The sequence below is a fragment of the Nonomuraea sp. MTCD27 genome (genome assembly GCF_041950495.1).
Taxonomy (GTDB): domain Bacteria; phylum Actinomycetota; class Actinomycetes; order Streptosporangiales; family Streptosporangiaceae; genus Nonomuraea.
In genome coordinates, this window is record NZ_JBGNUW010000008.1 from 395,947 (window position 1) to 449,670 (window position 53,724).

54 protein-coding genes and 1 pseudogene (1 of these 55 only partly in view) are annotated in these 53,724 nt (G+C 71.3%); 29 read left to right on the top strand and 26 right to left on the bottom strand.

Features of this window, described 5'->3' with window-relative positions; translation table 11 throughout:
- The 7 genes from ACBJ59_RS25555 to ACBJ59_RS25585 all read left to right on the top strand — a co-directional run.
- Window positions 1–418 carry the 3' portion of a MarR family winged helix-turn-helix transcriptional regulator gene (locus ACBJ59_RS25555; RefSeq protein ID WP_375112771.1) on the top strand. Its footprint begins 68 nt before the window's first position, so 418 of the gene's 486 nt are visible here — the last part of the coding sequence; the start codon falls outside the window, past its left edge; it ends in the stop codon at window positions 416–418.
- Between the two features lie 135 nt (window positions 419–553).
- Entirely contained in the window at window positions 554–1,471 is a 918-nt protein-coding gene (locus tag ACBJ59_RS25560) for a nitroreductase (RefSeq protein WP_375112772.1), read from the top strand.
- A gap of 43 nt (window positions 1,472–1,514) precedes the next feature.
- Window positions 1,515–2,363: an aldo/keto reductase gene (locus ACBJ59_RS25565; protein WP_375112773.1), complete on the top strand. Its 849-nt coding sequence runs from the start codon at window positions 1,515–1,517 to the stop codon at window positions 2,361–2,363.
- A gap of 173 nt (window positions 2,364–2,536) precedes the next feature.
- The gene (locus ACBJ59_RS25570; protein ID WP_375112774.1) at window positions 2,537–3,526 is read left to right on the top strand and encodes a patatin-like phospholipase family protein; all 990 of its coding nucleotides are present in this window, start codon (window positions 2,537–2,539) and stop codon (window positions 3,524–3,526) included.
- Window positions 3,523–4,728 carry a macrolide family glycosyltransferase gene (locus tag ACBJ59_RS25575; protein ID WP_375112775.1) on the top strand — a complete coding sequence of 402 codons (1,206 nt, stop codon included), beginning with the start codon at window positions 3,523–3,525 and terminating at the stop codon, window positions 4,726–4,728. The genes ACBJ59_RS25570 and ACBJ59_RS25575 overlap by 4 nt, the downstream gene beginning before the upstream one ends.
- Window positions 4,729–4,731: 3 nt before the next feature.
- Window positions 4,732–5,223, top strand: coding sequence for a hypothetical protein (locus ACBJ59_RS25580; protein ID WP_375112776.1), 492 nt, complete (start codon window positions 4,732–4,734; stop codon window positions 5,221–5,223).
- Window positions 5,220–6,155, top strand: coding sequence for a hypothetical protein (locus ACBJ59_RS25585; RefSeq protein ID WP_375112777.1), 936 nt, complete (start codon window positions 5,220–5,222; stop codon window positions 6,153–6,155). Before ACBJ59_RS25580 ends, ACBJ59_RS25585 begins: the two co-directional genes overlap by 4 nt.
- A gap of 75 nt (window positions 6,156–6,230) precedes the next feature.
- On the opposite strand, the gene ACBJ59_RS25590 is transcribed toward ACBJ59_RS25585, so the two are convergent.
- Window positions 6,231–6,617 (bottom strand): winged helix-turn-helix transcriptional regulator, encoded by a 387-nt coding sequence (locus ACBJ59_RS25590; RefSeq protein ID WP_375112778.1) that lies wholly within the window; start codon window positions 6,615–6,617, stop codon window positions 6,231–6,233.
- Window positions 6,618–6,721: 104 nt separating this feature from the next.
- Between ACBJ59_RS25590 and ACBJ59_RS25595 the strand changes: the two genes are divergently transcribed.
- Together ACBJ59_RS25595 and ACBJ59_RS25600 are read left to right on the top strand one after the other, a co-directional pair.
- Window positions 6,722–7,117: a PPOX class F420-dependent oxidoreductase gene (locus tag ACBJ59_RS25595; protein ID WP_375112779.1), complete on the top strand. Its 396-nt coding sequence runs from the start codon at window positions 6,722–6,724 to the stop codon at window positions 7,115–7,117.
- A 330-nt stretch (window positions 7,118–7,447) separates the two neighbouring features.
- Window positions 7,448–7,927, top strand: a complete 480-nt coding sequence (locus ACBJ59_RS25600; RefSeq protein WP_375112780.1) for a hypothetical protein — start codon at window positions 7,448–7,450, stop codon at window positions 7,925–7,927.
- 39 nt (window positions 7,928–7,966) lie between these two features.
- Here the strand turns inward: ACBJ59_RS25600 and ACBJ59_RS25605 are convergent, their stop codons facing one another.
- Window positions 7,967–10,027, bottom strand: coding sequence for a glycogen debranching N-terminal domain-containing protein (locus ACBJ59_RS25605; protein WP_375112781.1), 2,061 nt, complete (start codon window positions 10,025–10,027; stop codon window positions 7,967–7,969).
- Window positions 10,028–10,117: 90 nt separating this feature from the next.
- Here ACBJ59_RS25605 and ACBJ59_RS25610 point away from each other — a divergent pair, with 90 nt between their 5' ends.
- From ACBJ59_RS25610 to ACBJ59_RS25625, 4 genes are read left to right on the top strand one after another with little or no spacing between them, the layout of a single operon-like run.
- Window positions 10,118–11,077 carry a LacI family DNA-binding transcriptional regulator gene (locus ACBJ59_RS25610; RefSeq protein WP_375112782.1) on the top strand — a complete coding sequence of 320 codons (960 nt, stop codon included), beginning with the start codon at window positions 10,118–10,120 and terminating at the stop codon, window positions 11,075–11,077.
- A 2-nt stretch (window positions 11,078–11,079) separates the two neighbouring features.
- A complete protein-coding gene (locus ACBJ59_RS25615) occupies window positions 11,080–12,303 on the top strand; it encodes an extracellular solute-binding protein (protein WP_375112783.1) in 1,224 nt (407 codons plus the stop codon).
- Between the two features lie 4 nt (window positions 12,304–12,307).
- Window positions 12,308–13,291 (top strand): carbohydrate ABC transporter permease, encoded by a 984-nt coding sequence (locus ACBJ59_RS25620; protein ID WP_375112784.1) that lies wholly within the window; start codon window positions 12,308–12,310, stop codon window positions 13,289–13,291.
- Window positions 13,288–14,094, top strand: coding sequence for a carbohydrate ABC transporter permease (locus ACBJ59_RS25625; protein ID WP_375112785.1), 807 nt, complete (start codon window positions 13,288–13,290; stop codon window positions 14,092–14,094). Before ACBJ59_RS25620 ends, ACBJ59_RS25625 begins: the two co-directional genes overlap by 4 nt.
- A gap of 34 nt (window positions 14,095–14,128) precedes the next feature.
- Here ACBJ59_RS25625 and ACBJ59_RS25630 read toward each other — a convergent pair whose 3' ends face one another.
- Window positions 14,129–15,013: a LysR family transcriptional regulator gene (locus ACBJ59_RS25630; RefSeq protein WP_375112786.1), complete on the bottom strand. Its 885-nt coding sequence runs from the start codon at window positions 15,011–15,013 to the stop codon at window positions 14,129–14,131.
- A gap of 145 nt (window positions 15,014–15,158) precedes the next feature.
- On the opposite strand from ACBJ59_RS25630, the gene ACBJ59_RS25635 reads away from it, so the two are divergent.
- The gene (locus tag ACBJ59_RS25635; protein WP_375112787.1) at window positions 15,159–16,373 is read left to right on the top strand and encodes an MFS transporter; all 1,215 of its coding nucleotides are present in this window, start codon (window positions 15,159–15,161) and stop codon (window positions 16,371–16,373) included.
- A 17-nt stretch (window positions 16,374–16,390) separates the two neighbouring features.
- On the opposite strand, the gene ACBJ59_RS25640 is transcribed toward ACBJ59_RS25635, so the two are convergent.
- Window positions 16,391–17,314 carry an NmrA family NAD(P)-binding protein gene (locus tag ACBJ59_RS25640; RefSeq protein WP_375112788.1) on the bottom strand — a complete coding sequence of 308 codons (924 nt, stop codon included), beginning with the start codon at window positions 17,312–17,314 and terminating at the stop codon, window positions 16,391–16,393.
- Window positions 17,315–17,415: 101 nt separating this feature from the next.
- Between ACBJ59_RS25640 and ACBJ59_RS25645 the strand changes: the two genes are divergently transcribed.
- Entirely contained in the window at window positions 17,416–17,982 is a 567-nt protein-coding gene (locus ACBJ59_RS25645; RefSeq protein ID WP_375112789.1) for a TetR/AcrR family transcriptional regulator, read from the top strand.
- Window positions 17,983–18,160: 178 nt separating this feature from the next.
- Here the strand turns inward: ACBJ59_RS25645 and ACBJ59_RS25650 are convergent, their stop codons facing one another.
- The 15 genes from ACBJ59_RS25650 to ACBJ59_RS25720 all read right to left on the bottom strand — a co-directional run bounded on the left by ACBJ59_RS25650 (window position 18,161) and on the right by ACBJ59_RS25720 (window position 33,037).
- The gene (locus ACBJ59_RS25650; RefSeq protein ID WP_375112790.1) at window positions 18,161–19,366 is read right to left on the bottom strand and encodes a cytochrome P450; all 1,206 of its coding nucleotides are present in this window, start codon (window positions 19,364–19,366) and stop codon (window positions 18,161–18,163) included.
- A gap of 342 nt (window positions 19,367–19,708) precedes the next feature.
- Complete coding sequence (locus ACBJ59_RS25655) at window positions 19,709–20,287, bottom strand: hypothetical protein (RefSeq protein ID WP_375112791.1); 579 nt, start codon at window positions 20,285–20,287, stop codon at window positions 19,709–19,711.
- Between the two features lie 194 nt (window positions 20,288–20,481).
- Window positions 20,482–20,841, bottom strand: a complete 360-nt coding sequence (locus tag ACBJ59_RS25660) for an SgcJ/EcaC family oxidoreductase (protein ID WP_375112792.1) — start codon at window positions 20,839–20,841, stop codon at window positions 20,482–20,484.
- Between the two features lie 66 nt (window positions 20,842–20,907).
- Window positions 20,908–21,624: an SDR family NAD(P)-dependent oxidoreductase gene (locus tag ACBJ59_RS25665; RefSeq protein ID WP_375112793.1), complete on the bottom strand. Its 717-nt coding sequence runs from the start codon at window positions 21,622–21,624 to the stop codon at window positions 20,908–20,910.
- 175 nt (window positions 21,625–21,799) lie between these two features.
- Window positions 21,800–22,735 carry a LysR family transcriptional regulator gene (locus tag ACBJ59_RS25670; RefSeq protein WP_375112794.1) on the bottom strand — a complete coding sequence of 312 codons (936 nt, stop codon included), beginning with the start codon at window positions 22,733–22,735 and terminating at the stop codon, window positions 21,800–21,802.
- Window positions 22,736–22,793: 58 nt separating this feature from the next.
- Complete coding sequence (locus tag ACBJ59_RS25675) at window positions 22,794–23,414, bottom strand: TetR/AcrR family transcriptional regulator (RefSeq protein ID WP_375112795.1); 621 nt, start codon at window positions 23,412–23,414, stop codon at window positions 22,794–22,796.
- An 82-nt stretch (window positions 23,415–23,496) separates the two neighbouring features.
- On the bottom strand, window positions 23,497–24,156 hold the full coding sequence (locus ACBJ59_RS25680; RefSeq protein WP_375112796.1) for a response regulator: 660 nt from the start codon (window positions 24,154–24,156) through the stop codon (window positions 23,497–23,499).
- A complete protein-coding gene (locus ACBJ59_RS25685; protein ID WP_375112797.1) occupies window positions 24,153–25,307 on the bottom strand; it encodes a sensor histidine kinase in 1,155 nt (384 codons plus the stop codon). Before ACBJ59_RS25685 ends, ACBJ59_RS25680 begins: the two co-directional genes overlap by 4 nt.
- A 321-nt stretch (window positions 25,308–25,628) precedes the next feature.
- The gene (locus ACBJ59_RS25690) at window positions 25,629–26,570 is read right to left on the bottom strand and encodes a hypothetical protein (protein ID WP_375112798.1); all 942 of its coding nucleotides are present in this window, start codon (window positions 26,568–26,570) and stop codon (window positions 25,629–25,631) included.
- A gap of 137 nt (window positions 26,571–26,707) precedes the next feature.
- Complete coding sequence (locus ACBJ59_RS25695; RefSeq protein ID WP_375112799.1) at window positions 26,708–27,688, bottom strand: TIGR04500 family putative peptide maturation system protein; 981 nt, start codon at window positions 27,686–27,688, stop codon at window positions 26,708–26,710.
- The gene (locus tag ACBJ59_RS25700) at window positions 27,685–28,662 is read right to left on the bottom strand and encodes an MvdC/MvdD family ATP grasp protein (RefSeq protein ID WP_375112800.1); all 978 of its coding nucleotides are present in this window, start codon (window positions 28,660–28,662) and stop codon (window positions 27,685–27,687) included. The genes ACBJ59_RS25695 and ACBJ59_RS25700 overlap by 4 nt, the downstream gene beginning before the upstream one ends.
- 79 nt (window positions 28,663–28,741) lie before the next feature.
- A complete protein-coding gene (locus ACBJ59_RS25705) occupies window positions 28,742–28,903 on the bottom strand; it encodes a hypothetical protein (RefSeq protein ID WP_375112801.1) in 162 nt (53 codons plus the stop codon).
- Window positions 28,904–29,028: 125 nt separating this feature from the next.
- The gene (locus ACBJ59_RS25710) at window positions 29,029–30,516 is read right to left on the bottom strand and encodes a sulfatase (protein ID WP_375112802.1); all 1,488 of its coding nucleotides are present in this window, start codon (window positions 30,514–30,516) and stop codon (window positions 29,029–29,031) included.
- A 317-nt stretch (window positions 30,517–30,833) separates the two neighbouring features.
- Window positions 30,834–32,099: an ABC transporter substrate-binding protein gene (locus ACBJ59_RS25715; RefSeq protein WP_375112803.1), complete on the bottom strand. Its 1,266-nt coding sequence runs from the start codon at window positions 32,097–32,099 to the stop codon at window positions 30,834–30,836.
- Window positions 32,100–32,167: 68 nt separating this feature from the next.
- Window positions 32,168–33,037, bottom strand: a complete 870-nt coding sequence (locus tag ACBJ59_RS25720; RefSeq protein ID WP_375112804.1) for an AraC family transcriptional regulator — start codon at window positions 33,035–33,037, stop codon at window positions 32,168–32,170.
- Window positions 33,038–33,139: 102 nt separating this feature from the next.
- On the opposite strand from ACBJ59_RS25720, the gene ACBJ59_RS25725 reads away from it, so the two are divergent.
- Window positions 33,140–33,907 carry a phytanoyl-CoA dioxygenase family protein gene (locus tag ACBJ59_RS25725; RefSeq protein ID WP_375112805.1) on the top strand — a complete coding sequence of 256 codons (768 nt, stop codon included), beginning with the start codon at window positions 33,140–33,142 and terminating at the stop codon, window positions 33,905–33,907.
- Between the two features lie 35 nt (window positions 33,908–33,942).
- Here ACBJ59_RS25725 and ACBJ59_RS25730 read toward each other — a convergent pair whose 3' ends face one another.
- Together ACBJ59_RS25730 and ACBJ59_RS25735 are read right to left on the bottom strand one after the other, a co-directional pair.
- Window positions 33,943–35,577, bottom strand: a complete 1,635-nt coding sequence (locus ACBJ59_RS25730; RefSeq protein ID WP_375112806.1) for a multicopper oxidase family protein — start codon at window positions 35,575–35,577, stop codon at window positions 33,943–33,945.
- Window positions 35,567–35,977, bottom strand: a complete 411-nt coding sequence (locus tag ACBJ59_RS25735) for a hypothetical protein (RefSeq protein WP_375112807.1) — start codon at window positions 35,975–35,977, stop codon at window positions 35,567–35,569. Before ACBJ59_RS25735 ends, ACBJ59_RS25730 begins: the two co-directional genes overlap by 11 nt.
- Window positions 35,978–36,076: 99 nt before the next feature.
- On the opposite strand from ACBJ59_RS25735, the gene ACBJ59_RS25740 reads away from it, so the two are divergent.
- On the top strand, window positions 36,077–36,976 hold the full coding sequence (locus ACBJ59_RS25740; protein WP_375112808.1) for a LysR substrate-binding domain-containing protein: 900 nt from the start codon (window positions 36,077–36,079) through the stop codon (window positions 36,974–36,976).
- A 99-nt stretch (window positions 36,977–37,075) separates the two neighbouring features.
- On the opposite strand, the gene ACBJ59_RS25745 is transcribed toward ACBJ59_RS25740, so the two are convergent.
- Complete coding sequence (locus ACBJ59_RS25745) at window positions 37,076–38,014, bottom strand: RNA polymerase sigma-70 factor (RefSeq protein ID WP_375112809.1); 939 nt, start codon at window positions 38,012–38,014, stop codon at window positions 37,076–37,078.
- A gap of 204 nt (window positions 38,015–38,218) precedes the next feature.
- On the opposite strand from ACBJ59_RS25745, the gene ACBJ59_RS25750 reads away from it, so the two are divergent.
- The 5 genes from ACBJ59_RS25750 (at window position 38,219) to ACBJ59_RS25770 (ending at window position 40,788) form a co-directional block, all read left to right on the top strand.
- Complete coding sequence (locus ACBJ59_RS25750; protein WP_375112810.1) at window positions 38,219–38,725, top strand: carboxymuconolactone decarboxylase family protein; 507 nt, start codon at window positions 38,219–38,221, stop codon at window positions 38,723–38,725.
- A 31-nt stretch (window positions 38,726–38,756) separates the two neighbouring features.
- On the top strand, window positions 38,757–39,524 hold the full coding sequence (locus ACBJ59_RS25755) for an SDR family oxidoreductase (protein ID WP_375112811.1): 768 nt from the start codon (window positions 38,757–38,759) through the stop codon (window positions 39,522–39,524).
- Between the two features lie 279 nt (window positions 39,525–39,803).
- A complete protein-coding gene (locus ACBJ59_RS25760) occupies window positions 39,804–39,989 on the top strand; it encodes a CBS domain-containing protein (protein WP_375112812.1) in 186 nt (61 codons plus the stop codon).
- On the top strand, window positions 39,986–40,180 hold the full coding sequence (locus tag ACBJ59_RS25765; RefSeq protein ID WP_375112813.1) for a hypothetical protein: 195 nt from the start codon (window positions 39,986–39,988) through the stop codon (window positions 40,178–40,180). The genes ACBJ59_RS25760 and ACBJ59_RS25765 overlap by 4 nt, the downstream gene beginning before the upstream one ends.
- A 2-nt stretch (window positions 40,181–40,182) precedes the next feature.
- The gene (locus ACBJ59_RS25770) at window positions 40,183–40,788 is read left to right on the top strand and encodes a CBS domain-containing protein (RefSeq protein WP_375112814.1); all 606 of its coding nucleotides are present in this window, start codon (window positions 40,183–40,185) and stop codon (window positions 40,786–40,788) included.
- A gap of 92 nt (window positions 40,789–40,880) precedes the next feature.
- Here the strand turns inward: ACBJ59_RS25770 and ACBJ59_RS25775 are convergent, their stop codons facing one another.
- Window positions 40,881–41,996 (bottom strand): sensor histidine kinase, encoded by a 1,116-nt coding sequence (locus ACBJ59_RS25775; protein ID WP_375112815.1) that lies wholly within the window; start codon window positions 41,994–41,996, stop codon window positions 40,881–40,883.
- The gene (locus tag ACBJ59_RS25780) at window positions 41,993–42,655 is read right to left on the bottom strand and encodes a response regulator transcription factor (RefSeq protein ID WP_375112816.1); all 663 of its coding nucleotides are present in this window, start codon (window positions 42,653–42,655) and stop codon (window positions 41,993–41,995) included. The genes ACBJ59_RS25775 and ACBJ59_RS25780 overlap by 4 nt, the downstream gene beginning before the upstream one ends.
- Before the next feature lie 151 nt (window positions 42,656–42,806).
- Here ACBJ59_RS25780 and ACBJ59_RS25785 point away from each other — a divergent pair, with 151 nt between their 5' ends.
- Complete coding sequence (locus ACBJ59_RS25785; RefSeq protein ID WP_375112817.1) at window positions 42,807–44,342, top strand: hypothetical protein; 1,536 nt, start codon at window positions 42,807–42,809, stop codon at window positions 44,340–44,342.
- A 49-nt stretch (window positions 44,343–44,391) separates the two neighbouring features.
- Here the strand turns inward: ACBJ59_RS25785 and ACBJ59_RS25790 are convergent.
- Window positions 44,392–44,655 (bottom strand): annotated as a pseudogene (locus ACBJ59_RS25790) (glyceraldehyde 3-phosphate dehydrogenase NAD-binding domain-containing protein); the annotation flags it as partial.
- A gap of 3 nt (window positions 44,656–44,658) precedes the next feature.
- Between ACBJ59_RS25790 and ACBJ59_RS25795 the strand changes: the two are divergent.
- Window positions 44,659–47,631, top strand: coding sequence for a DUF6493 family protein (locus tag ACBJ59_RS25795; RefSeq protein WP_375112818.1), 2,973 nt, complete (start codon window positions 44,659–44,661; stop codon window positions 47,629–47,631).
- Between the two features lie 272 nt (window positions 47,632–47,903).
- On the opposite strand, the gene ACBJ59_RS25800 is transcribed toward ACBJ59_RS25795, so the two are convergent.
- Window positions 47,904–48,422 (bottom strand): ricin-type beta-trefoil lectin domain protein, encoded by a 519-nt coding sequence (locus tag ACBJ59_RS25800; RefSeq protein ID WP_375112819.1) that lies wholly within the window; start codon window positions 48,420–48,422, stop codon window positions 47,904–47,906.
- A gap of 216 nt (window positions 48,423–48,638) precedes the next feature.
- On the opposite strand from ACBJ59_RS25800, the gene ACBJ59_RS25805 reads away from it, so the two are divergent.
- The 5 genes from ACBJ59_RS25805 to ACBJ59_RS25825 all read left to right on the top strand — a co-directional run bounded on the left by ACBJ59_RS25805 (window position 48,639) and on the right by ACBJ59_RS25825 (window position 53,597).
- Window positions 48,639–49,673 (top strand): helix-turn-helix domain-containing protein, encoded by a 1,035-nt coding sequence (locus tag ACBJ59_RS25805; protein ID WP_375112820.1) that lies wholly within the window; start codon window positions 48,639–48,641, stop codon window positions 49,671–49,673.
- A gap of 392 nt (window positions 49,674–50,065) precedes the next feature.
- On the top strand, window positions 50,066–50,869 hold the full coding sequence (locus ACBJ59_RS25810; protein ID WP_375112821.1) for an SAM-dependent methyltransferase: 804 nt from the start codon (window positions 50,066–50,068) through the stop codon (window positions 50,867–50,869).
- A gap of 950 nt (window positions 50,870–51,819) precedes the next feature.
- Window positions 51,820–52,050 carry a hypothetical protein gene (locus ACBJ59_RS25815; protein ID WP_375112822.1) on the top strand — a complete coding sequence of 77 codons (231 nt, stop codon included), beginning with the start codon at window positions 51,820–51,822 and terminating at the stop codon, window positions 52,048–52,050.
- A 483-nt stretch (window positions 52,051–52,533) separates the two neighbouring features.
- Window positions 52,534–52,893 carry a hypothetical protein gene (locus ACBJ59_RS25820; RefSeq protein ID WP_375112823.1) on the top strand — a complete coding sequence of 120 codons (360 nt, stop codon included), beginning with the start codon at window positions 52,534–52,536 and terminating at the stop codon, window positions 52,891–52,893.
- A gap of 170 nt (window positions 52,894–53,063) precedes the next feature.
- Window positions 53,064–53,597 carry a hypothetical protein gene (locus ACBJ59_RS25825; protein ID WP_375112824.1) on the top strand — a complete coding sequence of 178 codons (534 nt, stop codon included), beginning with the start codon at window positions 53,064–53,066 and terminating at the stop codon, window positions 53,595–53,597.
- Window positions 53,598–53,724: the final 127 nt, after the last annotated feature.

Below are 53,724 nucleotides of genomic sequence, written 5' to 3' on the forward strand. Positions count from 1 at the left end.
TTTCGCCCTCGGCCTGCTGCTGCGCCAGGCACACTGGCGCGCGGCCGCGGTGATGACGGAGGCGCTTCGGCCGCTCGGCATCGAGCTCCGGCATTTCGCCGTGCTGATCGTCCTGATGGACCGCGGGCCCACGGTGCAGCGGGACCTGGCGGCGGCGACGGGGTCGGACAAGGCCGGCGTCATGCGGGTCGTGGACGACCTGGAGCGCAAGGGGCTGGCCGTCCGCAAGACCGTTCCGGGGGACCGGCGGGTGCGGGTGGTCGAAATCACACCTCAGGGCGTCGAGCTTTTCGACGCGGCCCATGTGGCGGCGGAGTCGCCGGCCGAGCGCCTGGTCGCCGGCCTGGAGCCCGGTGAGACCGAGCGGCTGAAGGAGTTGCTGACCCGGATCGCCTACCCCGCGGGCGGCGAGGCGTAGGCCCGGCCGCGCACCCGTGTCGTCACTGTGCGGGATTCCCATGTCCCGAAATCGTATTGAATGAGACCGTATCGTCTGATACGATAATGAATGTAACGAAACTAGACACGCCGAGCAGGCAAGGAGGTAAAGATCATGGATGTCTACGAGGCAGTCACGAGCCGACGGGCGGTGCGCGGATTCACCGGCCAGCCCGTCCCGATGGAGGTGCTGAAGCGCGTGCTGTCAGCCGCGGCCTGGGCGCCGTCCGGGTCGAACCTCCAGCCGTGGCACGTCTACGTGGTGACCGGCGAGCCGCTCGCCGAGATCAAGCGGCGCGCCGGCGAGCGCCTGGCCTCGGGTGACCCCTGGGACGAGCGCGAGTACGAGATGTACCCGGCCGCGCTGAAGTCCCCGTACCGTGAGCGCCGATCCGCCTTCGGGCGGGAGCGCTACGGCGCGCTCGGGATCGCGCGCGACGACTGGGAGGCGCGCCAGAGGGCCGCGGCCGAGAACTGGCAGTGCTTCGGGGCGCCGGTCGCCCTGTTCTGCTACATCGACCGCGACATGGGCCCGCCCCAGTGGGCCGACCTCGGCATCTACCTGCAGACCGTCATGCTGCTGCTGCGCGCCGAAGGGCTGCACAGCTGCCCGCAGATGGCATGGTCGGTGTACCGCAACACCGTCTCGGAGGTCCTGCGCCCTCCGGACGAGCTCATCCTCTTCTGCGGCATGTCGATCGGGTTCGAGGACGTCTCGGTGCACCACCCCCGTACGGGCCGCGCGCCGCTCGATGAGACGGTCACGTTCGTCGGGGGTGCCGGTCCTGCGGCCGGGGCGCCGCCCTTCCGGGTCGGCTGCCGCCGCCCGGTGGCGGCCATGCGGTCGACCGGCCGGGCGCTGCGCAGAGGCAGCTCCCGTACGCCGCTGCGGTGGATCCACCCGAACAAGGAGCGCATCCGCTCCAGCGGGCCGCACTGGACCGTGGTCCCGGCCCGGCGGACGTCCCCGCCTTCGTGCGCCGAACGGCACACGGCGGCGAGTGACCCGCCACAGCGCCGTGACCGCGGCTGACGACGCCCGGCCAAGGGCACCACATCACCTCACGTGGAGAGACATGACCAGCCAGTTCCGCCTCGGCGGTGACCTGATGATCGACCGGCTCGGCTTCGGCGCCATGCGCCTGCTCCAGGGCGGCCCGGGCGGGCCCGGGCGCGACCCCGGGGCCGCCGGCGCCGTCCTGCGCCGCGCCGTCGAGCTCGGTGTCGACCACATCGACACCGCCCACTTCTATCGCAACGAGGACGGGTCGGTGAGCGCCAACACCGTGATCCGCGAAGCCCTGTCCCCGCGCCCGGACAACCTGGTCATCGCCACCAAGGTCGGCCCGGTCTTCGGCCCGGGCGGCCCGCGCCAGGCCACCGCCGCGGAGCTCCGGCCCCAGGTCGAAGCCAACCTGGAAAGCCTCGGCCTGGACCGCCTGGACCTGGTCTATCTGCGCATCGGGAAGTCCGAACCGCCGCACGGCCAGTCGCTGGCCGAGCGCTTCGAGGCGCTCGCCGCGCTGCGCGAGGAGGGCCTGATCCGCCATCTGGGCATCAGCAACGTCGATGCCGCCCATCTCGCCGAGGCCCGTGCGATCGCTCCTGTCGCGGCCGTCCAGAACCACTTCCACCTCGCCAACCGCGCCGAGACGGCCGTCCTGGACGCCTGTACGGAGGCCGGCATCGCCTTCGTGCCCTTCTTCCCGCTCGGCGGCGGCCGGGCCGACATGGACGACCCCGGCTTGGTCAAGGTCGCCGGACGGCACGGCGCCACCGCCCACCAGGTCGCCCTGGCCTGGCTGCTGGCCCTGTCGCCGGTGGTCCTGGCCATCCCGGGCACCGGTTCCGTGGCTCACCTGGAGGAGAACCTGGCCGCCCGGTCGATCGGTCTCACCGAGGAGGACCTCGCCGACCTCGCCTGATCGCACCCGCGGGCCCACTTCCGCGCGGAGCGGTCCCCGAGCCGGCATGGCCGCCCGAGCCGGGCGCCACTGCGGAATCTCCCACGTAGGGCCTCCTGGCAGCTGCCCGGACCAAGTCGGCCGCCCTTGAGCAACGAATCCGCATGAGGCGCCGTAGTGAGAGAGGACGGACCATGAGGGTTACCAGTCATCGGAGATCGGCCTCCTCGGCCCTCAACGGCTTCGAGCGGGCGCACTCCTCGCCGTCGAGCCGCCCGCCGGTGGGCTTGCACGCCCTCCCCCGTCCCGTGGCGGTGGTGGTCGGCGGCGGCGGGGTGCTCGGGGCCGCGCAGGTGGGTATCGGGTACGCGTTGGAGCAGCGGGGATTCGTCCCCGACCTGATCGTCGGGACGTCGGTGGGCGCCCTCAACGGAGCGATCGCGGCCGCCCATCCCGGCAAGGCCGCGCCGTGGCTGGATCTCGTCTGGACCCACGCGCGCCGCCGTCAGGTGTTCCCGTTCGGCTACCTGCCCTCGCGGGCCAGCGTCTTCGGCGATCGGGGCCTGCGCCGGCTGATCGCCGGGGCCGCGCTGCCGTCGCGGATCGAGGACCTGGCGGTCCCCTTCACGGCGGTGGCCATGGATCTGGCCACCGGCGCTCAGGTGCTGCTCGACCGCGGGGACCTCGAGTCCGCGCTGCTGGCCAGCGCGGCCATTCCCGGCATCCTGCCTCCGGTGGAGCGGGAGGGCCGGACGCTCGTCGACGGCGGCGTGATCGCCTTCGTCCCGGTACGGGCGGCGCTGCAGGCAGGAGCGGCCAGCGTAGTCGTGCTGTCGACCGGTCAGACGAGCTCGCCGCCGCGCCCGGCCGGCCCGCCCCGGTGGCCCGGCGGGGTCGCCGCCCGGGCCGGGCTGCTGCTGTTGCGGCATCAGATAGAGCGCGACCTGGACGAGGTGTCCGAACGGATCCCGACCGTCGTGCTGCCCACCGGCGTCGAGAGCTGGCCCGCCCCGTGGGACTTCCGCCATTCCCGGCGGCTGATCCACACCGCCTCGCTCACGGCGGGCCGCTTTCTCGACGGGCTGCGCATCAACGGGCCCGGGCTGTACCGGGCCGAGAGCCCTCCGGCGGCGCCGGCCGTCGTGGGCAGGGCACGAACCGCCGTATGGGAGGTCGGCCGGTGAGCACCATCTCATTCCTCAACATCGCCATGCACGGGCACATCAACCCGACCCTGCCGGTCGTGGCCGAGCTCGTCCGTCGCGGGCACACGGTCACCTATCACACCTCGCCCGCGTTCGCGCGGGAGATCGAGGCCGCCGGTGCGACCGTGTGCCGCTACCCCGGGGGTGACCAGCCGCTGCCCGATCCCCCGCTGCCGGTGACGATGCTGGACGGGCTCGCGCGCACCGCCGTCGGCCTGCTGCCCGCCGTGCTGGCCGATCTGCGGCGGATCCGGCCCGACTTGATCGTGCACGGCGCCGCCTGCCCCTGGGGTGCGGTCGCCGCCCGCGAGCTCGGGGTGCCGGCGGCGGCGGCGTACACCACGTTCGCGTTCAACCACTACGCGCCGAGCCCCACCCGCGCCTCGTGGGAGCTGCTGGCCACGGCGGCGACCCGGCCCCGCACCGTCCAGGGCTACCTGCGGGCGCGGCGGGAGCTGTCGCGCCGCTACGACACCCACGGGTTGCCGCTGATCGACCTGGCGAACGTGCGCCAGCCGCTCAACCTGGTCTTCACCTCGCGCGTGTTCCAGCCCGGCGCCGACGCCTTCGACGGGTCCTACCGGTTCGTCGGCCCGAGCCTGGGCGCCCGTCCGCCCGACCCGTCGTTCCCGGCCGATCGCCTGCGCGATCCGGTGCTGTACGCCTCGCTGGGCACCGTGTTCAACGCCGGCCCGGAGCTGCTGCGCACCTTCGCCACCGCGCTGGCCCCGCTGGCCGGCACCGTGGTCATCTCCACCGGGCACACCGACCCGGCCGCGCTGGAACCGCTGCCGGCCAACGTGCTCGCCCGCCGCTGCGTACCGCAACCGGAGGTGCTGGCCCGCGCGGCGCTGTTCGTCACGCACGGGGGGATGAACAGCGTGAACGAGGCCATGTACGCCGGGGTCCCGATGCTGGTGATCCCGCAGGGCGCCGATCAGCCGCTGGTGGCCCGGCGGGTCGTCGAGCTCGGCACCGGCCTGTCCCTGCGCACCCAGGACGCCACCGCCGAAGCGGTGAACGCCCTCGCCCGGCGCCTGCTCGACGAGCCGCGCTTCCGCACCGCGGCCGCCACCATGCGGCTCGCCCAGCGGGAGGCAGGCGGCTACCTGCGCGCCACCGACGAACTCGAGAGCTACCTGTACCAGGCCGGCCGGCCGGCAGTGCCCCAGGAGTGCTGAGCGATGTCACCCCTCGTTGCCGTCGTGCTGCTGCTGGCCGGGCTGTCGGAGTCCGCCGGCCGGATCCTGCCCCTGATCGCTCGCCGGCCCAGCGTGTCGCGATCCCATGCGATCCGGCTGCTGCTGATCGGGGCCGTGGTCGAGGCCTCGGTGTTCGCGCTGTGGCCACAGACCGCCTGGACCCTCGCCGAGCTGGCCCTGTCCGCTCCGGTGTCCGGCGTGGCCGCGCTCACCTGGACCCCCGGCCTGGCCGCCCCGCTCGTGTGCGCCGCCGTCCTCGCCTTCCCGCTGCTCGGTCCCCTGCTGCACCTGCTGCTCCTGGTCGGGGTCGGGGCCGGCCTCGTCACCCCGCTCGCCACGACGACGGGGCTGGACTGGTGGCCCGCGGCAGGCTGCGTGACCATCGCCGGAGTCGGGCTCGGCCTCGCCGTCGAGGCCGTGCGGCGCCTGGTCATGAAGATCAGCACCACCCGGTGGCGGGAGCTGCTCGCGTGATCGATTTCCCGCTCCTGGCCCTGGTGCTCGGCCCGGTCCTGCTCGCCGAGGCCCTGCTGGCCCGCTACGAGGTGCTCGTCTACACCGCCGGCTGGCGCAGGCCCACCACCGAGCTGCCCCACGGCATGCCCTACGCCCGAGGCGCGGACCCCGACCGGCCGCCGGAGGCGTACCTCGTCTACCTGGACGGCATCGGCAAGCGCCGCTTCCGCGACACCCGCGACGGCGGCCAGCTGGTCAGCGCCCTGATCGCCGCGGCGCCGGAGCTACGCGTGCTCGGCCAGGTGCAGCCCTACTCGCCGCTGGCCGACCCGCTCGTCAACCGGCCCGTGTGGGAATGGCTGCGCCACCACATCGCCATCGTGCTGTTCCTGCACAACGTCATGCAGATCTTCGTCGCCGCCGACCACCGCTACCGCCCCCTGTACAACCGGGCCGTCGGCGCCCAGATCGCCGAGCAGCTGCGCCGGGCCGGCTACCAGCCCGGCAGCGGCATCCCGGTCGTGCTGCTCAGCTACAGCGGCGGCGCCCAGGTCGCCACCGGCGCGGTCACCGAACTGCACACCCGGCTGCACGCCCCGCTCCTGCTGGTCACCATCGGCGGCTTCCACAACGGCGCCAACGACCTCACCCACGCCCGCCACCTCCACCAGCTCACCAGCGCCCATGACCAGATCGAACGGCTCTCCACCTGGATCTTCCCGCAACGCTGGCCACTGTTCCGCGGCAGCGGATGGAACCGGGCCATCCGCGCCGGAAAGGTCACCGTGCACCGGCTCGACCCGGCCACCCACGTGGGGCAGCGCAGCTACATCAACCCCGAGGCGCTGCTGCCCGACGGCCGCAGCCACCTCGACCGCACCACCGACACGGTGATCGCCCTCATCCGGGCCCACCGGGTCACGCCGGAGCGCCAGCCTCGACCGTCGTGATCGCCGTCCGGAACGGGGACGCCGGGCCGAGGCGATGACGGCGTGCCCCGTTCCGGACCCCCGCGCGCGTGGGCGTCATCGCGGGGTGGAGGTGTCGTAGGCGGCCCGGGCGCGCGTGACGGCGGCGCGGTGGCGTTCGGCCCACTCGGTGAGCCCCGCCAGATGGTCGTAGAGCTCGCGGGCCATGTCGGTGGCGGTGTATTCGACCTTGGGCGGCACCGTGGGGTGGACGGTCCGGGTCAGCAGGCCGTCCCGCTCGAGGTTGCGCAGTGTCAGGGTGAGCATGCGCCGGCTGATGCCGTTGATCGAGCGCTCCAGCTCGGTGAAGCGTACCGGCCCGCGGGTGGCCTCCATCAGGATGCCGATGCTCCATTTGCCGCTCACCCGGTTGAGCACCTCCAGGACCGTGCACGCCTCCGAGGCGCCGGCCTGCTCGGTCACACAGGTGTTCCGCTGTGACATGAAAGTGCCTTCTTCCGCTGGAGCGCTCGGTCACCGATCATGGCCACGGTAACAAAAGGTGCCCTAAAGGGTTCACCGGTGGACGTTCGACGAAGAGGCCGACCATGACGATCACGTTCGACGACAAGACGCGCACGCTTCTCGACGGCAGGAACTTCGCCACCGTCGCGACCCTGAACCCCGACGGCGGCCCCCAGACGTCGGTCGTATGGGTCCTGCGCGAAGGCGACACGGTGCTGTTCTCCAGCACGGCCGGCCGACGCAAGACCCGCAACCTCACCCGGGACCCGCGGATCAGCCTGACCGTCTTCGACACCGGTGATCCGTACCAGTCCGTGGAGATCCGCGGCACCGCCGAAGTGGTCGAGGACCACGACCGGGCGGTCCAGCTCGCGGTCTCGCACAAGTATCTGGGCCAGGACCCGCCGGCGGACCACGAGGGCACGGTACGGGTGGTCGTCCGCGTCATCCCTGACAAGATCCACGGTTTCCCGGCCTAGGAACCCGCGCCGGCCGAGTGGTGGTGCGGTGGGCGCCCGCGCTTTCCGGGCGCGTTCTGGCCGGGCCGCGGAATGCCGGCCTGAATGCGGTGGTGCCGGAAATGAAAATTTCACCGGTCCCGCCCATGTCATGGACCGGCCTGCCGCCCGGCCCTTCGCTGGTGGCGGCCGGAACGGCATTCAGGGCGCAAAACCGCGGCGCGGTTTAACGTCCAGCCGGAATCGCGGCGTTTATTGGCCGCCTGGACCGGCTGCTCATTTCCGCAAATAATCGCCGAGCGTCACTCGTACACGCCAGGAAAGAAACCCAGGAAAGAAACGAGGTGCGACTTGGCAGCACGTTCCGGAGTACGCCGCGCGACGAGGTCGATCGCCGTCGCCATCGCGGCGCTCGCCACCGCTCTCCTGCCCCTCGGCGCCGCGCATGCGGCGTACGGCCCGGACCAGCCGGTCTACATCCAGGTGAACGCGACGGACCCCTACAACACGGGGCTGGCCCGGCTGGAGGGCACGGTGGCGTTCGACGACGGGGACACGATGTTCCGGTATTCGCTGCGGTTGTGCTGGCTGCACGCCTACCCCGCGCCCAACCTCAGCATCGTCGTCAACGGCACGACCCAGCTTTGGCCGGCCTCCACCGGCTCGACGACCACCCCGGGCTGCCAGCAGACGTCCCTGTACGCCGCGGAGGTGAACCACGGCGGCGCCGTCGGCAACGTCCGCTTCGACGTGACCGGCGGCTGGTTCTATCCCGGCAACCAGTACAACACGCGCACCAAGTCGTACACCGTGGACAATCCCTACACCTGACCGCACAGCACGCCGAAGGGGAGCGCCGCCGCGCTCCCCTCACGGGATCAGGAGCGAGACGCCCGCGGGCAGGCCCCTGACGCGTGCCGTGCCCGACCGCTCGACCGTCACGTCCACGGGAGCCCCGGCCACGCGCAGCCCGCGCACCGTCAGCGCGCCCAGGGGCGCGCCGGGCAGCGGGCGGATGGCCGCGCGGCCTGCGGGGACGTCCGGGTACAGCCCGACGGCGGCGTGGAGGACCGCGATGGCCGCCGCCGCCGACCACGCCTGGGGGCGGCAGGCCGCGGGGTACGGCACGGGGCGCCCCATGAGCGTGCGGTCGTCGCCGGCGTGGAGTTCGGGCAGGCGGTAGCCGAAGGTCTCGGCGGCCGATAGGAGCCCCTCGGCCAGGTCAGCGGCCAGGTCAGCGGCGGGGCTGTCGGCGGGCCCGCCGTGGCCCGAGCGGGCGAGGCCGGAGATGACGATGGCGGTGTCGTGCGTCCAGACGGAGCCGCAGTGGTAGGAGAGCGGGCTGAAGCCGGCGTCGGCGGTGGACATCGTACGGAGGCCGAAACCGCCGGACATGGCCGGATTTTTCAGTGTCTGGACGATCCGGAGTTCCTCGGCCGGCGTGAGCAGGCCGGTGCCGAGGAGGTGCCCGATGTTGCTGGTCAGCGCGTCCACCGGGCGTTTGTCGCGGTCAAGGGCGAGCGCCGGGTAGCCGCCGTCCACCCAGAACCGCTCGCGGAACCGCTCGGCCAGCCCGCCCGCGTAGTCGCGCCACCGCTCGGCGCCCGGCCTGCCGTACGCCTCCAGCAGCGCCGCCCCCGCCATGGCCGCCTCGTACGCGTACCCCTGGACCTCGACCAGGGCGATGGGCGGCTCGGCGCGGGTGCCGTCGTGGAAGCGCACGGCGTCGCCTGAGTCCTTCCAGCCCTGGTTGGCCAGGCCGCTGCCGCTGGTGTCGATGTATTCCAGGAAGCCGTCGCCGTCGGCGTCGCCGTGATCGGCGAGCCAGCCCAGCGCCGCCTCCAGCGGGGGCAGCAGCGCGGCCACCTCGGCCTCGGGCATGCCCCAGCGCCAGGCGTCGTGCAGCAGGGCGATCCAGAGCGGGGTGGCGTCGATGGTGCCGTAGTAGGCGGCGGGCAGGCGCAGCTCGTTGCCCTCGACGGCGAACTCGTGGCGGCGCAGCTCGTGCATGATCTTGCCGGGGGCCTCGCCGGAGGCGGCGTCCACCTTGCTCCCCTGGCGGCGGGCCAGGACGCGCAAGGTGCCCGCGGCCGGCCCGGTGCCGAGCGGGAGCAGCATGCGGGCGGCCCAGATGCTGTCGCGGCCGAAGAGTGTCAGGAACCAGGGCACGCCCGCGCCCAGGAACGTGTCCCCCGGCGCCGCCGTCTCGGTCAGCCGCAGCGACTCCAGGTCGTCGAGGGACTGGCGGGCCAGGCGTACCAGGCGGGCGTCGTCGGCCTCGACCTCGGGCCTGCTCCACTCCCGCGGGCCGGCCGGCGCCGCCACCACCGCCTTGGGGTCCGCCACGGAGGCGCCCCACCGCAACGTGACGCGCTCTCCTGGCGCCACCGTCACCTCCCGCCGCAACGCGGTGCCGGCGACCTCGAAGTCCCGCCCGGCGGCGGCGACGCGGATGCCGCCGGCCTGCCAGGTCAGCTCGCCGCCGCCCGCGGCGGGCGGGACCGGGGTGGCGGCGCCGCCCGACTTCACCACCTCGATGGGCGCGAAGTCGCAGCTCAGCTCGATGGTGACGGTGCAGGTGAAAGGGTCGGCCGCCGTGGAGGCGATCGTGAGCTCCTCCTCCATCGCGCCCGGCGTGACGCGGCGCACGCGGTCGATCCGCACCGTCGGGTCGGGGCCGGGGTCACCGAGCCAGCGGGCCAGCGAGACGAAGCGGGAGACCCCGGGACCCGGTACGGCGTGGCCGACCGGCTCGGGCTCGCGGCCGTCGATCCGCAGCCCGGCCTGGGAGAGCACCCGCGCGTCGGCGTGGAAGAGCCCCTGCACCCCGGCGGGCCTGATCTGGCCGTCGGCGCCGCTCAGCGCGGTCGTCGGGGCCAGGACGGTGCTGACCAGGTCGTGCAGCAGCGGTTGCAGGCGGTGGTCCGGCACGTGTGAGGCCCCCTTGACACTCCGTTAACTTGAACGATCTAATCCTGTCATACGCCTTTTGGATCGATCAAACTATTAGAAAGGCCATATATGGCGGCGAAGGTGACGATCGCCGATGTGGCGCGGCACGCCAACGTGTCCCGCCAGACCGTGTCGAACGTGCTGAACTCCCCCGAAGTGGTCAAGGAGGAGACCCGGCAGCGGGTGCTGGCCGCCGTCGAGGCCCTTGGCTACCGGGTGAGCGCCGCCGCCAGGCAGATGCGTACCGGCAGGTCGCGGCTCCTGGCCACCCGGATAGAGACGACCCAGGACGGCATGAACGTCTTCGACCGCTTCCTGCACGGCCTCACCGAGTCGGCGGCCGGGTCCGGCTACCGCGTGCTGCTCTACACCGCCACCGACGACCAGTCCGAGATCGCCGCGTTCGACCAGCTCCTGGGCGAGTTCGAGCCCGACGGGTTCGTGCTGACCAGCACCCACCACGGCGACGCGCGGACCTCCTGGCTGGCCGAGCGGGACCTGCCGTTCGTCACCTTCGGCCGGCCGTGGGGCACCTCGGAGGCCGGTCACCCCTGGGTGGACGTGGACGGCGCCGCCGGGACCGAGGCGGCCACCCGCCACCTCCTCGACGGCGGGCACCGCCGGATCGGCTTCCTCGGCTGGGAGACCGGCTCCGGCGTCGGCGACGACCGCAAGTCCGGCTGGTCCAGGATGCTGGCCGCCGGAGGGCTCGACACCGACCTGGCCATGGAGACCGACGGCACCCCGGCCCAAGGGCAGGCGGGCGCGCGGGAGCTGGTGGAGCGCGGGGCGACGGCCCTGGTCTGCGTCAGCGACTCGGTGGCCCTCGGAGCCCTGCAGGTCACCCCCTCCGTCGTGGGGTTCGACGACACCCCGGTGGCCGCCGCCATCGGGCTCACCACCCTCGGCCAGCCCCTCGCCGAGGCCGCCGCGCGCTGCGTGGAGCTGCTGACCGACCGCCTCTCGGGCCGCCCCACCGCGCCGCACGTGCTGCTCACTCCCACCCTGGTCATCCGAAAGGACCCCTGATCATGAAAAGCCTCGCGATCCCCGCGGCAGCCGCCGTACTCATGTCCGCGACGGCCTGCGGCAGCGGCTTCGACGACCAGCAGGCCGCGCCGCAACAGCAGAGCAGCGGCCCGGCCGCGCTCCAGGTCCTGATGGCCTCCTCCGGGGACGCCGAGACGAACGCGGTCAAGCAGGCGGCCGAGAGCTGGGCCAAGGCCAGCGGCAACACCGCCACCGTCACCCCGGCCCAGGACATCCACCAGCAGCTCGGCCAGGCGTTCGCGGGCAGCAACCCGCCGGACGTGTTCTACGTCGACGCCGCCCGCTTCGCCGACTACGCCAGCGTCGGCGCCCTGGAGCCGTACGGGGACAAGATCTCCGACAGCCAGGACTTCTATCCGAGCCTGCGCGAGACGTTCACCTACGACGGGAAGTTCTACTGCGCGCCCAAGGACTTCTCCACGCTCGCCCTGGTCGTCAACGACGAGCTGTGGAAGAAGAACGGGCTCACCGACGACGACCTGCCCACCACCTGGGACGAGCTCACGGCCGTCACCAAGAGGATCAAGGGCGTGACGCCGCTGACGTTCGGCGACAGCCGTGACCGGCTTGGCGTCTTCATGGTGCAGGCCGGCGGCTGGATCACCAGCGAGGACGGCAAGCAGGCCACCGGCGACAGCCCGGAGAACCTGGCCGCCCTGGAGTACGTCAAGGGCCTGCTCACCGGCAAGCAGGCCCAGTACGCCAAGGCGCTCGACGCCGAGTGGGGCGGCGAGGCGTTCGGCAAGGGCAAGGCCGCGATGACCATCGAGGGCAACTGGATCAAGGGCGCGCTGCGGGCCGACTATCCCGACGTGAAGTTCTCCGTCCACGAGCTGCCCGCCGGCCCCGAGGGCAAGGGCACGCTCTCCTTCACCCAATGCTGGGGCATCGCCGCCAAGTCCAGGAACAAGGCCGCGGCCATCGACTTCGTGGAGGCGATGACCAAGACCGACCAGCAGCTCGCCTTCGCCGAGGCGTTCGGCGTCATGCCGTCGCGGCAGGCGGCCAAGGAGGCCTACCTCAAGGAGTTCCCGGCCGACGCCGCCTTCGTCAACGGCGTCGAGTACGCGCAGGGCCCGGTGAACGCCCCCAAGATGGACAGCGTCCTGTCCGACTTCGACACCGGGCTGCAGCAGCTGGCCACCCAGGATCCCAAGACGATCCTGGCCAGGCTGCAGAAGAACACCGAGAGCGCGCTCGGCTGACATCATGCGCAGCCGTACCAGGGAGAACCTCGCGGGATGGCTGTTCGTGGCGCCGGTGGTGGTGATCCTCGGGCTGTTCCTGCTGCTGCCCATCCTGATGGCGCTCTGGGTGAGCCTGACGGGATGGAACGGGCAGGGCAGCCCCTTCCGCGGCGGCGTGCCGTTCGTGGGCGGGGAGAACTACGCGCGGTTGTTCGCCGAGGACGGGCTGGCCCGCGAGAACTTCATGACCAGCATCCGCAACAACGTCTATTACGTGGCCGCCGTCGTGCCGTTGCAGACGGGGCTCGCGCTCTTCCTCGCGCTGGTGGTGAACAAGCGCAGGACCTTCTTCCGTACCGCGTTCTACTTCCCCTCGGTGACCAGCTCGGTGGCGATCAGCGTGGTGTTCCTGTTCATCTTCGCCAACTCGGGGGCGGTCAACCAGCTCCTGGCGTTCGCCGGGGTGGACGGGCCGCAGTGGTTCTCCGACGCGCGCGGGGTGATCCACCTGCTGCTCGGTGACCCGCCGGCGGCGCTGACCGAGCACGGCCTGCTGGGGCTGACCTGGTGGGAGTGGCTGGCGGGGCCCAGCGTGGCGATGTGCGCGATCATCGTGCTGGTGGTGTGGACGACGTCGGGGACGTTCATGCTGATGTTCCTCGCGGCGCTGCAGAACATCCCGAGGACGCTCGACGAGGCGGCCATGATCGACGGCGCCACCCGCTCGCAGCGCTTCTGGCGGGTGACGCTGCCCCTGCTCAAGCCGACGATGTTCCTCGTGCTGACGCTCGGGCTGATCGGCACGTGGCAGGTGTTCGACCAGATCTACGTGATGAGCCAGGGCGATCCCGCCAAGACCACGCTGACGCCGGCGTTCCTGTCGTACCGGACGGCGTTCCGGGACTTCGACTACGGGGCGGGCACGGCGATCTCGTTCGTGCTCTTCCTGATCATCGTGCTGCTGACGTTGTTCCAGCGGTGGGTCATGAGGGAGCGGAAGCCATGAGGCGCGTCGTCCTGACCGTGTTCTCGGTCGTCTTCATCTACCCGTTCGTCATCCAGATCGCCAACGCCTTCAAGACCGATCCGGACTCCGCCGCCAACCCCCTGTCGCCCATCCCGCACCCGGCCACGCTGTCGGCCTTCGAGCGGGTGTTCCTGGGCACGGACATGCCGGTCTGGCTGGCGAACTCGCTGGTGGTCACCGTGGTGGTCACGCTGGGGCGGGTGCTGCTGGACTCGATGGCGGGGTACGCGCTGGCCCGGCTGCGGTTCCGGGGGCGGCGCGGGTTGTTCGTGGCGGTCATCGCGGTGATGGCCGTGCCGGGGGTCGTGCTCTTTATCCCGAAATTTCTGGTCTTGAACCAGTTGGGGATGTACGACTCGTACCTGGCGCTGATCCTCCCGCTCATCGCCGACGCCACCGGCGTGTTCGTGATGAAGCAGTTCTTCGAGTCGGTCCCGCACAGCGTCGAGGAGGCGGCCCGCATCGACGGCGCCGGCACGTTCCGCGTCTTCTGGTCCGTCGTGCTGCCGATGTCGCGGCCCGCGCTCATCACGCTGACGATCCTGTCGTTCCAGGGCTCGTGGAACGAGTTCCCGCACACCCTGGTCGCCGTGCAGGACCCGGCGCTGTTCACCCTCCCGCGCGGCCTGGCCGACCTGGTCAGCGGCTCACTCGGCGGCGGCACCCAGTTCCCGCTCAAGCTCGGCGCCGCGCTCCTGGCCACCATCCCGGTCGCGATCATCTTCGTCGTGTTCCAGCGGTACTTCGTCCGCGACCCCAACCAGGGCGCGGAGAAGGGCTGACGCGTCGCGGAGAAGGTCTCCCGCCCGGGGCGGCTCAGGCGGGAGGCGTTTCCGCGCGATCGGCGCGGATCAGGTCGAGGAAGGCGGTGGCCGCCGGGGACGGCCGGTTGTCCCAGATCACGTGCTCCATCCGCGTGGGAGCGTCACGAAGGCGGATGACGCGCAGGTCGGGGAAGCGCAGCGCGTACGCGGCCGGCAGCATGCCGACGCCGAGGCCCTGCCGTACCAGATCGACCAGGAAGTCGGCGGACGACACCTCGAAGGGCACCTCACGCCGTACCCCCGCGGCCGCGAAGGCCTGGTCCGACTGTGCGCGCCCGGCCGCGCCGGCGCGGAAGTCGATGAACGGCTCGTCCGCCAGGCCCCGCAGGTCCGCCTCGGACTCCGTCCGGTGGTGATCCGGCGCGACCACGGCGACCAGCTCGCCTCCGCCGAGCCGGCGGCTCCGCACGCCCTTCGGTTCCGCGCGCGGCGGCAGGCCGAGGAACGCGACGTCGACGCCGCCCTGCCGGACCCGCTCGATCAGCTCCCCGCTGCCCGCCGAGGTGAGCGTGATCTGCACCCGCGGATGGCGCCGGCGGTAGTCCCTCAGGGCGACCGGCAGGTTGACGGCCGTCACCGTGGGGATCGCGCCGACGGCGAGCCGCCCGCGGATCTCCCCGCTCGCGGCCGCCACCTCGGCCCGCGCGCGGTCGGCGGCCTCCAGGCACTCCCGGGCGGCGGGCAGGAACGCCTCTCCGGCCGGCGTCAGCCGCACGCGGCGGCTGGTGCGCTCGAACAACCGGGCGCCCAGTTCCCGCTCCAGACCGGCGATCTGGTGGCTGAGCGCGGACTGCACCACCCGGCAGCGCTCGGCCGCCCGGGTGAAGTTGCTGGTCTCCGCGACCGCGATGACGTACCTCAGTTGCTGCAGCTCCATCCGACCATCGTGCATCACGATCGATCACGATGAAAACTATGTGTTGGACTCATCGATCGATGGGGGCGCACCCTTGAACCCTCGACGGAGGCGCTGACGCCTTTCCCGTCTTGCCGATGATTCCTGCACCCCTGAAGGAAGATCAGTGACCACACACGATGAAAATCCGCGGCCGGCCTTGAGGCCATGGCTCGGTGTTTCCGCGATCACAGCCAGCCTGTTCGTCTTCCTGACCACCGAGTTGATGCCCGTCGGCCTGCTCACTCCGGTGAGCGCGAGCCTGGGGATCCCGGTGGGCGTCGCCGGGCTGATGGTCACTCTCTACGGCGTCTCGGCCGGGCTGGGCGTGCCGTTCATCGTGGCCTGGACCAGGCGGGTCAACCGGCGTGCCCTGCTGTCCACGCTGCTGGCGATATTGACCCTCGGAAACGTCATCACCGCCCTTTCGCCGAACTATCCGCTGGTCCTCACCACGCGGCTCGTCATGGGCTTCGCCAGCGGCGTGTTCTGGGCCATAGGGGTGAGCATGGCGATGCGCCTCGTTCCGGGACGCCACGCGAGCAGGGCGGCCGCGATCGTCATGTCCGGCATCTCGATCGCCGCGGTCGTGGGCATACCGCTGGGAACGGTCCTGGAAAGCCTCACCGACTGGCGGACCACGTTCCTGATCTGGGCCGGGCTGAGCGCGCTGGTGTTCCTCGCGGTCGTCGCCGCCGTCCCATCGCTGCCGTCGGCGAACGCGGTTCCGGTCCGGGAGGTCTTCGGGCTCCCGCTCAGAAACGTGCCGCTCCGCCTGGTGCTGTGCACCGTCGTGCTGTTCGTGCTCGGCCACTTCGGCGCGTACACCTTCGTGCGCCCCTACCTGGAGAGCACCACCTCCGCCTCTCCCCTCTTCATCACCGTGCTGCTGATGGTTTACGGCGCCGGCGGCGCGGCCGGGAACTTCATCGCCGGACACACGGTGACCAGGAACCTGCGGGGCAGCTTCGTCGCCGGCTGCGCGGGACTGGTGGGGTCCATGCTGTTGCTGCTCGCGGTCGGTCACGGCCAGGCCGGCTCGGTCATCGCGCTGATCCTCTGGGGCGTTTCCTTCGGCGTCGTCCAGCTCTGCCAGGTCAACATGACGCAGGCCGCCGCGCCCGACACCTTCGAGGCCGCGATGTCGCTCAACACCATGGCGTACAACACCTCCATCGCGCTCGGGGCGCTCTTCGGCGGGCTGTTCGCCGATCATCTGGGTGTCGCAAGTGTCGTCTGGTTCGGCGTGGCGCTGACAGCGGCTTCGCTGCTCCTCACCCTCGGCACCCGGCAGCGGACCGCACGCACCGCCCCCGACGATGCGCTGGCCGCGAGCGAGTAGGGAGTGGTGCCGGCGTGTCAGGCCTTGGCGCGCATGTGCTCCTGCGCCCATTCCTCGAAGCTGGTGAGCGGGATGCCGAGGTCTCTCGCGTACTGCGGGCGGCCCGGCTGGCCGGCCACGTTGAGCCACTCCCCCGAGGCGCCCATCGCCGGCATTCCGGCGGCGAGGGCCTCCTCCTCGGTCATGTCCGGCGCGGACAGCCGCGTGCCGAGGGCGCGGGAGAGGACTTCGGCGATCTCCGTCATCGACAGGTAGTCGCTCGCCAGCTCCAGCTCGACCCCGTCGAACCGGTCCGGCGCGGCGATGGCCGCGGCGGCCGCCCTGCCGATGTCGTCCACCGCGACGAGGGACAGCCTGGTCTCGGGGTTCAGGATGCTCACCAGGCCGCCCTCGATGCCGCGCGGGAACAGGTACGCCATGGACGGCAGGAAGTTCTCCATGAAGAAGCCCGGCTTGAGCAGCGTCCAATGGGGGAAGCCGGCCGCGCGGAGCCGGTCCTGGATCGCGCTCTTGGCGCCCATGGTGGGCTCCATCGACGCCCAGCGGCCTTCGGCCCAGCCGGGGGTCTCGGTGTGCCGGCCGGCGCCGGTGACGGAGGTGTGCACGAACTGCGGCACCCCGGCGGCCCTCGCGCCCTCGATGAGGTTGACGCCCTGGGCCACCTCCCCTTCGAAATCGAAGCCTTCGGCGGTCACCGCGGGCATCTGCACGGAGAAGACGGCGCGGGCGCCCTCGGCGGCCCGGATCACGGAGTCGCGGTCGTGAAGGTCGCCGGTGACCAGCTCGGCGCCGAGCGCCTCGACGGCCCTGGCCCGGTCGGTGGCCGGGTCGCGTACCAGCGCACGGACGGGAACGCCCGCCGCGCGCAGGGCGCGGGCGGTGGCTCCGCCCTGCCTGCCGGTGGCGCCGGTGACCAGGACGGGTGCGGAATCTGTGGGCATGGTGCTCCTCAGGTGCTCGTCGCATAAACGGCGGGGTCCGCCGTTTATGTTCCGGTACGATATGGCGGGGCCCGCCATTTAGCAACCTGGGAGATGACGCCATGCCCGACCGCCAGCGCGCGGACGCCCGGCGCAACTACGCGCGCATCCTCGCCGTGGCCGAGGAGGAGGTCGCCGCCCACGGCTCAGGCGCCTCCCTGGAACAGATCGCCCGCACCGCGGGAGTCGGCTCGGCGACCGTGCGCCGGCACTTCCCCACCCGATACGCCCTGCTGGAGGCGGTCTCCCGGCACCGGATCGAGGCCCTGTGCGTCCGCGCCCACGACCTGACCGGCACGGGCGACAGCCGCACCGCGCTCCTGGAGTGGCTGAGCGACGTCGTCGCCTACTGCGTCGCCGCCCGGGGGCTGGCGGCCGCGCTCTCCTACGACGACGCCGGATCCGACCCGGTGCACGAGAACGCCTGCTCGGCGGCGCTGGCGGAGGCGGCGGCCCCGCTGCTGCGCCGCGCCGCGCAGGACGGCGCGGTGACGGCAGGCGTCACCGTCGCCGACCTGATCACGCTGGCCGTCGGCATCGCCCTGGCCACGGAGCACCACCCCGACCCCGCCGCCCGGGCGGACCGGCTGTTCCGGCTGACCGTGGCGGGGCTGAGCCCGCAGAGCTGAACCGCCGCCCGACCGGCGGAGCCGATCGTGGACGTCGAGCCCACCCCTTTCTTGGAGTTGCGCCGGTTTCATGGAGTGGCGCCGGCCCTTGCCGCCGTTTGTCCCGCCGCGACGCAACTGACGGCCGGGCCGGTGGCGCGGCCCGGGCGTGAACCCGCCTCGGACGACCTCTCCTTGATCAGCCGAAGCGCAGCGGGAGCGTCTCGGGGCCCTGGATCCCGAGGGGTCCCGGCCAGGACACCGGCCCCATGACGGACGGCGGGCCCAGCCGGCCGGTGAGGACGGTCAGCGCCTCGCCGACCTCGACGCGGGCGAGGGCGGCGCCCAGGCAGTGGTGCGGGCCGGCGCCGAACTGCAGCGGAGGCATGTCCCTGACGGCGGTGATGTCGAACCGGTCGGCGATCTTGTACGCTCGCGGATCGCGCTGCGCGACCTTCACGCACATCGTGAGGTACGTCCCCTTCTCGATGCGCAGCCCCTGGTAGTCGAAGTCCTCGGCGGCGAACCGGTAGACGGTGGCCGACGAGGGCAGCCAGCGGATCACCTCTTCGACCGCCTGGGCCGCGAGCTCCGGCTGCCGCCCCAGCAGCGTCCACTGGTCGGGATGCTCCGAGAAGGCGACCATGGCATTGGCGAGCTGGTGCCGGGTCGTGTCGTGGGCGGCGAACACGAGGGTGACCAGGAGGTTGCGCAGCTCCTCCCGGCTGACCTGGCCGTCATCGGCCTGGTGGGCCGCGATCAGGTCGGAGCCGAGGTCGTCGGTCGGCCGGGCGGTCTTCTCGTCGATGAGGTGGTCGGCGTAGTCGTTGAGACCGTTGACCGCGTTCTCCACCCGGGCAATGACGTCGCCGCCCGTCGAGAGGCCGAAGACCAGGCCGAGGTCGGCGGTCCAGGTGCCGAAGCGGTCATAGTCCTCGGGCCGTACGCCGAGCAGCCGGCACATGACCGCGAGCGGCAGCCGGATGCCGAACTCGGAGACGAAGTCGCACGTCCCGGCGCCGGCCAGGCGGTCGGTCAGCTGCTCGGACTGCTCCCGGATGAACGGCCGCAGCCGGGCCACCCGGCGGGCGGTGAACGCCTTGTTCATCAGGCCGCGAAGGCGGCGGTGGTCTTCCCCCTCGTGGTTGACGATCATCGGCACGAACCAGTCGTAGATCGGGCCGTCGAAGATGCCGTGCGTCTCCATGTAGCGCTTGCCGTCGTGGTCCAGCCTGCGGTCGCGCAGGAGGTCGTTGGCCTCTTCGTACCGGAGCACGAGCAGGCCGATGGGACTGTTCGCGTACCAGCTTTCCGCCTGCGCGGCGTAGACCTCCGGGGTGTCGAAGTCGAAGGCCGGATTCAGGACGTCGAGGAACGGCACGTTATGGCCCGGGGATGTCGGCACGTCATCCTCCTCCTTGGGGGATTCTCACCTTCGTCCATGCGTGCCTCCCACACTCTCCCGACATCACGGACGGAAAAAGTTACGCTCTACTCACTCCTTGAATATCGGCCGCCCAATGGCCGATTCTGCGTTTTGGATCGTTCGAAGCTCCGGTCTTCGTCGTCCAACAACGCTTGGTTGTCCGGTGGTTGCTCGCGGGCACACAATACGGCTCGACACAAATAGTCGCCGCAGTTACCCGCGGGCTTACGCAATAACGGCGACATTTAATGGGGATTCGCATAATCGGCCCGGCGGGGACTCGCCGACGACCGTACCGAGGCGGGCGGGCGAGGCCGCTCCTCAGGAGGTGGCGGCTCGGTGGACGGCGGCGGCGAGCCGGTCGTGTTCCGGGTAGGACCAGCCGAAGCCGAAGCGGTGTCGCGTGTAGCCGAAGGCGATGCCGGCGACCGGGTCGGCGAAGGCTTCGGAGCCGGCCGAGCCGTCGTGGCCGAAGGCGTTCGCGCTGAGGAACGCGTAGCGCAGGCCCTTGGCCTGGAAGCCGAGCGCGTAGTCACCCCGGTCGCCGCGGACCGGATCGCCGCCGGTGGAGTGCAGCTGGGCGAACTCCGCGACGGTGTCCGGCTTGAGCAGCGGGGCCGTCCGGCGATGCCCCAGACCGCCGCCGCGTACAGGGCCGCCAGGCCGCGTGCGCTCCCCACCCCGCCGGCCGACGCCTGGCCGTTCAGGGACGTGCTCACGGCGGCGGCGGTCATCGAGCCGCAGCCCATGTCGCCTGCCGCGGCGGCCGGCTACCTGGAGGCGTGCCTTCCCTCGGTGCCCCGTCCCGCCTGGCCCCCGATCCTGGAGGCGCTGCGTACCGGCGCTGCCCCCGCTCTGGCGGAAGTCTCCTCCACATCGCTGGGGCTGTGGCTGGTGCATTGCCGTCCGTGACGGTGTCAATGTGCAGAGCCGCCCCGGCTGAGATCACGTGGGCACGCGCCGCCGATGCCGGTGGGGCACCCGGGGGTCGCGGTCCGGCCGGCAACGGTGACGGCGCGGCAGGCGAACCCGCTCATGACGGGAGCTCTCCCCCGGCCTGCTCGCGCACGGAATCGGACGCGCGGTGCCGGGGCTCAGAGGCGGGAGACCTGGTAGTGGGCGATCCGCCAGCCCTCCGCCGTCCGCTTCACCAGTACGCTGAGATGGACGCTGATGGTGGGGCGGTCGGTGAAGGAGAAGTCGACGGCCAGGTAGCCGAGGACGAGGTCGTCGGCGAGGTCTCTGGTCTCGACGATGCGGTACGCGGCCGTCAGCCCGGCCGGCTGGGAGTCGTAGTAGGCGGCTATGCCCGGCCTGCCGACGCTGTACGGGTGGAGCCCTTGGAAGATCGCGTCCTCGGTGAACAGGTCAGCGACCCGCTGCGGTTCGTGGCCGTCGACGCCGGCCTGCCACCGGTCGAGGACGTCCCGGAGGACTGCCTCCGTGCTGGTCATCGGGCTTCTCCTTTCGATGGGATCGAGATGTGCAGTGCCGGGGCACGCGGTCAGTGGGGCACGCGGTCAGTGGCCGGCGCTCACGCCACCGTCGACGTGGAGGATCTCGCCGGTGACGAAGGGAGCCTTCTCCAGGAAGACGACCGCGTCCACGACGTCGCTCATCTCGCCCATGCGGCGTACGGGTTGCAGCGACGCCAGGGCCTCGTGCGTCTCCTCGGGATGCATGGGGGTCTTGATGGAGCCCGGGGAGACGGCGTTGACGCGGACGCCACGGGTGGCGTACTCGATGGCGAGGGACTTGGTGGCCGATTGCAGACCGCCCTTGGTCAGCGAGGCCAGCACGGACGGGACCCGGGCGTCGGCGTTGTCGACCAGGCTGGTGGTGATGGTGACGACGTGGCCGCCGCCCTGGCCGAGCATGCGTGCGACGGCGAGCTGGGTGATGTGGAAGAAGCCGTCGAGGTTCACCGCCCGCATGGCGGCGTAGTCGTCGAGGGTGTAGTCGGTGAACGGCTTGGCGACGAAGATGCCCGCGTTGTTGACCAGGGCGTCCACCCGGCCGAACCGCCCGACGGCCGCGGCGATCGCCTCTTCGGCGGTGGCGCGGTCGGCGACGTCGCCCTGAATGGTGAGGACATCGGGGTCGTCTGAGGGCGAGATGGTGCGCGAGACGGCGACGACGGCGTAGCCCAGCTTGCGGTAGGCGTCGACGAGAGCGGCGCCGATCCCCTTCGACGCGCCGGTGATGAGCGCGACCTTCTGCTGCTGCTGAATGCTCATGATGACCCTTCCCCTGAGATCCGTGCCGAGAGCTTCGCCTACCGGCTTACTAGGCAACCGGTCGCCTATCAGTCAGGGCGAAGCCAGGCGGCGGGCATGGGGAAGTCAAGGGATGACAGCCCGCCAACCCGGACTGGAATCCTTCCAAATGCTAGGCAAAGACTCCTACGGCAGATCAGCCCGGCTTTACCGGCACCGGCCGGCGCCGGTGCGGGTCGCCCTCGGGCAGCCAGGCGTCGGGGCCGTGGATCCCGAAGTCGCCGTCGGCGCGCAGGGCCTCGACGACAGCGAGGACCGAGTTGCGGTCTTCCCCGCGGCGCCACACCAGGGACCAGGTCCAGTAGATCTCCGGCGCGACGACGGGGCGCCGGACGAGGTCCGGCGGGAGCGGGGCGGTCTGGCCCTTGGGCGAGTTGATGACCGGGCGGCGGCCGCGGCGCACGTGGTCGAAGAACGCCGGGCCGGTGATGCCGCCGTCAGAGATGCGTACCGCGCGGGCCCCCGTGTGCCGGGCGACTTCCTCGGCGTAGATGTTCCAGGACGACCAGGAGGTGGTGTCGTCGTCGAGGAGGAGGGCGGTCTCCCGGGCGGGAACCTCGCCGGTGTCATGGCCGGTGGCGACCGCGTAGAGGCGGTCGGCGCCGATCAGCTGGGCGCGCAGGCCGCGTCGCTCCAGGTCGTCGGCGCGCAGCCAGCAGACCGCGAGGTCCAGGCCGCCGTCGGCGACCCGGGCGGCCTGGGTGTGCGAGGGCGCGACCCAGGCGTCTACGTGGACCTGGGCCACCGCCGCGGTGCGCGCGATCATGTCCGGCGGCAGCCAGTTGACGTAGCCCAGCCGGACCGGCTCCGATCCGGACAGCCGGCGGGCACGGTGCCGGAGGTCGTCGGCGCGTTCCAGCAGGGCACGGGCCTCGGGAAGCAGCGCGGCACCGGCCGGGGTGAGGGACACCGAGCGGCGATCCCGGTCGAACAGGCGGACACCGAGATCCCGTTCCAGCGCCTTGATCTGCTGGGACAGGGAAGGGCCGGCGATCAGCAGCCGACCGGCGGCGCGGCCGAAGTTCAGCTCTTCGGCGACCGCGACGAAGTACCGCAACTGACGCAGCTCCACACTCACCATGCTACGGCGGTGAGAGTCTGCGCCTACCAATGCCGAGGGTCGGCGGGCGTCAGAGGCCGGTGGCCACCTCGCCGGGCGCACGGGCGCCGAGCAGCGCCAGGCAGTTGGCCCACAGGACGCCGAGCCCCTGCGTGTCGTTGTAGAGCTTGGCGAGCAGCACCTGCCCCTCCAGCTGGGCCACCACCGCCCGCGCGGCCTCCCGGGTGTCGGTCACGGTGACGTCCCCACACAGGAGAGCCTCGGCGACGACCGCGTCGATCATGCCGACCTGCGCGTCGAAGATCTCCTGCAGCCGTACGCGGACGGCTTCGGTGTGGTTGCTCATCTCCAGCGTGAGGTTCCCGAACATGCAGCCCGAGATGGTGCCGCAGTCACGCTGCCCGGCGTGCTGGGCGGCCTGCGTCACCTCGAACAGCCGGCGCAGACGCAGCAGCGGCTCGGCGTCGCCGGCCAGCACCTCCTTCCAGGACCGCTCCTGGACGGCCCATTGCTCGTCGATGACCGCCAGAGCGAGGGCCTCCTTGGACTCGAAGAAGTAGTAGAAGCTGCCCTTGGGCACGCCGGCCGCCTTGCAGATCTCGGCCACGCCCAGGGCGGAGTAACCGCGCAGCTCGATGAGCGCTCGCGCGGCACCGAGAATCTTCTCCCTGGCATCGCTGGTCCGTCCCATACTTTGCAGTGTACGACCGGTCGTCTACTCACGGTCCGCAGGGGATCGTGCCGGCCACTCCCCACGGAACACGGTGGGCGTCTCAGGTCACCAGGCCCCTGCGGTAGGCGTAGACCACCGCCTGCACGCGGTCACGCAGGTCGAGCTTGGTGAGGATGCGCGACACGTACGTCTTGACCGTTTCCTGGCTGATCACCAGCGTCGCGGCGATCTCGCTGTTGGACCGGCCGTCGGCGATGAGGCGCAGCACCTCCAGTTCGCGCGGGGTCAGCGCGACGTCGTCCGGCGTGTCGTGGGCGGGACGGATGCGCGCCGCGTACCTGCCGACGAGCTGCCGCGTCACCTCGGGGGCCAGCAGCGCGGCGCCCGTCGCGACGGTGCGGATGCCGTGCAGCAGCTGCGCCGGCGGGGCGTCCTTGAGCAGGAACCCGCTCGCCCCCGCGCGCAGCGCCTCGTAGACGTACTCGTCCAGGTTGAACGTCGTCACCACGAGCACCTTGACCGGGTCCGCCACTCCGGCGCCGGCCAGCAGGCGGGTGGCCTCGATGCCGTCGAGCACCGGCATCCGTACGTCCATCACCACGATGTCGGGGTCCAGCCGGCGGGCGAGGTCGACCGCGGCGCGGCCGTCGCCGCACTCGCCCACCACCTCCAGGTCGGGCTGGGCATCGATGATCGTCGCGAACCCGGTGCGGATCAGCGCCTGGTCGTCGCAGACCAGCACCCGGACCGGCGCGGTCACGACGGGCTCCCGGCGGGGACGCGGGCCCGTACGACGAAGCCGCCTCCCGCCTGCCGGTCGGCGCTGAACTCGCCGCCCAGGGCGTCGACCCGCTCGCGGAGCCCGGCCAGGCCCCGCCCGCTCCCGCCGGGAGAGCGGGTCCCCGAGCCGGGACCGTCGGTGCTGACCTCCACGGTGATCTCCTTCTCGCCATGTTGCACGCGAACCGCGGTGGGGCTGCCGTGGGCGTATTTGAGGGCGTTCGTCAGGGCTTCCTGCACGACCCTATAGGTCACGAACTCGGCGCTGCCGATCAGCTCAGCCGGGCGGCCCTCCTCGGTGAACTCCACCGGCTGCCCGGCCTGGCGCGTCTGCTCGACGAGCGTGCGCAGGTCGCCGGCGGACGGCGTCCTGGCGTCGGTGTCGTGGTCGGGGTTGAGCAGGTCGAGCAGGTGCCGCAGGTCGCCGATGGCCCGCCGGCCGGTGTCGGTGACGGCGCTCAACGTGGCGTCGAGGCGATCGGGGGCGGCGGTCAGGTAGCGCGCCGCCTCGGCCTGCACGACCATCGCCGTCACGTGATGGGTGACGACGTCGTGGAGCTCGCGGGCGATGCGGGTGCGTTCGGCGGCGCGGGTGGCCGCGGCGACGTGGCGGCGGCGTTCGGCCTCGGCGGCCCGGGTGGAGCGCAGCCAGGCCCCGATGCCCCACGCGAGGACCAGCGCCAGGTAGAACAGCGCGATATCGGCCGGCGTCTCGTTCGAGCCGAGCCGGTGGAGCGCGAACATCAGCGGCAGGTACGCGACCGAGAGGAGGGCCGCGATGACGCGCCGGTGGCGTTCCAGATGGGCGCCCGCGCTGATGAGCGCGATGGGCAGCGCGGTGCCCGCCGGCGTGTGATAGACGAGGAGCTGGTCGAGGGCGAAGCCGAGCGACACCAGGACGAGACCGGCGGCCGGCCACCGCCGGCGCACGGTCAGCGGGAGGCACTCGAGGGCGACCACCACGACGGCCAGCGCGTCGTAGGGGCGGGTCGGCAGATCGCTGATCTGCGTCCCGTTGCCTTGGAACCCCGGCAGGAGTGACAGGACGGTCAGCAGCAGCGCCAAAGGGAAATCCCGTACCGTGACGTCACACCGCCGCCACAGGTCTTGGACCCGACGGAGATCGATCATCGGGCGAGCCTAGCGGTCCCGCCACACCGGCGGGCGTCATCGTCCTGATGCACGGAGGGGGCGATGGGCTGACATGCCGGCCGCCGTCCAGGCGATCGAGCGCGTCACCTCACAGGCCGCACGCCGAGCGAATGGCGGGTGACCGGCCGACCGTACGGTGCCTTCATGTGGTGATCGCGCCGTCGGCCGGGGTCGGCGTGGCCTGGGTGAGACGCGGCCGTTCGGCGCCGCGTCTCCCCCGACCGTGTCATGCCGGTCTCCCCGCCCGAGCCCGCACCGAAGTGACGAGGTCGCCCCGGGCTCGTCCTCGAACGACGGCGGTCAGACCGCGCGGGCGATGCAGATGCGTGCGCTCAGACGCGGCCCTGCCTCGTAGAACATGTACTCCACACCGTCCTGGGTGCCGAACGACGGCGCCGCCACCCTGCCGTTGTCCGAGGGGATCGGGGAGTGGAAGACGCCGAGGTGGGTCTCCCTGTCGAACGCGTTGCCGACCTCGGTGATCCGCATCCTGCCGTCGTTGCCGTGATAGGCCACATAGGTGGTTCCGTTGCGCTTGACGAGGGTGGGGCCGGAGATATCGGTCACGCCGTCGGGCTCGGGGTTCACCAGCGGGGTCGAGCTGAACTGCCAGCCGTCCCAGCCGTTGGGCGACCAGCCGTAGAAGAGGCGACGGCCGTTGCGCACCCCCATGAAGATCATCACGTACTTGTTGTTCCGGCCGGGCAGCTGGTGTTCGAAGACCCGCGCGTAGGAGGTCTCGGAGGTGCCGGACACCAGGCGGGTGCTCAGGATCGGGGTCTCGTCGGTGAAGGTGATGCCGTCGGTGGAGCGGGCCACGCGCGTGGTGAAGTTCTCGCCGTGGAAGTAGCAGAAGAACTGCCGGGTGGCGGCGTCCCAGGTCACGTGCGGTGAGGACACGTGGGAGACCGTGGTGGTCGGGAGGCGGTTGTCGATGAGCGGGTTGCCCGAGTGGTCGTCGAAGGGGCCGGCCAGGGAGTTGGCGAAGGCCACGCAGATGCCGCCGGGATTCTCGTGCGGGGCGTAGTAGAGGTAGTAGCGGGCTCGGGGGCTGCTGAGCTTGTCGTACACGCCCCTGATGCAGGGGAAGATGAACTCCCCCGTCGGGTTGTGCCTGAGCGGCAGGGCCAGCGCGTCGCGCAGGTAGCGGTAGGTCGGCATCCCGGCGGGGCCCGCCGCCGCGTTCGCGGCCGATCCGAGTCCCAGACCCGCGGCTACGCCCGCGGCTCCGCCCAGCAACACGGTTCGACGTCGGATCAATGGGTGGGGGGTGTCCACTTCGACTCCTTCACGCTGCGTCGTGGTACGGAATCACACGCTCGCCCCCATCGGAATGCCGCGTCAATAAGCTAATACGAATTACCTGGGGGCGGGCAGGCTCAAAGCCAGTGCCAGGTGACTTGCGCTTGCTCGGCGGCGTCGGCCAGCCACTGGTCGAAGGCGGCACGTCCGGCCGCCTCCAGTGTTTCCGCGTCCGCCATGGCCTCCTGGCGCTTGGTGATCAAGCCCGTCAGGAAGCGCCCTTCGTGGGGAACCGGTCCGGCACCGCCTCCGGCCGGCGTCTCGCGGAGGGGGGCGGGCAGGTCACCGGACCAGGTGCGGGCCTTGGTCAGTTGCAGGTCCCAGCGGTCCGCGAGTGAGCCGCCGGGTGAGCGCTGCAGTTCGGCGACGTCGATCGGCTCCTCCGACAGCACCCAGGCCGCCCATACCCTCGCGAACCGGTCACGATGACGGGCCAGATGTCCGGGGCCGAGTTCCGCGCGCATCCGGGCCCGGAACGCGTGATCCCTCGCGGTCGCGGCCATGTGGTCATGGAACGCCTCGGCGCTCAGGCCCATCCGGTCCAGCCACGCCTTCATCGCGTCCCGGCTGGTCAGGCGGCGCCGCTTGCGGAAGGTGTCCGCGGCCGCCTGGATGTCGGCCAGGCTGACCTGCTCCTTGGCGGCGGCGTTGCGCAGGAGGCAGAACCGCACCAACTCCTCCTGCGGCGACAGCCCGGGGCGGGTGAGCGAACGGAGCATGAGCATCGCCTCCGAGACCGAGACGGGTGTCCCGTCCACGGTCAGCAGGCGGCCGGCGGCCCAGTGGGTCGCATGATCGACGAGCCAGGACGCCCCGTCGTCCACCTGGACGCCGAGCATGATGGTGCCGCCCGACGGGTCGTCGATCAGCAGGTCGTAATCGACGAGCGGCGACCCGGGACGCGGGCTGGCCACGAGCTGGGCGGCGAACGAAGGATGCGCCGCGGCCCAGGCGTCGGCGCCGCGGTTTGCCTCCGCCACCGCCGAACGCCGCCTGGTCAGCCCGCGGAGCAGCTTCACGCCGCTTTCCAGGGCGGGGCCGAGGGAAGTGTGAGTCATCGCGGGTCCGTTTCTTCGGCCGTGAGCCAGTCGGCGATGGCGGTGCTGATGGGCAGGCCGGTCAGGTCCTCGATCCAGCCCCATTGACCGTTGGGGTTGATCTCCAGGAACACGTACTCGCCGCCGGGAGTCAGGATGAGGTCGATCGCCCCGAACGACACGCCGAGCGCCGCGACCAGCTCCACGCACCGGCGGGCTATGTCATCGGGCAGGTGGTGCACGCTGTGCCGGGCGCGGTCGAAGTCATAGTGACGCCAGTCGTCCCGCGTACGCGGCGAGTCCTGCGAGGCGATCTCGGCGGCGAACACCTCGCGCCCGACCACCGTGACCCGCAGCTCCACCGCCTTGTCCACGTACGGCTGCAGGATGTTCGGTTCGTGGGCGATCCGGCTCCGGCCCGCGAGATCCCTCCGTTGCACCACGGTGGTGTACACGGTGTGCGCCGCGCCGTCGATCTCGAACCCGGTGTGCTCCATCGGTTTCGCGATCAGCCGGCCGCCCGCCCGCTCATAGGCAGGTGCCAGCTCGAACGGATCGTTGGTGACCGTGGTCGGTGGCACGGCGAAGCCGAGCTCGCGGGCCAGGGGCAGGTGGACCAGCTTGTTGTGCGCCCTGCGCAGCACCGGTTGCCTGCCGGGCAGCCATCGAGCGTCCAGCAGGTCCCAGAAGCCTTCGAGGAACCACTCCGAGAGCTCCCCGACGCGGTCCCGCAGGTCGGCCGCCGTGACCTGCTCCGCGGCGCGCGGTGGGCCGGGGCGCCGGTACCACACGGCCGTCGTCTCGGAGAGGTCGGTGACCTGCCCGCCTCTGGCCAGGACGAGCCGGGTTCCGTCCGCGTCGAACCGGGCGGTCAGCCGGGCGCCGGCCGGATACTCGCCGGGATCCCACCACAGAACGTCCACCCCCCGGGCTTTCAGCTCGGGCAGGACCATGTGAACCGTGGCGTCGCCGGGCTCACTCAGGATCAGCAGCAACTCTCCCCCTCAGCCGCGTGGGAGGGAGGCGCGTCCCTCCCACGCGGCGCTACGCACGAGTCCTCGGGACGGTGACGGCCTAGTAGTCCGAAACCCAGCCGTCGGACGGCCGGCCTTCCGTGCCGGCCGTGTGGTAGCAGCGTTCCATCCGCTGACCACCGGAAACGAGGCCGAGATCGACCTCGTCGATGGCTGTCAGCTCTTCGCTCAGGTCGTCCAGACGAACGATCTTCTTGCCCACTGGTCCTTGCCTCCCTTTCGATGAGTCGCGAGCCCCATGGCAACGCGCACAAACGTCGTGGGCTCGCGGTCGAAGCCCACCATCCGGCGTTTGTGGATCAGTTGGAGGTGACTGGGATGCGGACGTCAGGACATGGCCGCGAACTGCGAGGGGTGTGGCTCGTCGCCCAGCCTGCGCTGCTCCGTGAGCATGGCCTCGGTCAGCCGCGCGCGGATCTCCGCGTAGCCCGGATCGTCGGCGACGTTGCGCAACTCGGACGGATCGGCCTCGAGGTCGTACAGCTCCCACTCACCCGGGTACACGAACCCGCCCGTGCCGGGCAGCCCGAGCCCGTCGTTGTAGTAGTAGATGAGCTTGTAGCGGTGTGTGCGGTACCCGTAGTGTGCCGGGGCGTGGTGAAAGATGTCGTCGTGCTCCCAATAGCGGTAGTACATGCCTTCCGCGGCGGGGAGAGCGTCCGCACCGGTCAGGTCGCCCCAGAAACTCCGGCCCTGCATGCGCGGGTGCGCCGCGACCCCGGCGGCGTGCAGGATCGTCTGCGCGAAGTCGACGTTCGTCACGATGCCGTCGTGCGCCGTGCCGCCCGGCACGCGGCGCGGGTAGCTCAGGAGCATCGGCATCCGCAGCGACTCCTCGAACATGAGGCGCTTGTCGAACCATCCGTGCTCGCCCAGGAAGAAGCCCTGGTCGGAGGCGTACATGAGCATCGTGTCGGCGAAGTCGCCGCGCTCGGTGAGCCAGTCGATGACGCGGCCCACGTTCTCGTCGACGGAGGCGACGCACCGCAGATAGTCCTCCATGAAACGCTGGTACTTCCACAGAGCCAGCTCCTCGTAGGTCAGCCCCGCCGGAGGGGTGACCTTGAGGTCTTCGACGTTGAGGTTCTCGGCCAGGCGCATGAGCGCGCGGCGCACCGACGACGTCCGCGTCGAGTAGTCGTCGTCGAACGTCTTCGGCACGGGGACCGGGTCGGAGTAGAGCCCGGCATGGCGCGGATGCGGCTCCCAGGGGCGGTGGGGCGCCTTGTGATAGATCAGCACGCACCACGGGTCGTCACCCTCCAAGGACTCCACCCAGTCGAGGGCGAGATCCGTGATGACGTCCGTGGCGTAGCCTTCGGCAACCCGCCTTCCCTCGGCCGAGAGGAACAGCGGGTCCCAGTACTCCCCCTGCCCGCCCTGGCCGATCAGGATGTCCCAGTAGTCGAAGCCCTCGGGCGTGCTTCCCTCGTGCTCCCCCATGTGCCACTTGCCGACCATCGCCGTCCGGTAGCCGGCCTGCTTGAGCTGCGAGACAAAGGTGGGCTGGCTCGCGTCGATCGGGGTGACCAGGGTCGTCACACCGTTGACGTGGCTGTACGTACCGGTGAGGATCGACGCCCGGCTGGGCGAGCAGAGCGCGTTGGTCGCGAAACAGTTGTCGAACCGCACGCCGCGCCGCCCGATCTCGTCAATGCGCGGCGTGACGTTCAGCATCGATCCATAGGCGCTGATCGCCTGCGCGGCGTGGTCATCAGTCAAGATCATCACAATGTTCGGGCGGCGATCTTCTGGCATGTCTTCTCCGTTCGCCTCACCGGACACGTCCAGCGCCCGGACCAGCAGGTTCGCCATGACGATACCGACTCGCGGATCGGCCGCACGGACCAGGAGGGGGACGGCCGCGGCGGCCGCCTCCTCGGCCCGCTGGGGCCTCCATGGCCCGCATGATCCCCAACCCCGGGCTCACGATGGGCTTCATGTCCACCGCCCGGTTCGACCCGACCGGCCGCCTGGCCTCCATCCGGTGCCACGCGCTGGTCGTGGCCGGCTCCCGCGACCCGATCACGCCGCTGTCCGCCGCCCGGGAGATCGCCGACGGCCGCCCGGGGGCGCGCGAGGTGAGTGCGGACGAGGGACGGGGTGCAGGTGTCTGTGCCGGTCGGGCGCCGTCAGTCACCCGGCTTGTGGGTGCTCCAGTACTCGTCGGCGGCGGCCTGGATGCCGGCCAGGACCTCCCGGTAGCCGGCCGGCTTGACGACGAAGGCGCTGAAGCCGTCCAGCGCGGCCGTCAGCACCGGGGGCGGCGTGGCCTCGAAATAGCGGTTGACCAGGCGGTGCTCGCCGCTTCCCGCGGCCTTGCTGACCTGCGCGATGGCCTGGTCGGCGATGGCGACCTTGGGGTTGGCCGAGACGTCGCCCCTGGCGGTGGCCCACTTCTCCTGGGCGGCCGAGCCCACCCACCACTTCAGGTACTTCATGCTGGCCTCGGGGTCGGGAGCCTTGGCCAGCGAGCAGAGCGGGCCGCTCTCGAAGATCATCGAGGTTTTGGGGAGGGCCGGGTTGACGTTCGGGATGACGAAGAAGCCGTAGTCGGTGCCGGCCTTCATGCCGCGCTGGGTCATGCTCGTGTTGAACCAGGTGCCGAACGACACCATCGCCGCCTTGCCGGTCTTGAGCACGTCGCCCAGGTCTGTCTTGTCGCCGGGGTTGGTGAAGTAGCCGGCGTCGATCATCGACTTCCACCGCTCCATCACCTGGACCACGCCGGGGTCGGTGTACTTGGCCTGGCCGGTGGACAGGCGGTCGTACAGGTCGGGGTCGGTGCCGGCGAGGAGTTGCTCGAACCAGACGAAGGAGAACAGCACGCTGGTGTGGTAGAAGGCCTTGACGCCGTTCTTCTTGAGGGTGTCGGCGACCGTGATCAGCTCGTCCCAGGTGGACGGTGGCTGGAGATCGTACTCGTCGAAGATCTTCTTGTTGTAGAACATGCCCCAGTAGGCCGCGTTCAGCGGTACGCAGTACTGCTTGCCGCCCACCGTGTAATACTCGGCCAGGTCCGCGGACAGGTCGCCGTTCTTGATCGCCTCCTGCCACAGCGCGGTCGTCTCCGCCACCTGCTTCTGCGCGACGATCTCCGCCAGCCGCCCGCCCGTCGTCCAGGTGAACAGGTCGGGCTTGACGTCGGTGCGGAACGACGCCTTGATGAACGCCTGGTACGTCGGCTCGTCGGTGTAGCCGACCGGCTTCATCGACAGGCCGATCTGCTGCTTGGACAGGACGCCCATCTCGTCGAAGTATTTGCTCCAGGCCCCCTTGTCGTTGTAGAGCTTCAGCTCGGTCTTCGCGGCCTGCGGCGCGGCGCCGCCGCCCGAGGAGCAGCCGGCCAGGACGAGGGAGATGAGGGCGGCGACAAGCAGTGGACGCGACCGGTTCATGCCCGGCCTCCTGTTCGCTCACAAGTGCTCACGGTGGGGGTGAAACGGGCCCGTGGCGAGTCATCTAATCACTTGATATCTTGGCTGTCCATAGCCGCGGGGACCACGGCCCGCCGCGCCGCCTCCCGATACTCGCGCGGCGCCATCCCGTACCTCCGCTGGAAGAGCCGGCCGAAATACGACTGGCCGGAGAACCCGCAGCGCTGGGCGATCTCCCCGATGCCCTCCGTCGTCGTGGTCAGCAGCAGGGCGGCGTGCTCCAGCCGGCGACCGGCCACGAAGGCGACCGGGGTGCAGCCGTAGTGACGGCGCATGGAGCGGGCCAGGTGCCCGGAGCTGACCGCGGCCAGGGCCAGCAGCCGGGGCAGCCCCTCGCGCAGGTTCTCCTCCCGGCTCATCGCCACGCAGGCCGACACCAGCCAGCCCGGCCGCCGGTCCACCGCGGTGCCGTCGGCGCGCTCCAGCACCGGGACCACCGCCGTCCAGAGCCTGACCAGGTCGAGCACCCGAGGCGTACCGGTGCAGGCGCCCAGCACCCGGGCGAACTCCGCGGCGACCGGCCCGTCCAGGTCCGTACGCGCGATGAGCGGCAGCTCGCGCCGGTCCCACTCCGCCGTGCCCGCCAGCCCGGCGAGGTCGGCGAAGGCGCGCCAGCGTTCGCTGGGGAAGGCGATGTTGACGAAGCGCATGCCCACGGCGGTGGCGGCGAACTCGTGCAGGTCCGGTGGCCGCACCAGCATCAGGTCGCCCGCGCGCAGCGGCATCTCGGCGTCGCCCACCCGCTGCGTCCCCGCCCCGGCCGTGACGAGGACGAGCTCGTGGAAGTCGGCGTGCGTGTGCGGCTCGGGCCGGTCGCGGTGGCCGCCGGTCACCGGCACCAGGGCCGCGTGGTACGGCAGCCCGGCGGCGAACTCGACCCAGCGCAGGATGGTCGACATGTCAGGAAATTAATAGTTATGGGGTGACGAGTACTAGTAACACGGGCCGCGGAGCCCGAAGAATCCGGATCGACGCCCCGCCCACGGCCCTCAGAGGAGCACATGGTGATCACGGAAGTCGACCGGACCCTCCAGGACTACGACCGCGACGGCTACACGATCTTCCGCAACGTCCTCGACCCGGGCCTGATCGCCGAGGCGAGCGACCACGTCTCCTGGCTGCAGGCCAAATACCCGGACCGGCTCGGCGAGGACCTGGCCACCGAGCTGGTCGCCGGCGACCCCTTCTGGGTCCGCCTGGTCAGCGACGAACGGCTGCTGGACCTCGCCGAGCTCTTCGTCGGCCCCGACATCGCGCTGTTCGCCTCGCACTACATCAGCAAGCCGCCCTTCTCCGGCAAAGCGGTCCTGTGGCACCAGGACGGCGCGTTCTGGCCCCTGGAGCCGATGCGGGTGGTCACCCTCTGGCTGGCCGTCGATGAGGCCACGCCGGAGAACGGCTGCCTGCGGGTGATCCCCGGCTCGCACCGGGAGGAGCTGCACGAGCTGCGGCAGCGCGACGACGTCGACAACGTGCTCGGCTCGGAGAGCGCCGTGACGGTCGACGAGTCGAAGGCCGTGGACCTGGTGCTGTCACCCGGCGACGTGGAGGTGCACCATCCGAACATCCTGCACGCCTCCAACGCCAACACCTCGCCCAGGCGCCGGTGCGGGCTGACGATCCGCTACATCCCGACCTCGACCCGGATCACCAGCGAGCAGCAGCCGTTCGTCTCCGCGCTGCTGCTGCGCGGCGACCCCGGCGTGAACGTCTACCAGCCGTTCCCCACGTACGTGCCGGGCGTGCACATGCCGTTCGCCGGCGCCTGACGCGCGCCCGCCGGCGGCAGGCGCCGGACGTGCCGCTAGGTGATCTCGAGGTTGGCCATCATGCCCATGTCCTCGTGCTCGGCGTTGTGGCAGTGGAAGAGGTAGCGGCCGCGGTAGCCGTCGAAACGGGTGATGATCTCCACCGCCTCGCCCGGCCGGAGCGAGACGGTGTCCTTGAGCCCCGCGTCGTGCGCCAGCGGCGGGCGACCGCTGCGCGAGAGCACCCGGAAGCCGGCCAGATGCAGGTGGACGGGATGGTGGACGTCGGCGACCAGCCGCCACACCTCGACATCGCCGAGACGGGTGGTGACATCGGTGCGGGCGGGATCGAACGGCCGCCCGCCGATCAGCCATCCGTGGCCGCCGCGCATCCGCCCGGTGCGGAAGGAGAAGTCGCGCACCCTGGCGGCGTCCGTCCGCCGCCAGGTCGGCAGATCGGTGGAGAGCGTACGGGGGATGCGGCTGCCGTCGGTGGCGCGGCGGGCGATGCGGAAGGCCATCACGTCGCGCGTACGGCCGGAGCCGAGCCGGTTGAGGAGTCTGACGCGGCTGCCGATCGCGAGACCGGAGAAGTCGACGATCAGGTCGTGGCGTTCGGCGGGCGCGATCGGCAGGAGCCGGTGGGTGACCGGCGCGGCGAGCAGCCCCTGGTCGGCGCCGATCTGGACGAGGTCGAGCCGGCGCCCGTCGTCGGTGACCGCTTCGAGCTCGTAGTGGCGGGCGTTGGAGGCGTTGAGGACGCGCAGCCGGTAGCGGGCCGCGTCGGCCTCGTGCACGGGCCACGGGGCGCCGTTGACCAGGATCACGTCGCCGAGGACGCCGGCGAGATACGCCTCGTGCACGCCCGGCCGCTCGCGCAGGGTGGGGTCGAGGGCGGGGTAGGCGAGACCGCCGTCGGCGGCGAACGCCCGGTCGGCGATCATCAGCGGCAGTTCGCGCGGCCCCGCGGGCAGGCCGAGATCGTCCTCGGCGGCGTCGCGGACGATGTGCAGCCCGGCCAGGCCGCGCCAGATCGCGGGGGCGGTGAAGTCCATCCGGTGGTCGTGGTACCACAGCAGCGCCGGCCGCTGGTCCAGCGGGAAGGTGTAGTCGCGGGTCCGCCTGGTCACCACGGCCCGCGGGTCGTGCATGCCATGCCTCACGTGCACGGCGGCGTCGGGCCGTTCCATGGGCCGTTCCGCGGGCTGTTGCTCGGGCTGTTGCTCGGGCCAGTGCTCGGGCAGGACCAGGTCGGTCGGGTATCCGTCGGAGGCCGCGGGGGTCCGTCCGCCGTGCAGGTGAACGACGGTGGGCACGGGCAGGTCGTTGCGGTGCGTCACGGTGACCGGCCGGCCGCGGCGCGACTCGATCGTCGGCCCGGGGAAGGTGCCCTCGTACGTCCACAGCGGCGTCTTGAGGCCGGGCAGGATCTCCGCGCTCGCCTCGCGCTGGGTGATCTCGTAACGGTCGGTGCCGCCCGAGGTGCGGACCGGCTGCAGCACGGCAGGCATCGGCAGCGGCACCTGGAAGGGCGGCGGCAGCGGCACGGCGCTGCGCAGCTCGGCACCGGTGACCGACGGCCGGCGGGCCAGCGCGGCCGAGGCCGACAGCCCGGTGGCCGCCATCAGCCCGAGCGCCCCGCCGATGCCGAGGATCCGCCGCCGGCTCGGGTCACGGCCCTCAACGCGCATCGCGGGCCTCCTGCCGCAGGAGGGGCCGCCGCCAGACGGCGATGAACTGCACGACGAGCGCGGCGACGGTCATCACGCCCAGCGGGATGTGCAGCCACAGCGCGCCGTCCAGGCCGGCGAAGTACTGCACCGTCTCGGCCGCCACCACCGCCGTCGTGGTCAGGAACGGCCAGGCCTGACGCAGCCGTACCCAGACCGTGATCGCCACGAGCACCTGAAGGCAGCCGATGGAGGTGACCGCGTCGGCGCCGATCGCGTGCCATCGCAGACTGTCGTAGTCGCCGGTCAGGTAAACCCCGGCGAACACCGGCTGGCCGGCGATCGCCACCAGATGCGCGCTGACGACGGCCCGCAGCGTCCACCCCGAGCGTTCCGTCCGCTGCGCGGCCACGGTGAGCATGTGAATCCCTCCTCGCTCTGCTGTCGTTGAGGCGAGATTATGGCTCGGGAGTTATCTTGTCTAAGATCAATATTGCTATGGCGTTATGCTCGGGGAGGCATGATGGAGCTGAACTCGCTCAGGCAGTTCCTGGTGGTGGCCCGGCTTGAGCACCTCAGCCGGGCGGCCGACGAGCTGCACGTGGCCCAGCCGTCGCTGAGCCGGACCATCACCCGGCTGGAGAGCGAGCTGGGCGCGCCGCTGTTCGACCGGAGCGGCCGGCTCCGGCTGAACGACGCGGGCAGGCTCTTCCGCGATCACGTCGAGCGGTCCCTCGGCGAGCTCGAGGCGGGACGGCGTGCCGTCGCCGCGGCCACCAGCGAGGGCCTGGGCACCGTACGGCTGGCCTCGGAGACCTTCCTCACCCTCACCGGGCCGCTGGCGGCCTACAAGCGCGCCCATCCCTCGGTCGAGATCGAGCTCCAGTGGTCGCCGGCCGAGGACATGGCCCGCCGCCTGCGGTCCCAGGACGTCGACCTGTGTGTCGCCTCGCAGCCGATCCACGCCGAGGGCCTGGAGTCGGTGCGGTTGTTCGACGAGGCGGTGCGCGTGGGCACGCCGCTCGATCATCCGCTGGCGGGCCGTGCTTCCGTGAGCATCGACGAGCTCGCCGGCCAGCCCTTCGTCACCGCCCGCAAGGGACACTGGATCCGCCGGCTGCTCGATCGGCTGTTCGCCGCGAGAGGCCTCACTCCGAAGATCGTCTGCGAGAGCGACGAGCACAGCGCCATCGCGGACCTGATCAGCGCGGGACTCGGCATCGGCCTCGTCCCCGGCTTCGCCCGCCGCAGCGCCACGCGCACCCCCGGGGCCTGGATCGCCGTCGACAGCCCCGACTGCCGTCGCACGGTCACCCTGTGCTGGGGCGCCGACAGCCACCTGTCAGCCGCCGCCCGCCTGATGCGCACCACGATCACCGGCTGGGACTGGACCACCGGCGAGCCCCGGGAGCGACGCTGACGATCGGCTCGCGCGGTGGGCACGACGCGCCCCGGGGCCTGGCCCTCCCGGCACGATCCTGCGGCCCGGGCCGGCCCGTGCCGCAGGGACGTTCCGGTCTCAGCGGCTCACGACGGTTTCCCGGTCCACGCGCGACAGCTTCTCGGGATTGCGCACGTGGTAGGCGCCGGTGACGTAGCCGTTCTCCAGCCGCACCGCCACCACGCCGTCGATCTCCCCGTTGAGCCGGATGAGCAACCCGGGGCCACCGTTGATCTGCACCAGCTCGGCGGACCTTTCGGCGTCGCGCTTCCACCAGCCGACGGCCAGCAGGCGAGCCACCTGGCCGGCCCCCACGACGGGCCGGAGCAGGGCATGCTTGATCCCGCCGCCGTCGCTCAGGGCGACGACGTCCGGCGCCAGGATGTCGAGCAGGCTCTGCAGGTCGCCGGTCTCGACCGCGCGCTGGAATGCCTGGAGTGCGGCTCGGGTCTCGGCCGGGGAGGCGATGCCGCGGGGCCGGCGGGCGGCGACGTGTGCCCGGGCCCGGTGGGCGATCTGGCGGACCGCGGCCGGGCTCTTGCCGACGGCTTCGGCGATCTCGTCGTACTCCAGATCGAACACCTCGCGCAGCACGAACACCGCCCGCTCGATCGGCCCCAGCGTCTCCAGCACCAGCAGCATCGCCATCGAGACGCTGTCGGCCAGCTCGACGTCCTCGGCCACGTCGGGCGCGGTCAGCAGCGGCTCGGGCAACCACGGCCCGACGTAGGACTCCTTGCGCCGATCGAGCGTACGCAGCCGGTCCAGCGCCTGCCGGGTGACGATCCGTACCAGGTAAGCACGTTGCTCCCGCACGGTGCCGAGATCGACGCCCGCCCATCGCAGCCAGGTCTCCTGCAGCACGTCCTCGGCGTCGGCGGCCGAACCGAGCATCTCGTACGCGACGGTGAACAGCAGGTTGCGGTGGGCGACGAACGCCTCGGTGGCGGAGTCCACGCGCTCGGCACGATCGAGCGGCCCGGCCGGGCCCGCGGTCCGTTCGCTGTGCTCGCTCATCCCCGGCTCCTGCCTGTTCGCTCTCACCACTGCCACACGCACAAGACGCCGGTCCCCACCGCCCTGTGACACCCACGCTCGGTAATCCACGTCACATGATCGCGCTGTCACAGCGGCCGGGCCGCCGGCGTCTCGTGTTCGTCAGGACGCCGCTCGGACGATCCGGGCGGCACGCAACACACCACGAGTTGGGAAGACCTCACCATGTCCGCACCCACGACGACCGACCAGGAAGACCTGCGGTCGCGTATGCCCAACCCCCTCCGGTTCGTCCCCGAGATGGCGGCGATCGCCGAAGGAGTGCACAAGGCCGTCGGGAACGGTTCGATTCCCCAGACCACCATCAGCCTGCTGCAGCTCCGCGCCGGGCAGATCCTGGGCAGCACGTACTTCACCGTCCGGGAAACCGGCAACCTCCGCCAGGCCGGGGAACCGGAGGAGCGCATCACCGCCGTGGCGACCTGGCGGGACGCCCCTTACTTCACCGGCGAGGAACGGATCGCGCTGGAGCTCGTCGAGGCCGTCCTCACCCCGAACCCGTCCGGGGAACGCGTCCCCGACGAGCTGTACGCCAGGGCGTCCGCGCAGTACGACGACAAGGCGCTCTGGTCGCTCGTCCTGGCGATCGGTCACATCGGATTCTTCACCCCGGCCGCTCTCATCGCCAAGCCGATCCCCGGCAGGGCCCCTGGCCAGAACTACAGCGAGTGACACCATTCGGCACCCAAGACAGGGACGAAGCATGAGCATCAGCAAGTTCGCCGTGGCAGGGGCAACCGGGCGGCTGGGACGCCACGTCGTGGACGTCCTCTCCGAACGGGGGCACCAGGTCGTTGCGATGTCCCGGGCCACCGGCGTGGACATCATCACCGGTGAGGGCCTCGCCGAGGCCCTCACCGGGGTCGACGTCATCATCGACGTCGCGTCGTGGCACGGCTCCGACCAGCAGGCGGCAACGGAGTTCTTCCGCACGGCGACCCGCAACCTGCACGAGGCCGGCCGGCAGGCGGGAGCCGGCCAGATCGTCATCGCATCCATCATCGGCACCGACAAGGCCACCGCCGGTTTCATCGCCGCCCAGCAGGTGCACGAGGAGGCCAGTCTGTCCGGCCCGCTCCCCGCCCGCATTCTGCGGGCCGCGCAGTTCCACGAGTTCGTCGGTCAGCTGCTGGACTGGCAACCGGGCGACGTCGCCTACATCCCGGCCTTGCCCACCCAGCTCGTGGCCTGCCGCACCGTGGCCGAGGAGCTGGTGGACCTGGCCACCGACCGCGACGCGCCCGCCCAGCCCGCTCCCGGGACACCGATCCCCGAGATCGCCGGACCCCGCCGGGAGACCATGTCCGAGGCGGCCACCCTCCTCGGCGCCCGGCGAGGCGTCAAGGTCGTCGGCGTCGACGGCTCCGGCATGCCCGACGCCGAGACGGCCGCCGGCGGCGGGTTCCTGCCCGGCCCGCACGCCAAGCTCGCCGGCCCCACCTTCCAGGAGTGGCTCAACGCCCAACCCTGACCCGTACGGGGCCGGACGGGACCGGACGGGGCCGGACGATGGCCGGCGCGGATGGGCGCAGCTCGGGCCTGGCCGTGCCGGCCAACGGCGGACCAACGACTGTCCCGTTCGGGGACCTTCTCCTCTGAGGAGCGCCGCTTTCGCGAGGTGTGATGAAGGCGACCGACCAGGAGGACGGGTGAACGCCATCGCGCACCGGGACGGCGGACTCGAGATCGCCGAGTCCGGACCGGCCGGCACCCGCGTCCTCGTACAGCAGCCGGAGAAGGGTTGAGTGCCATGCGTGTGACCGTCGCGGACGTGATGACGGACCAGGTCGTCACGGTCACCGCCGCCACCCCGTTCAGGGAGATCGCCGAAGCGCTCATCTCCGGCGGCATCAGCGCGGTGCCGGTGCTCGGTGACGATCGCCAGGTGATCGGCATGGTGTCCGAGGCCGCCCTGCTGCGCACGCCGAGCCGATGACCAGCCCTCCCGTCACCGTCACGGCCGCCGCGGCCGCGGTGGAGGCCGCCCGCCTCATGGACACCCACGACGTCAAGCGCGGCACCGAGGCCGCCGTCGCGGTGCGCATGGCCGGCCGGGTCAACGGCGTGGTCGACGTCGTCGACGAGCTCAGCCGGAAGCGGGACGACTCCAAGTGGGAAGGCATGTAGTCATGCTCGTACGCGAGGTCATGACCAGCCCGGCCATCACCGTCCGCCGCACCGACCCGGTGCGGCGGGCCGTCCGTGCCCTCTACGACAACGACATCACCGCCGCCCCCGTCGTCGACGACTCGGGCCGCCTGGCCGGCGTGGTCAGCGAACTGGATCTGCTGCGCGGCGAGTTCGAGCCGGACCCCCGCGCCACCGTCCTGCCCCCGCATGCGGCGCGTGAGCCGGCACCGCGGCTGGTCATGGAGGTGATGACCCGCGAGGCCGCCACCGTCACCGAGACCACCGACGTCACCACCGCCATCGAGCTCATGGTGGGCAAGCGGATCAAGAGCCTGCCCGTCCTGCGCGGCGCCGAGATCGTCGGGATGGTCAGCCGCCGCGACCTGATGGCCATGCTGGCCCGCCCGGACGGCGAACTCCGCGCCGCGGTCGAGGCCGCGCTGCGCGAGCAGTATCCCTTCGGCCCGAGCTGGGAGGTCACCGTGCACGACGGCGTGGCCGAGCTGAGCGGGCCGCCCCACGAGCCCGCCGACCACATCGCCGACCTGCTGGCCCGCACGGTGCCCGGCGTCGTCCGGGTCAGGCACCTGAGGAACCCACCGTGACACGCCCTTCGGGGTTCGCTCCCACCCGTCATGGCCGCCGCCCCCACAGCGGCCCTCGTACGGAGTTCCGCACGGTACGCCGGCACCCGACGTCAGGGGCGGTTCGGCGGAACCCCGTTCGCGAACCGCACGGTGATGGACAAGCCGCCTTCCGGGCGTGCGCCGGCGGTGAGGGTGGCGTGGTGAGCCTGCGTGACGGCATTGACGATGGCGAGGCCGAGACCGTAGCCGTCCTGGCTGCCGTGACGGTCGGGCGCCAGTTTCTGGAAGGGGTGAAAGAGGCGCTGGACCTGGTCGTCGGGGACGACCGGCCCGCTGTTGGCGACCGTGAGGGCCACCTGCGTGCCGGAGGTGTGCGTGGTGACCGTCACCTGCCCGTCTGCGTGGTTGTGGCGGATGGCGTTGTCGACGAGGTTGGCGACGAGGCTCTCGATCAGTCTCGGGTCTCCGGTCGTCGCCGCGGGCGTCAGGTGTTCGGCGAGGTCGATGCCTTTCCGCGTCGCCTGGTCGCGGCGGGAGGCGAGCACTCCTTCGACGATGTGGGCGAGGTCGAGGGTGTCCCAGCGGGTGACGCCGCGCTCGCTGGTGGCCAGGGTGAGCAGTGCCTGGACGAGCCGCTCCTGGTGTCCGCCCAGGGCCAGGGCCTCCTGGCAGGCCGCGCGCAGGGTCTCGGTGTCGGCGTCGGGGTCGGCGAGGGCGACTTCGAGGAGGGTGCGCAGGCCGGCGAGAGGGGTGCGCAGCTCGTGGGAGGCGTTGGCGACGAAGTGGCGTTGGGCGTCGAAGGCGGCTTGCAGGCGGGCGAACAGGTCGTCGAGGGTGTGGCCGAGCTCGGTCAGCTCGTCCGTGGGCTCGCCGAGAGCGAGTCGCCGGTGGAGGTCGCCGGCGGAGATGATTCTGGCGGTGGCGGTGATGGCGCGCAGCGGGCGCAGGAACCGGCCGGCGACGAACCAGCCCAGAGCCAGGGCTACGGGAATCAGACCGACCAGGGCGACGGCGGATCCGGTGAGGAGTTGGGGCAGGCTGATCCCGGGCCCGGATTCGGTGACCGCGCTCGATGAGGGGTGATCCTTGGGGGAGGCCGCGTCGATGCGGGCGAGCGGGACGGCGACGAAGACGAGCACCAGGACCCCGGCGGCGTAGATGCCCGCCGCGTAGGCGAGCGCGAGCCGCGTCTGCAAGGACCTTCTGGCGAGCTTCTGGGCGGTCATGACGGTCCTATGCGGTAGCCGCCTTCGCGGATGGTCTCGATCACGGGCGGGTCGCCGAGCTTGGCCCGCAACCGGTGCACGGTGTGCTTGACGGCGCTGCTGAAGGGGTCGGCGGCCTCGTCCCAGACGCGTTCGAGCAGCTCCTCGGCGGAGATGACCCGGCCGGGTACGGCGAGCAGGCACTCGAGCAGGGCGAATTCCCTGGGGCTCAGCTCGAGGCGCCGGCCGGCCCGGAACGCGGTACGGCGGGCCGGGTCGAGGGTGATGTCCCCGCATGCCAGGGTGGGCGGTAGCGGCGGGGTGGCGCGGCGGGCCAGGGCGCGGACGCGGGCGACCAGTTCGGCGAACGCGAACGGCTTGGGCAGGTAGTCGTCGGCGCCGAGGCCGAGCCCGTCGACGCGGTCCTCGATCGTGCCGGAGGCGGTGAGCATCAGTACGCGGGTCTCGCAGCGGCCGTGGGCCAGTCGCCGGCAGATCTCATCTCCGTGGACGCCGGGCAGGTCGCGGTCGAGGATCACCACGTCGTAACGGGTGGCGGCCAGGCGGTCGAGGGCGGCGGTTCCGTCCAGGACGACGTCTACGGCCATGCCCTCGCGGCGCAGCCCGGTTCCGATGGAGCGGGCGAGGACCTCGAAGTCCTCGACGACGAGGACCCTCACCGCCGCTCACCGAGGTTCGTCGTGCGGGCGGGGCGGCCGAACCGGCCGCAGGGTCGGGCTGACATGGCTCAACGATGCCAGAACCCCGGTCGCAGCCGGGTCGCGGCGGTTGCGACCCGGCCGGAACCGAGTGCCACGTACAACCGTCGGCATGAGTTCATTCACGCCTCCCCGACCGAGCCGACAGGCCGGGCCGGACCGTTTCCCCCGGTTGCTGCGCGCGGAGTGGGCCGAGTTCCGCTCCACGCGGGGCTGGGTGCTCCTGATGGCGGCCTCCGTGCTGGTCACCGTGTCGCTCGGACTGCTGGTCGCCGGGGGTGTCCGCAGCGCCTGCGTGACGTGGAAGGGCGAGGGCCCCTGCCCCGCGCCTTTGGTGGGTCCGGATGGCACGGCGGTGAGGGACAAGTACTACTTCGTGCACCAGCCGCTCAAGGGTAACGGCAGCATCACCGCGCGGGTGTCGGACATGACCGGGCAGATGCGGCAGCCGGACGCCGTACCCGGGGTGCGCAACGTCAAGGAGGGGGTGGTGCCGTGGGCGAAGGCCGGGCTCCTCGTCAGGCCGAGCCTCGCGCAGGGCACGCCGTACGCCGCCGTCATGATCACTGGCAGCCACGGCGTACGGATGCAGCACAACTACGTCCACGACGTGGCCGGCGGTCCGGTGCGGGGGCCACGGTGGCTGCGGCTGACCAGGTCGGGCGGCACCATCACCGGCTACGAGTCGGGCGACGGCAAGGCGTGGACCGAGGTCGGCACGGTCAGGCTGACCGGACTGCCGGAGACGGTCGAGATCGGGCTGTTCGCCACCTCGCCGGGCACCTTGTGGGAGACGGCGAAAGCCTTCGCCCAGGCCACCGCCACCTTCGACCAGGTCACGCTGCGGGGCGCGAACGGTTCGTGGCGGCGTGACGACGTCGGTGTCTCCTTGGGGCCCGACGGCAAGACCCCGCACCACCCGGGCGGGGTCGTCGAGTCCGGCGACAAGCTGCTGGTGACCGGTGTCGGAGACATCGGGCCCGCCACGGTGGAGGGCGGTCTGCGCGCCGACCTCATGCTGATCGGCGGGGCCGTGGGGCTGAGCCTGGTGCTCGTGGTGGCGGTCCTGTCCTTCACGGCGGAACGCCGGCGGGGGTTGATCGGGACCGGTCTGCCGGGCGCGCCGCATCCGGCGCGGCTGCTGGCGGCCAAGGCCGTGGTGGTCGGCGCGGTCGCGTTCGTGGCGGGGCTGGTGACCTCGGGGGTCGTGGTCCCTGCCGGGTTGGCGATGTCGCGTGCCAATCAGAACCCGATCCAGCCGATCACCCTGGGTACCGAGCTGCGGGTGATCGTCGGCTACGCGGCGCTGACCGCGGCCGCCGCCGTGCTGGCTCTGGGCCTGGCCGCGCTGGTCAAGCGGGCCGTCGTCGCCATCGGGCTGGCCATCGCGCTGGTCGTCGTGCCCCATCTGCTGGCGACCGCGGGCCTGGTGCCGTGGCTGCTGATGATCACCCCTGCCGCCGGGTTCGCGATCACGCAGAGCGTGCCCACGTTCGCGCATGTGGAGGTGCCCCCGTCACCGCTCGGGGGCTACTACCCGCTCCCACCATGGGCAGGGTTGGCCGTGATCTGCGGATACGCCGCCGTCGCCCTCGGGGCGGCGATGGCCGTGCACCGCAGGAGAGTCCCGCTCGCCCAGCGGCGGTGACGGGGAGGTCGAGCGGCCCGTACGTGGAGTCGTGCCTGAACAGGTGGGCCAGCGTGGCCGCGTCCGCGATGTCGTTGACGGCGACCACCTCGAGGCCGCTGCCCGGGTCGGCGCGCAGTACGCGGCGCAGGACGGCCCTGCCGATCCTGCCGAATCCGTTGATGCCGATTCTCATGCCTTCATCGTCCGGCGGTCGGGGCTCACGGGTGAGAGGCCACGGTCCCACGTGCGATGGACCTTCGGCCCCTTGCCGGCACTGCGGCTGCCGGTTCCGCGGCGGACTGTCGGAGATGATCTCTAGGGTGCCGGGCATGACGTGTTCATCTACTTCCGCAGGGGCGGTCTCATGACGGCCTGGGTGCGGGTCCGCGACCGCATCACCGCCCGCGACGCCCGCGGTCTGGCCGACCTCGTGATCACCCTGTCCGAAGCCGAGCGTGCCGAGGTCGCCCGGCGGCTGCCCGACCTGCGCGGCGACCTGCGCCAGGCCGCCGGGCGCAGGGCCGGGGAGCGGTGGTCGCCCGGCCTGGGCGGAAGCGGGTGGGACGGCGACGGGGACGGCGAGTGGGATGAGGAAGGGGACGGCGGCGAGGGGAACGGGCGCGGGCCGGGCGCGTGGGACGGGGCTTGGGCTGGGGATGGCGTCGGCGGGCACGGGGAGGTGCTGCGGATCGCGGGAGCGGGCGTGCTGGCCGGTCCCGCCGCCACGGCCGCCTGGCTGACCCGGCGCGAGCTCACCGGCCGCCGGGCCAGGACCAAGGAGGTGACCCGGGTGCTGGCCGCGCGCCCGGCCGGTTGGCAGGCCGAGGTGGCCGCCCGCCTCGTCAAGAAGATCCGCACGCCCGACGACCGCAACGCCCCGCTGGCCCTGGCCGTGCTGCGGGCCTGCGGCACCCCGCCGCCCGAGCACGACCCGCTCGTCACCGCCTGGCTCCGCACCCGCCCGGCCGCCGGCGACCCGCTGATCGGCCCGCTGCTGCCGCGCATCTTCGAGGCCGAGGGCGTCGGCCGCCTGCTGCGCGAGGAACGCCTGGAGCCCGCCCCCACTCACTCGCTCGCTCTGATCGAGGAACTGGTCGCCACCGGGCGGGTGTCGCGCGTGGAACTGCTCGACGGTTGCCTGCGCCGTTTCCTGCGCGGCGGGGACGCGATCGACCTGCGCTTCTTCGTCCGGCTGCACCGGATGCTCGATCCCACGCCGCAGGAGGCCGCCGCCCACGTCCGCGACTACCTGCGGCTGCTGCCCGCCGCCCCCGGCACGGTCGCCGAGCTGGCACTCGCGCAGGTCCGCCGCGCCGGCCCGTACGAGAAGGCCGAGGCCATCGAGGCGATCGGCGCGCTGACCTTCCGCCCCGAGGCCAAGCTCGCCCTGCAGGGCCTGCGCTGGCTGGAACGCGAAGCCGCGCACGCCGCCGGCCTCGCGCCGGCACTCGCGACGGCGTTCGGGCACGCCTCCTACGAGGTCCAGGAGCGGGCGACCAGGATCGCGCTCAAGCACGCCGCCGCCTTCGCCCCGGCCCGCGAGGTCCTGGCCGAGGCCGTTCCCCTGCTCCCGGCGACGCTCGGGACGCGGGTGGCCGCCCAGTTCGGCGGGGACGTGACGCCGCGGGAACAGCCCGCCGCGGTCACCCCGCCGCCGCTGCCCGCGCCCGCCGGGCCCGAGCCGTTCCCCGAGCCGACGCTGGACGTGAGTCACAGCGTCTACCTGTGGGTGGACGGCGAGCGGTGGCTGGCGGCGTTCGTGCAGCAGGCCGCCGGCGACAGGAAGGAGATGCGGCGGACGCTGGCCGAGCAGTTCGGCGGTGCCTACCCGCAGGTGTACGCCCACGAGGAATGGGTCGACGTCAGCCAGTGGATCGGCGCCCTGGCCAGGCAGGTGACCGAGCCCGCTGCCGACCCTGGGCCCACGTCCGACCCTGGGCCCACGTCCGACCCTGGGCCCACGTCCGACCCTGGGCCCACGTCCGGGCCTGCGCCCGCTGCCGACCCTGGGCCCGCTTCCGGGCCGGAGCCGGCCGATCCGTGGGCGGGGGCGGGTGTGTGGACGGGCGCCGGGGACGCGGAGGAGGGCGGCGGGCTGGAGCGGGCCTTCGGGCGGCTGTTCGAGGCGGCATGGAAGGAAGCCGAGCGGCTGCTGGGCTTCGGCGTGCCGAGCGAGCGGATGGCCCGTACGAGCGACCAGCCGCGCCCGCGCCGTCCGCGCCTGCCCCTGCCGGAGACCCTCGCTCCGCCGCACCTGTTCCTGCTGCGCCGGCTCGACGAGATCTACCGGGCGCTGCGGGCCGGCACGCTGCCGCCCGTGCTGCTGGCCACGCCCACCCTGACGACCGGCCACCTCGACCCGGCCGTACTGGTGGACCGCCTGGCGGAGTGCGCGGCCGCCGGCGTCGAGCCGCTGCCCGTCGACCTGGCCCAGGCGCTGCTGCGGCTGCCGCGCGGGCGCCACCCCGAAGCGGCCGCACAAGCCGCGCGGATCGACACGCCGGCCGCCACGACCGCCGCGCTCTGGCTGAACGGGGCCGGGCTGCCCGACCCGGAGACGGGCCTGCGGTGGTCCTACACGGAGGGCGCCACCGGCCACTACTTCGACGAGCGCGAGCCGGGGTATCGGCCGCACGACATCCGGCTGGAGCCGCTGCTGCGGGCCGTGCCGACCGGCCTCGAAGCCCTCGACGGGCTGCTGCGCGAGCAGGCCCGCTGGAGCTGGGGCCACCACAACCACTCCATGAACTGGTGGCCGTCGCTCCTGCCCTCGCACCGCGAGGTCGTGGCCGTCGACTTCCTGCCGTACCTGTTCGGCTCGCAGGGAGCCATGCTGTGGGTGAGTGCGCTGGCCGACGCGGACGGGCCCGCCGGGGAGGCGATGGCGCTCACCCTGGCCGTCAAGGTCGCGAACGCGGACCCGGAGGCGGCGTCACTGCTGGTACGGATGGCGGCCAGGGGCGACCTGCCGGCCGAGGACGTGGGCGCGCAGGTGGCGCTGCTGCTGCGGCGCACACCCTATTACCAGGCGCGGCAGGTGGTGGGCGTGCTCGCCGAGGCCGCGCGGGAGGGTGCGTACGCGGCGGTGTGGCGCATCCTCACGAACCTGCTCCCCGCGCTGCTGCCCGCCCCCGGCGAGCGGCCCCGCGCGGCGCACACCGAGGCGGTGACGCTGGCCGCGGACGTGGCCACCTGGGCGGGGGCGCGCGGCGCGATCCCGGAGGTGTCGGCGTACGCGACGGGTGATGGCAGGAGCCGGTTCGTACGCGAATGCGTCCGGCTGCACGACCGGCTCGGCCGACCCTGACGCCGTACGCGGCCGGGGAGTAGGACTGCCTGCTCCCCCGGCTGCGTCCGGGAATGGCGGGGTCGCGTCGGCTCAGCATGGCGCGCGGACCGGGCGGGTTTCAACGGCGGGTCACCGCACACGGTCCGGCCGGTTCCGCCGCGCCTCTGGGACGATCTCAAGGGCCCTGATCGAACACCGGACAGGCCCCCGACCGCCGACCTGCGCGGCTGACGGTCCGCCTGCGGGCCACGTTTCCCGCAGGCGGCTGCCAACCGCGAGTTCAGAAGGGCTCAGTACCACTTCTGGTAGTTGCCCTGATTGCACGGGGAAAGGTAAACCGAGCCCTCCCAGTTACTATCGAGGCACTGCTGCGACTGACGTTGCGCGATTTCGCTTCGCGGGGTGAAATACCATGCCTGGTAATTGCCGCCATTGCAGCTGAGCGTGTAGACCCTGCCGGTGGCCTGGGTGCCGTCGAGGCACTCCTGGCTCCACAAGTTCCTCAGGGGCCTGTAGTCCGCCGTGCCGATCCACGTCCAGGTCTGGCTCTGGCCATAGTGGCACGGAGCTGTGAAGACGTGCCCCACCGCGCCGCCGACCGCCTGCTCCAGGCATCGGTTCGTGGCGCTGTTCCGGACGTAGCCGGACTGGGCCCCGACGTTCGCCGGCTCCAAGGTGAAGCCGGACCCTTTCTCGACGATCGGCGCGGCGGCCGTGGCACTTGCCGGCGTGTTCGCCAGTCCGGTGCCGAGGGCTGCGGCGGCCATGACAGCCATGCTCATCAGCACGGTGCGGATTCGATGACGCATGCTCGGGTGAACCTTTCTTCGGGCGGGCCGGAATGAGGTCGAGCCGGAATGAGGTCGAGCCGTCCCTTCTGCGGAAAGTCCGGCCCGCTCAATGTCGCAGGAAGAAATGACGCCCCGCGAGGCTTGTAAGTCGTGGCTTAACCGTGCCGTTCAGGGGCTTGTGCGGCCGTTTGGGCGACGTGCTCTGGCAACGATGTGGATGCCTATGGGGGGCGGATGCACAGGATTCACTTCACGGCCGACGACTTGGCGCGGGTGCGGGTGGCGGCGACGCTGGGTCCCATGGCCGAGACCCTGTTCAGCCTGCACGCGCTGCGCGGGCGGGCGGAGGAGCCGGTGTTCGGTGCGTGGCGGCGCCGGGTACGCGGCGCCGCCGATCCGCGATTCGCGGCCCTGGCCGCCATCGCACCGGCGCGGCTGCCGTGTTTCGACCTGGCCCTGCTCGCCGGGCCGGGTCGCGACCTGGCCGAGAGCGGCGAGGGCTTCCTCGGCCGCCCCCGGCAGGCGGTCCGGGCGGAGCTGGACTTCTACGCCGGGCACCATGGCCAGGTGCCGGCCGCGCTGGCCGGGCTCGCCGACACCCTGGCCGCCCGGCGGGAGGTGCTGTCCACGATGGAGGCGTACCACGGTGCCGCCGTCGGCCCGCACTGGTCGCGCATTCGTGCGCACCTCGACGCCGAACGCGCCCAGCGCGGCAGGATCCTGCTCGACCGTGGGGTCGGCGGCCTGCTGGCCAGCCTGCATCCGCGCATCCGGTGGTCGCCGCCGACCCTCCATGTCGATGCCGGCGACCGGTTCGACGACGATTTCACCCTCGACGGGCGGGGGCTGCTGCTGGTGCCGTCGTTCTTCCTGCGCTTCCCGGGGGTGATGTACGAGCCGGGCGATCCCGCCGGCTGCATCCTGATCTTCCCCGCCGCGCTCGGCGTCGACCGCGCCGCGGGCATCTGGACGGGCGGTTCGCCGGCGCGGGCACTGGCCAGGCTCCTGGGGCGTACCCGCGCGTCGGTGCTCACCGCCATCGCCGACGGCGTGGCCACCACCGGCGCCCTGGCCCGCCGCCTGGACATCTCCTCGGCGGCCGTCAGCCAGCACACCGCCGTGCTGCGCGAGGCGCGCCTGATCACGACGCGCCGGCACCACGGCAACGTCCTGCACCACCCCACCCAGACCGGCCTGACCCTTCTCGACCGGCACGACACATCCGGCCCGGCCGGCGACGCCGAGGCGTGGCCCGCTCGCCGTGCTTGACCGCGGATGCACAGGTCCTGGGAGCGGGTTCTGCCCGCCGGGTGGGGGCTGCTGAAGAACACCCCATCGTGCCGGCTGCTGGACGAGGTCGCCTTCGCTCTCGACGCCGCCCGGGCCTGGTGTGGTCAGCCGGCGTTGATGGCCGGCGTTGATGGCCGGCGTTGATGGCCGGCATTGATGGCCGGCGTTGATGGCCGGCATTGATGGCCGGCATGGAACGCGGCTCCGCCACGGCAGGACGAGGCGGCTGTGCGATCGGCGCCGCTCGCACCTCGAGCGTCTGCCGGATGGAGTCGTTCGGACCGGAAGTCGCGATGGCACCGTATGCGGGGTGCCGGGGACGTACGATCTTCCTGCGCGACGCCGCAGCGCCTACCCCCACAGAAAGCCCGATGATGAGCCACGATCGCCCCGACCTCGCCGCGAAGATCAAGCCTGAGGTCCCGCATGCCGCCCGGATCTGGAACTACTGGATGGGCGGCAAGGACAACTTCGCGTCCGACCGGGCGGCGGGTGATGCCGTGGCGGAGGTCTACCCGGAGATCGTCCAGATGGCGGTGCAGTCGCGCCGGTTCCTCATCCGGGCGGTGCGCCACCTCGCCGCCGAGGCCGGGATCTCCCAGTTCCTGGACATCGGCACGGGCCTGCCGACGATGCAGAACACCCACGAGGTCGCGCAGGCGGTCGACCCGTCCGCACGCATCGTCTACGTCGACAACGACCCGCTGGTGCTGGTGCACGCCCGCGCGCTGCTCAGGAACACCTCGCCCGAGGGCGTGACCGCCTACGTCGACGGCGACTACCACGAGCCCGAACTGATCATCGCGGAGGCCCGCAAGGTCCTCGACTTCACCAGGCCGATCGCCGTGATGTTCATGGGCGTGCTCGGTTACGTGGACGATCTGGAGGTGATGCGCTCGATCATCGACCGTGTCATGCAGGCCGTGCCGTCCGGTAGTTACCTGGTGTTGTGGGACGGTACGGCGACGGGTGAGGCGGTTGCCGAGGGCAGTGACAAGCTGGCCGAGAGCGGAGCGGTCCCGTACTATCTGCGCTCGGTGGAGGAACTGGCCGAGTGCTTCGGCGGGCTGCACCTGGTGGAGCCGGGGCTGGCGCCGATCACGCAGTGGCGGCCGGAGGGCGAGGAGGAGGCGTCGTTCATCGACGCGCATGGCGGCGTGGCCCGCAAGCCGTGATCCGAACGCAGTGGCGGCGGCAGGCAGCGGTCGGCGTTCGTGGCGGGGATGCGGAGCTCCTGTGCCGGCCAGGTCGCGACGATCGGTCGAGGGCGTCGAAGCCGGTGTTCTTGAATGTGTCGCAGCTGGTCATGCCGAGGGAGGCCGGCGTCGACAGCCCGCTCACGAGCGTCCTGACGGGCAGGTCGTCAGGGTTGCGGCCGCGGGCACGGCGTGGAGCACCGCGCTGTGTGGTTTCCCGAGCCGGTCTGACGGCGGCTGACCCCGCCGTACGCGCTGCGTAGGGTCCGCCGGCCCCGGCGCCCTTGATCATCGCGGCTCACCGGTCCTCCCGGTTCCCCGGCGTTGGCCTGGCGAGCCCTCAGCGTTACCGGCCTTGCCGGCAGGCCTGGGGTTCGTCAGGTAGCGGTGTTCTTCAGGTAGCTGCTCTGTTGGACGGCCGCAGCTTGCGGTCGTCCGAGCCAGGCAGCGCCGGGAACGCCTTCGACGGTGACGCCGACGCGCTCCACGCGCCAGTCCGCGTCGTGGGGGTTCCGCCAAAGCCTCAGGTCGAGGATCGCGGCATCCCCGAGTCGCGGACATGCTCCACGTCGAGCCCGAGGCATCTGAGCAGGTCGAGCAACTCGGCGTGGTAGAGCTTGGCGGGATCGCTGGTCTGCGTACTGAGATGGCCGTAGACCCTCCAGGGAGATCAAGCCGTGCATGCGGCCCCACATGCGCAGCGCGAGGGACAGACCAAGAAACGGCATCATCGCCCAGTTCACCTTCGACGCCTTCGACCGCGTCACCTCCCGCGTCAGCGGCACCACCAAGCAGACCCACCTGTATGCCGGGCTAGGCAACGACCTGGCCGCATCACCGGGAGCGGCAACGATTAGTCCAAGTACGCGCGCGACCCCTTCGGCGCCCTGCTCGGCATCCAGGAAGGCACTACCCCTGCCGTCGCCGCGATGAGCGACCTGCACGGCGATCTCGTCAGGACATTCGCTGGCACCGCGATGACAGCTTCTTTCACCTATGATCTCTTCGGCCCCGTCGTAGCCCAGACGGGAAACAAGGCCAGCCTCGGCTACCAGGGCGAGTACATCGACCCGGACACCGGCAAATCAATATGCACGCACGCTGGTACCAGCCCGGCAGCTTCACCAGCCGGGACACCTACGCCAACGCATCACCCCTGACCGGCACCGACCCTGCCACCACGCCACGAGCATCAACAGCGGCTCCCTCGCCGGACCCGGCTACGGATCCGGATTGAGCGGCGGCTACACCATCACCCCTGCGGGCAGCTACGTACAGCTCAAGCAGCAGCGCAAGTGGTGGTCAATGTATCGGCGGCTGTGGCCGCGGAGTAATCGGTGGCGGGAGGTCAGTACTGCTTGCGACATTCGGGGCTGCTACGGGGCCCAGCGGCTCGCGTCCGAACTCTCGAAATCGCATGCATCGGTTTACGTGGACGGCACTTACGCGGACCTCAGCCGCGCACGCTAAGATCGCCCATATACCGAATCCAAGGAGGGACTTTGAAAAACTTGCCACCACTCCTTTTAGCGATACCCGCAGGCCTCATCGGCGCCCTCCTTGTGGTAGGAGTCGCCAGGGGAAGCCTCCTCCCATGGAGCAACTTCGATAGCGACGGGTGTAATGAAGGTGCGTTGGCTGCCGTGGGCGCCTTGGACGTGGATGTGCGCCTGAACGGGGCGGTCGAGATAAGCTCCGGTCGCTCCAATTGCGACGAGGAAAACTCGTACGCTTATACGATGAAAATTTACACCTATGAGGGGTCAATCACCGAGCTTGTGCCAGCTTATAAAAAGAATCTCCATGGCAGAGGCTGGAAGCCAGTTGAACCTCTGATGGCGTCTCCAGTGGGAGAGGGCTGTTTCCACAAGCTCACGAATGACGGCATGCATGCCTTTTTGTCGGTATGGGCAAGCGACTATCAGGGCGCCAATCTCAAGGAATATAGGGTCCAGCTATCGATAAGCCATGAGTATCATAATTACGGCGGCCGGATGTGTTGATCCGAATGGGAATCTGATGGCGGCGGCCGCTGTCAGTCGCTGCCCCTCGACGCGGTTGCGCTCGCTGGAGCCGGCCGTTATGTGGAATCTGATTCGTCAAGCGTGGCACTACGGCTCGGCAGCGGATATCGACTGGCGGGTGCCGCGATGAACCTGGACAATCGCCTGTCGTGATGGGTATATCCGGCTTCGAGCCGACCTTTCTCGTCGGACTCCAAGACATCCGCGAGAAACACGGGCAGGGCTTGGCCGCGCTTGGTGGCCGACGTCTTACGGGATTCGCGCTCGTGCGTTTCGTCGAGGACGGGGACTGGTATGCCGAGTGCCCCGTCGTCCTGGGCTTCGACGGCGTCCAGGTAGAGATCAGCCACTCGAAGTTCGATGAGCTGTCGATCGGCTGGAACACCATCGACACAAAGGCTGCGATCACCGGCTGGGAGTATGACGAACTCACCCCGGCGTGGTCCAGGGCCGACGAACGGCTTGAGCCGTTCGTCGGCCAGGAATTGCGCGAGGTCGCTCTGCTCGAATGGCATCCATCGTCGCGTCATGACATAGCGGGCGGCACTGTCGCTGTGGAGTTCGTCTTCGACATGGGGCGCTTCCACATCGCCAACGCTCTTGATGAGAACAGCATTGATCTCGGCGACGCCGATCCAGAATTCGTGCGGCACCCACTGGGCCGTGGCATGCAGCCCGATTAGCCTCGATTCTTCAGCGGGCGGTGCTGTGTGAGTGGCTCCGCGATTTGCCCGTAATGTCCCCGACGCGGTTGGGGCGGGCCGTCGCATGACGCTGCGGGGGCGCCGGGTTCCACGGACCCGGAGCAGG

Coding starts and splice junctions, on each gene's coding strand:
- ACBJ59_RS25560 (WP_375112772.1), top strand. CDS start 554: ATGGATGTCTACGAGGCAGTCACGAGCCGACGGGCGGTGCGCGGATTC.
- ACBJ59_RS25565 (WP_375112773.1), top strand. CDS start 1,515: ATGACCAGCCAGTTCCGCCTCGGCGGTGACCTGATGATCGACCGGCTC.
- ACBJ59_RS25570 (WP_375112774.1), top strand. CDS start 2,537: ATGAGGGTTACCAGTCATCGGAGATCGGCCTCCTCGGCCCTCAACGGC.
- ACBJ59_RS25580 (WP_375112776.1), top strand. CDS start 4,732: ATGTCACCCCTCGTTGCCGTCGTGCTGCTGCTGGCCGGGCTGTCGGAG.
- ACBJ59_RS25590 (WP_375112778.1), bottom strand. CDS start 6,617: ATGTCACAGCGGAACACCTGTGTGACCGAGCAGGCCGGCGCCTCGGAG.
- ACBJ59_RS25595 (WP_375112779.1), top strand. CDS start 6,722: ATGACGATCACGTTCGACGACAAGACGCGCACGCTTCTCGACGGCAGG.
- ACBJ59_RS25610 (WP_375112782.1), top strand. CDS start 10,118: ATGGCGGCGAAGGTGACGATCGCCGATGTGGCGCGGCACGCCAACGTG.
- ACBJ59_RS25615 (WP_375112783.1), top strand. CDS start 11,080: ATGAAAAGCCTCGCGATCCCCGCGGCAGCCGCCGTACTCATGTCCGCG.
- ACBJ59_RS25620 (WP_375112784.1), top strand. CDS start 12,308: ATGCGCAGCCGTACCAGGGAGAACCTCGCGGGATGGCTGTTCGTGGCG.
- ACBJ59_RS25625 (WP_375112785.1), top strand. CDS start 13,288: ATGAGGCGCGTCGTCCTGACCGTGTTCTCGGTCGTCTTCATCTACCCG.
- ACBJ59_RS25630 (WP_375112786.1), bottom strand. CDS start 15,013: ATGGAGCTGCAGCAACTGAGGTACGTCATCGCGGTCGCGGAGACCAGC.
- ACBJ59_RS25640 (WP_375112788.1), bottom strand. CDS start 17,314: ATGCCCACAGATTCCGCACCCGTCCTGGTCACCGGCGCCACCGGCAGG.
- ACBJ59_RS25645 (WP_375112789.1), top strand. CDS start 17,416: ATGCCCGACCGCCAGCGCGCGGACGCCCGGCGCAACTACGCGCGCATC.
- ACBJ59_RS25655 (WP_375112791.1), bottom strand. CDS start 20,287: ATGCACCAGCCACAGCCCCAGCGATGTGGAGGAGACTTCCGCCAGAGC.
- ACBJ59_RS25660 (WP_375112792.1), bottom strand. CDS start 20,841: ATGACCAGCACGGAGGCAGTCCTCCGGGACGTCCTCGACCGGTGGCAG.
- ACBJ59_RS25665 (WP_375112793.1), bottom strand. CDS start 21,624: ATGAGCATTCAGCAGCAGCAGAAGGTCGCGCTCATCACCGGCGCGTCG.
- ACBJ59_RS25675 (WP_375112795.1), bottom strand. CDS start 23,414: ATGGGACGGACCAGCGATGCCAGGGAGAAGATTCTCGGTGCCGCGCGA.
- ACBJ59_RS25685 (WP_375112797.1), bottom strand. CDS start 25,307: ATGATCGATCTCCGTCGGGTCCAAGACCTGTGGCGGCGGTGTGACGTC.
- ACBJ59_RS25695 (WP_375112799.1), bottom strand. CDS start 27,688: ATGACTCACACTTCCCTCGGCCCCGCCCTGGAAAGCGGCGTGAAGCTG.
- ACBJ59_RS25710 (WP_375112802.1), bottom strand. CDS start 30,516: ATGGCGAACCTGCTGGTCCGGGCGCTGGACGTGTCCGGTGAGGCGAAC.
- ACBJ59_RS25715 (WP_375112803.1), bottom strand. CDS start 32,099: ATGAACCGGTCGCGTCCACTGCTTGTCGCCGCCCTCATCTCCCTCGTC.
- ACBJ59_RS25720 (WP_375112804.1), bottom strand. CDS start 33,037: ATGTCGACCATCCTGCGCTGGGTCGAGTTCGCCGCCGGGCTGCCGTAC.
- ACBJ59_RS25725 (WP_375112805.1), top strand. CDS start 33,140: ATGGTGATCACGGAAGTCGACCGGACCCTCCAGGACTACGACCGCGAC.
- ACBJ59_RS25730 (WP_375112806.1), bottom strand. CDS start 35,577: ATGCGCGTTGAGGGCCGTGACCCGAGCCGGCGGCGGATCCTCGGCATC.
- ACBJ59_RS25735 (WP_375112807.1), bottom strand. CDS start 35,977: ATGCTCACCGTGGCCGCGCAGCGGACGGAACGCTCGGGGTGGACGCTG.
- ACBJ59_RS25740 (WP_375112808.1), top strand. CDS start 36,077: ATGATGGAGCTGAACTCGCTCAGGCAGTTCCTGGTGGTGGCCCGGCTT.
- ACBJ59_RS25745 (WP_375112809.1), bottom strand. CDS start 38,014: ATGAGCGAGCACAGCGAACGGACCGCGGGCCCGGCCGGGCCGCTCGAT.
- ACBJ59_RS25750 (WP_375112810.1), top strand. CDS start 38,219: ATGTCCGCACCCACGACGACCGACCAGGAAGACCTGCGGTCGCGTATG.
- ACBJ59_RS25755 (WP_375112811.1), top strand. CDS start 38,757: ATGAGCATCAGCAAGTTCGCCGTGGCAGGGGCAACCGGGCGGCTGGGA.
- ACBJ59_RS25760 (WP_375112812.1), top strand. CDS start 39,804: ATGCGTGTGACCGTCGCGGACGTGATGACGGACCAGGTCGTCACGGTC.
- ACBJ59_RS25765 (WP_375112813.1), top strand. CDS start 39,986: ATGACCAGCCCTCCCGTCACCGTCACGGCCGCCGCGGCCGCGGTGGAG.
- ACBJ59_RS25770 (WP_375112814.1), top strand. CDS start 40,183: ATGCTCGTACGCGAGGTCATGACCAGCCCGGCCATCACCGTCCGCCGC.
- ACBJ59_RS25775 (WP_375112815.1), bottom strand. CDS start 41,996: ATGACCGCCCAGAAGCTCGCCAGAAGGTCCTTGCAGACGCGGCTCGCG.
- ACBJ59_RS25785 (WP_375112817.1), top strand. CDS start 42,807: ATGAGTTCATTCACGCCTCCCCGACCGAGCCGACAGGCCGGGCCGGAC.
- ACBJ59_RS25800 (WP_375112819.1), bottom strand. CDS start 48,422: ATGCGTCATCGAATCCGCACCGTGCTGATGAGCATGGCTGTCATGGCC.
- ACBJ59_RS25805 (WP_375112820.1), top strand. CDS start 48,639: ATGCACAGGATTCACTTCACGGCCGACGACTTGGCGCGGGTGCGGGTG.
- ACBJ59_RS25810 (WP_375112821.1), top strand. CDS start 50,066: ATGATGAGCCACGATCGCCCCGACCTCGCCGCGAAGATCAAGCCTGAG.
- ACBJ59_RS25815 (WP_375112822.1), top strand. CDS start 51,820: ATGAGCGACCTGCACGGCGATCTCGTCAGGACATTCGCTGGCACCGCG.